This is a genomic window from Amycolatopsis ponsaeliensis (assembly GCF_030182635.1).
Lineage (GTDB): Bacteria > Actinomycetota > Actinomycetes > Mycobacteriales > Pseudonocardiaceae > Amycolatopsis > Amycolatopsis ponsaeliensis.
Genome location: NZ_JAPZLD010000020.1, coordinates 115,344 through 170,505, shown reverse-complemented (window position 1 = coordinate 170,505; position 55,162 = coordinate 115,344). Strand labels below are relative to the sequence as shown.

At 72.8% G+C, this 55,162-nt stretch carries 59 protein-coding genes and 1 pseudogene (1 of these 60 running past the window's edge); 37 read left to right on the top strand and 23 right to left on the bottom strand.

Translation table 11 applies throughout. From position 1 onward, the window contains the following. Window positions 1-20: 20 nt before the first annotated feature. Together merB and QQ657_RS28480 are read right to left on the bottom strand one after the other, a co-directional pair. Window positions 21-623, bottom strand: a complete 603-nt coding sequence (gene merB, locus QQ657_RS28485; protein ID WP_284745331.1) for an organomercurial lyase — start codon at window positions 621-623, stop codon at window positions 21-23. Between the two features lie 534 nt (window positions 624-1,157). Further along, window positions 1,158-3,056 carry an intein-containing Rv2578c family radical SAM protein gene (locus QQ657_RS28480; protein ID WP_284745330.1) on the bottom strand — a complete coding sequence of 633 codons (1,899 nt, stop codon included), beginning with the start codon at window positions 3,054-3,056 and terminating at the stop codon, window positions 1,158-1,160. Window positions 3,057-3,085: 29 nt separating this feature from the next. On the opposite strand from QQ657_RS28480, the gene QQ657_RS28475 reads away from it, so the two are divergent. Beyond that, on the top strand, window positions 3,086-3,844 hold the full coding sequence (locus tag QQ657_RS28475) for a hypothetical protein (protein WP_284745329.1): 759 nt from the start codon (window positions 3,086-3,088) through the stop codon (window positions 3,842-3,844). 13 nt (window positions 3,845-3,857) lie between these two features. On the opposite strand, the gene sthA is transcribed toward QQ657_RS28475, so the two are convergent. After that, window positions 3,858-5,270 (bottom strand): Si-specific NAD(P)(+) transhydrogenase, encoded by a 1,413-nt coding sequence (sthA, locus tag QQ657_RS28470; RefSeq protein WP_284745328.1) that lies wholly within the window; start codon window positions 5,268-5,270, stop codon window positions 3,858-3,860. Window positions 5,271-5,361: 91 nt separating this feature from the next. Here sthA and QQ657_RS28465 point away from each other — a divergent pair, with 91 nt between their 5' ends. Beyond that, window positions 5,362-8,415: an ATP-binding protein gene (locus tag QQ657_RS28465; protein ID WP_284745327.1), complete on the top strand. Its 3,054-nt coding sequence runs from the start codon at window positions 5,362-5,364 to the stop codon at window positions 8,413-8,415. Window positions 8,416-8,496: 81 nt separating this feature from the next. After that, window positions 8,497-9,885: an FAD-binding oxidoreductase gene (locus QQ657_RS28460; RefSeq protein ID WP_284745326.1), complete on the top strand. Its 1,389-nt coding sequence runs from the start codon at window positions 8,497-8,499 to the stop codon at window positions 9,883-9,885. Window positions 9,886-9,987: 102 nt separating this feature from the next. On the opposite strand, the gene QQ657_RS28455 is transcribed toward QQ657_RS28460, so the two are convergent. Continuing rightward, complete coding sequence (locus tag QQ657_RS28455; RefSeq protein WP_284745325.1) at window positions 9,988-10,485, bottom strand: hypothetical protein; 498 nt, start codon at window positions 10,483-10,485, stop codon at window positions 9,988-9,990. Window positions 10,486-10,606: 121 nt separating this feature from the next. On the opposite strand from QQ657_RS28455, the gene QQ657_RS28450 reads away from it, so the two are divergent. From QQ657_RS28450 to QQ657_RS28435, 4 genes and pseudogenes are all read left to right on the top strand, one after another. Further along, on the top strand, window positions 10,607-11,020 hold the full coding sequence (locus QQ657_RS28450; RefSeq protein ID WP_434056789.1) for a fluoride efflux transporter FluC: 414 nt from the start codon (window positions 10,607-10,609) through the stop codon (window positions 11,018-11,020). Next, entirely contained in the window at window positions 11,020-11,352 is a 333-nt protein-coding gene (locus QQ657_RS28445; protein ID WP_284745324.1) for a DUF190 domain-containing protein, read from the top strand. Before QQ657_RS28450 ends, QQ657_RS28445 begins: the two co-directional genes overlap by 1 nt. Next, window positions 11,349-11,723, top strand: a complete 375-nt coding sequence (crcB, locus tag QQ657_RS28440) for a fluoride efflux transporter CrcB (protein ID WP_284745323.1) — start codon at window positions 11,349-11,351, stop codon at window positions 11,721-11,723. Before QQ657_RS28445 ends, crcB begins: the two co-directional genes overlap by 4 nt. Window positions 11,724-11,871: 148 nt before the next feature. Beyond that, window positions 11,872-12,749: pseudogene (locus tag QQ657_RS28435) on the top strand (IS5 family transposase). Window positions 12,750-12,767: 18 nt separating this feature from the next. Here QQ657_RS28435 and QQ657_RS28430 read toward each other — a convergent pair. Beyond that, window positions 12,768-13,742 (bottom strand): SDR family NAD(P)-dependent oxidoreductase, encoded by a 975-nt coding sequence (locus tag QQ657_RS28430; RefSeq protein ID WP_284745322.1) that lies wholly within the window; start codon window positions 13,740-13,742, stop codon window positions 12,768-12,770. 56 nt (window positions 13,743-13,798) lie between these two features. Between QQ657_RS28430 and QQ657_RS28425 the strand changes: the two genes are divergently transcribed. Next, complete coding sequence (locus tag QQ657_RS28425) at window positions 13,799-14,350, top strand: TetR/AcrR family transcriptional regulator (protein WP_284745321.1); 552 nt, start codon at window positions 13,799-13,801, stop codon at window positions 14,348-14,350. Between the two features lies 1 nt (window position 14,351). On the opposite strand, the gene QQ657_RS28420 is transcribed toward QQ657_RS28425, so the two are convergent. The 5 genes from QQ657_RS28420 to QQ657_RS28400 are packed head-to-tail and all read right to left on the bottom strand — an operon-like array spanning window position 14,352 to window position 19,081. Beyond that, entirely contained in the window at window positions 14,352-15,302 is a 951-nt protein-coding gene (locus QQ657_RS28420; protein WP_284745320.1) for an LLM class F420-dependent oxidoreductase, read from the bottom strand. Next, the gene (locus QQ657_RS28415; RefSeq protein WP_284745319.1) at window positions 15,299-17,398 is read right to left on the bottom strand and encodes a S9 family peptidase; all 2,100 of its coding nucleotides are present in this window, start codon (window positions 17,396-17,398) and stop codon (window positions 15,299-15,301) included. The genes QQ657_RS28420 and QQ657_RS28415 overlap by 4 nt, the downstream gene beginning before the upstream one ends. Before the next feature lie 20 nt (window positions 17,399-17,418). After that, complete coding sequence (locus tag QQ657_RS28410; protein WP_284745318.1) at window positions 17,419-18,270, bottom strand: polyphosphate kinase 2 family protein; 852 nt, start codon at window positions 18,268-18,270, stop codon at window positions 17,419-17,421. A gap of 17 nt (window positions 18,271-18,287) precedes the next feature. Then, window positions 18,288-18,755: an SRPBCC family protein gene (locus QQ657_RS28405; RefSeq protein ID WP_284745317.1), complete on the bottom strand. Its 468-nt coding sequence runs from the start codon at window positions 18,753-18,755 to the stop codon at window positions 18,288-18,290. After that, complete coding sequence (locus QQ657_RS28400; RefSeq protein ID WP_284745316.1) at window positions 18,752-19,081, bottom strand: ArsR/SmtB family transcription factor; 330 nt, start codon at window positions 19,079-19,081, stop codon at window positions 18,752-18,754. Before QQ657_RS28400 ends, QQ657_RS28405 begins: the two co-directional genes overlap by 4 nt. Before the next feature lie 144 nt (window positions 19,082-19,225). Between QQ657_RS28400 and rocD the strand changes: the two genes are divergently transcribed. Both rocD and QQ657_RS28390 read left to right on the top strand, forming a co-directional pair. Continuing rightward, window positions 19,226-20,458, top strand: coding sequence for an ornithine--oxo-acid transaminase (gene rocD / locus QQ657_RS28395; RefSeq protein WP_284745315.1), 1,233 nt, complete (start codon window positions 19,226-19,228; stop codon window positions 20,456-20,458). 446 nt (window positions 20,459-20,904) lie between these two features. After that, window positions 20,905-22,263: a DUF2252 domain-containing protein gene (locus tag QQ657_RS28390; protein ID WP_284745314.1), complete on the top strand. Its 1,359-nt coding sequence runs from the start codon at window positions 20,905-20,907 to the stop codon at window positions 22,261-22,263. Here the strand turns inward: QQ657_RS28390 and QQ657_RS28385 are convergent. Continuing rightward, a complete protein-coding gene (locus QQ657_RS28385; protein WP_284745313.1) occupies window positions 22,260-23,135 on the bottom strand; it encodes an FAD-dependent oxidoreductase in 876 nt (291 codons plus the stop codon). The genes QQ657_RS28390 and QQ657_RS28385 overlap by 4 nt on opposite strands. An 81-nt stretch (window positions 23,136-23,216) precedes the next feature. Here QQ657_RS28385 and QQ657_RS28380 point away from each other — a divergent pair, with 81 nt between their 5' ends. Further along, window positions 23,217-23,768, top strand: coding sequence for a phosphatase PAP2 family protein (locus tag QQ657_RS28380; RefSeq protein ID WP_434056788.1), 552 nt, complete (start codon window positions 23,217-23,219; stop codon window positions 23,766-23,768). Here the strand turns inward: QQ657_RS28380 and zapE are convergent. Next, complete coding sequence (gene zapE / locus QQ657_RS28375; RefSeq protein WP_284745312.1) at window positions 23,722-24,741, bottom strand: cell division protein ZapE; 1,020 nt, start codon at window positions 24,739-24,741, stop codon at window positions 23,722-23,724. The two genes, QQ657_RS28380 and zapE, sit on opposite strands and share 47 nt — an antisense overlap. A gap of 89 nt (window positions 24,742-24,830) precedes the next feature. Here zapE and QQ657_RS28370 point away from each other — a divergent pair, with 89 nt between their 5' ends. From QQ657_RS28370 to QQ657_RS28320, 11 genes are all read left to right on the top strand, one after another. Continuing rightward, window positions 24,831-25,568, top strand: coding sequence for a pyrimidine reductase family protein (locus QQ657_RS28370; RefSeq protein WP_284745311.1), 738 nt, complete (start codon window positions 24,831-24,833; stop codon window positions 25,566-25,568). Continuing rightward, entirely contained in the window at window positions 25,565-26,125 is a 561-nt protein-coding gene (locus QQ657_RS28365; protein ID WP_284745310.1) for an RNA polymerase sigma factor, read from the top strand. Before QQ657_RS28370 ends, QQ657_RS28365 begins: the two co-directional genes overlap by 4 nt. After that, the gene (locus QQ657_RS28360; RefSeq protein ID WP_284745309.1) at window positions 26,125-26,538 is read left to right on the top strand and encodes an Asp23/Gls24 family envelope stress response protein; all 414 of its coding nucleotides are present in this window, start codon (window positions 26,125-26,127) and stop codon (window positions 26,536-26,538) included. Before QQ657_RS28365 ends, QQ657_RS28360 begins: the two co-directional genes overlap by 1 nt. 90 nt (window positions 26,539-26,628) lie before the next feature. Continuing rightward, window positions 26,629-27,066 carry an Asp23/Gls24 family envelope stress response protein gene (locus QQ657_RS28355; protein WP_284745308.1) on the top strand — a complete coding sequence of 146 codons (438 nt, stop codon included), beginning with the start codon at window positions 26,629-26,631 and terminating at the stop codon, window positions 27,064-27,066. Continuing rightward, a complete protein-coding gene (locus QQ657_RS28350; RefSeq protein WP_284745307.1) occupies window positions 27,063-27,326 on the top strand; it encodes a hypothetical protein in 264 nt (87 codons plus the stop codon). Before QQ657_RS28355 ends, QQ657_RS28350 begins: the two co-directional genes overlap by 4 nt. Window positions 27,327-27,369: 43 nt before the next feature. Beyond that, window positions 27,370-27,546: a hypothetical protein gene (locus QQ657_RS28345; protein WP_013224542.1), complete on the top strand. Its 177-nt coding sequence runs from the start codon at window positions 27,370-27,372 to the stop codon at window positions 27,544-27,546. Beyond that, window positions 27,543-27,893, top strand: a complete 351-nt coding sequence (locus QQ657_RS28340; protein WP_284745306.1) for an Asp23/Gls24 family envelope stress response protein — start codon at window positions 27,543-27,545, stop codon at window positions 27,891-27,893. The genes QQ657_RS28345 and QQ657_RS28340 overlap by 4 nt, the downstream gene beginning before the upstream one ends. Window positions 27,894-27,895: 2 nt before the next feature. Beyond that, entirely contained in the window at window positions 27,896-28,432 is a 537-nt protein-coding gene (locus QQ657_RS28335) for a DUF6286 domain-containing protein (protein WP_284745305.1), read from the top strand. Then, complete coding sequence (locus QQ657_RS28330; protein WP_284745304.1) at window positions 28,429-29,028, top strand: Asp23/Gls24 family envelope stress response protein; 600 nt, start codon at window positions 28,429-28,431, stop codon at window positions 29,026-29,028. The genes QQ657_RS28335 and QQ657_RS28330 overlap by 4 nt, the downstream gene beginning before the upstream one ends. Before the next feature lie 26 nt (window positions 29,029-29,054). After that, on the top strand, window positions 29,055-30,134 hold the full coding sequence (locus QQ657_RS28325) for an ATP-dependent DNA ligase (RefSeq protein ID WP_284745303.1): 1,080 nt from the start codon (window positions 29,055-29,057) through the stop codon (window positions 30,132-30,134). 69 nt (window positions 30,135-30,203) lie between these two features. Then, a complete protein-coding gene (locus QQ657_RS28320; RefSeq protein ID WP_284745302.1) occupies window positions 30,204-31,754 on the top strand; it encodes an alpha/beta hydrolase in 1,551 nt (516 codons plus the stop codon). 99 nt (window positions 31,755-31,853) lie between these two features. Here QQ657_RS28320 and QQ657_RS28315 read toward each other — a convergent pair whose 3' ends face one another. Beyond that, the gene (locus tag QQ657_RS28315; RefSeq protein WP_284745301.1) at window positions 31,854-32,096 is read right to left on the bottom strand and encodes a DUF2630 family protein; all 243 of its coding nucleotides are present in this window, start codon (window positions 32,094-32,096) and stop codon (window positions 31,854-31,856) included. Between the two features lie 83 nt (window positions 32,097-32,179). Between QQ657_RS28315 and QQ657_RS28310 the strand changes: the two genes are divergently transcribed. Next, a complete protein-coding gene (locus QQ657_RS28310) occupies window positions 32,180-32,557 on the top strand; it encodes a thioredoxin family protein (RefSeq protein WP_284745300.1) in 378 nt (125 codons plus the stop codon). Between the two features lie 63 nt (window positions 32,558-32,620). Here the strand turns inward: QQ657_RS28310 and QQ657_RS28305 are convergent, their stop codons facing one another. Together QQ657_RS28305 and pruA are read right to left on the bottom strand one after the other, a co-directional pair. Next, complete coding sequence (locus QQ657_RS28305) at window positions 32,621-33,550, bottom strand: proline dehydrogenase family protein (protein WP_284745299.1); 930 nt, start codon at window positions 33,548-33,550, stop codon at window positions 32,621-32,623. Window positions 33,551-33,561: 11 nt separating this feature from the next. Next, the gene (gene pruA / locus QQ657_RS28300; RefSeq protein ID WP_284745298.1) at window positions 33,562-35,190 is read right to left on the bottom strand and encodes an L-glutamate gamma-semialdehyde dehydrogenase; all 1,629 of its coding nucleotides are present in this window, start codon (window positions 35,188-35,190) and stop codon (window positions 33,562-33,564) included. A gap of 124 nt (window positions 35,191-35,314) precedes the next feature. Between pruA and QQ657_RS28295 the strand changes: the two genes are divergently transcribed. Together QQ657_RS28295 and QQ657_RS28290 are read left to right on the top strand one after the other, a co-directional pair. Then, window positions 35,315-36,868, top strand: a complete 1,554-nt coding sequence (locus QQ657_RS28295; protein ID WP_284745297.1) for a PucR family transcriptional regulator — start codon at window positions 35,315-35,317, stop codon at window positions 36,866-36,868. A gap of 19 nt (window positions 36,869-36,887) precedes the next feature. After that, complete coding sequence (locus tag QQ657_RS28290; protein WP_284745296.1) at window positions 36,888-37,535, top strand: maleylpyruvate isomerase N-terminal domain-containing protein; 648 nt, start codon at window positions 36,888-36,890, stop codon at window positions 37,533-37,535. A 30-nt stretch (window positions 37,536-37,565) separates the two neighbouring features. Here the strand turns inward: QQ657_RS28290 and QQ657_RS28285 are convergent, their stop codons facing one another. The 3 genes from QQ657_RS28285 to QQ657_RS28275 form a co-directional block, all read right to left on the bottom strand. Beyond that, on the bottom strand, window positions 37,566-37,784 hold the full coding sequence (locus QQ657_RS28285; protein WP_284745295.1) for a S1 RNA-binding domain-containing protein: 219 nt from the start codon (window positions 37,782-37,784) through the stop codon (window positions 37,566-37,568). A 203-nt stretch (window positions 37,785-37,987) separates the two neighbouring features. Next, window positions 37,988-38,971, bottom strand: coding sequence for an MsnO8 family LLM class oxidoreductase (locus QQ657_RS28280; RefSeq protein ID WP_284745294.1), 984 nt, complete (start codon window positions 38,969-38,971; stop codon window positions 37,988-37,990). Between the two features lie 48 nt (window positions 38,972-39,019). Continuing rightward, window positions 39,020-39,412: a DUF6221 family protein gene (locus QQ657_RS28275; RefSeq protein ID WP_284745293.1), complete on the bottom strand. Its 393-nt coding sequence runs from the start codon at window positions 39,410-39,412 to the stop codon at window positions 39,020-39,022. Window positions 39,413-39,750: 338 nt separating this feature from the next. On the opposite strand from QQ657_RS28275, the gene QQ657_RS28270 reads away from it, so the two are divergent. Next, complete coding sequence (locus QQ657_RS28270; RefSeq protein ID WP_284745292.1) at window positions 39,751-40,374, top strand: hypothetical protein; 624 nt, start codon at window positions 39,751-39,753, stop codon at window positions 40,372-40,374. A 2-nt stretch (window positions 40,375-40,376) separates the two neighbouring features. On the opposite strand, the gene QQ657_RS28265 is transcribed toward QQ657_RS28270, so the two are convergent. Further along, the gene (locus QQ657_RS28265; protein WP_284745291.1) at window positions 40,377-41,396 is read right to left on the bottom strand and encodes a DNA polymerase domain-containing protein; all 1,020 of its coding nucleotides are present in this window, start codon (window positions 41,394-41,396) and stop codon (window positions 40,377-40,379) included. Window positions 41,397-41,579: 183 nt separating this feature from the next. Between QQ657_RS28265 and QQ657_RS28260 the strand changes: the two genes are divergently transcribed. The 8 genes from QQ657_RS28260 to QQ657_RS28225 all read left to right on the top strand — a co-directional run bounded on the left by QQ657_RS28260 (window position 41,580) and on the right by QQ657_RS28225 (window position 47,915). Then, a complete protein-coding gene (locus tag QQ657_RS28260; RefSeq protein ID WP_284745290.1) occupies window positions 41,580-42,254 on the top strand; it encodes a TVP38/TMEM64 family protein in 675 nt (224 codons plus the stop codon). Window positions 42,255-42,372: 118 nt separating this feature from the next. Beyond that, window positions 42,373-44,019: a serine/threonine-protein kinase gene (locus QQ657_RS28255; protein WP_284745367.1), complete on the top strand. Its 1,647-nt coding sequence runs from the start codon at window positions 42,373-42,375 to the stop codon at window positions 44,017-44,019. 53 nt (window positions 44,020-44,072) lie between these two features. After that, complete coding sequence (locus QQ657_RS28250; RefSeq protein WP_284745289.1) at window positions 44,073-44,378, top strand: aminotransferase class IV; 306 nt, start codon at window positions 44,073-44,075, stop codon at window positions 44,376-44,378. Window positions 44,379-44,397: 19 nt separating this feature from the next. Then, window positions 44,398-44,820, top strand: a complete 423-nt coding sequence (gene msrB, locus QQ657_RS28245; RefSeq protein ID WP_284745288.1) for a peptide-methionine (R)-S-oxide reductase MsrB — start codon at window positions 44,398-44,400, stop codon at window positions 44,818-44,820. 74 nt (window positions 44,821-44,894) lie between these two features. Beyond that, entirely contained in the window at window positions 44,895-45,800 is a 906-nt protein-coding gene (locus QQ657_RS28240; protein ID WP_284745287.1) for a TIGR04222 domain-containing membrane protein, read from the top strand. A gap of 66 nt (window positions 45,801-45,866) precedes the next feature. Next, window positions 45,867-46,787 carry a TIGR04222 domain-containing membrane protein gene (locus QQ657_RS28235; RefSeq protein ID WP_284745286.1) on the top strand — a complete coding sequence of 307 codons (921 nt, stop codon included), beginning with the start codon at window positions 45,867-45,869 and terminating at the stop codon, window positions 46,785-46,787. Beyond that, entirely contained in the window at window positions 46,780-47,580 is an 801-nt protein-coding gene (locus QQ657_RS28230; protein WP_284745285.1) for an MbnB/TglH/ChrH family RiPP precursor modification enzyme, read from the top strand. The genes QQ657_RS28235 and QQ657_RS28230 overlap by 8 nt, the downstream gene beginning before the upstream one ends. Continuing rightward, on the top strand, window positions 47,577-47,915 hold the full coding sequence (locus QQ657_RS28225; RefSeq protein ID WP_284745284.1) for an SCO6045 C-terminal-like domain-containing protein: 339 nt from the start codon (window positions 47,577-47,579) through the stop codon (window positions 47,913-47,915). The genes QQ657_RS28230 and QQ657_RS28225 overlap by 4 nt, the downstream gene beginning before the upstream one ends. Here the strand turns inward: QQ657_RS28225 and QQ657_RS28220 are convergent. Genes QQ657_RS28220 through hemE form a run of 4 tightly spaced genes read right to left on the bottom strand, consistent with a single transcriptional unit; the run spans window position 47,912 to window position 52,465 of the window. After that, window positions 47,912-49,249 carry a CoA transferase gene (locus tag QQ657_RS28220; RefSeq protein WP_284745283.1) on the bottom strand — a complete coding sequence of 446 codons (1,338 nt, stop codon included), beginning with the start codon at window positions 49,247-49,249 and terminating at the stop codon, window positions 47,912-47,914. The genes QQ657_RS28225 and QQ657_RS28220 overlap by 4 nt on opposite strands. Next, a complete protein-coding gene (gene hemQ, locus QQ657_RS28215; RefSeq protein WP_284745282.1) occupies window positions 49,249-49,941 on the bottom strand; it encodes a hydrogen peroxide-dependent heme synthase in 693 nt (230 codons plus the stop codon). The genes QQ657_RS28220 and hemQ overlap by 1 nt, the downstream gene beginning before the upstream one ends. A 56-nt stretch (window positions 49,942-49,997) precedes the next feature. Further along, the gene (gene hemG, locus QQ657_RS28210; protein ID WP_284745281.1) at window positions 49,998-51,398 is read right to left on the bottom strand and encodes a protoporphyrinogen oxidase; all 1,401 of its coding nucleotides are present in this window, start codon (window positions 51,396-51,398) and stop codon (window positions 49,998-50,000) included. Beyond that, a complete protein-coding gene (gene hemE / locus QQ657_RS28205; RefSeq protein ID WP_284745280.1) occupies window positions 51,395-52,465 on the bottom strand; it encodes a uroporphyrinogen decarboxylase in 1,071 nt (356 codons plus the stop codon). Before hemE ends, hemG begins: the two co-directional genes overlap by 4 nt. A gap of 88 nt (window positions 52,466-52,553) precedes the next feature. Here hemE and QQ657_RS28200 point away from each other — a divergent pair, with 88 nt between their 5' ends. The 3 genes from QQ657_RS28200 to QQ657_RS28190 all read left to right on the top strand — a co-directional run. After that, window positions 52,554-53,117, top strand: a complete 564-nt coding sequence (locus QQ657_RS28200; RefSeq protein ID WP_196425265.1) for a DUF3000 domain-containing protein — start codon at window positions 52,554-52,556, stop codon at window positions 53,115-53,117. 839 nt (window positions 53,118-53,956) lie between these two features. Beyond that, on the top strand, window positions 53,957-54,673 hold the full coding sequence (locus QQ657_RS28195) for a response regulator (RefSeq protein ID WP_033261886.1): 717 nt from the start codon (window positions 53,957-53,959) through the stop codon (window positions 54,671-54,673). Between the two features lie 100 nt (window positions 54,674-54,773). Beyond that, window positions 54,774-55,162 carry the 5' end (the start) of an HRDC domain-containing protein gene (locus tag QQ657_RS28190; RefSeq protein WP_434056787.1) on the top strand. It continues 832 nt past the right edge of the window, so the window shows 389 of its 1,221 coding nt (coding positions 1-389); its start codon is at window positions 54,774-54,776; its stop codon lies beyond the right edge, outside the window.

The window sequence follows — 55,162 nt, the reverse complement described above, 5'->3', positions numbered from 1 at the left end:
AGGCTTGGCTTGCGCAGTGGTCAGAGCACGTACTTCGGGCGGGCCTCCAGCGCGGCGACCAGCCGGTGGGCCTGGGCCAGGTAGGCGGCGACCTGGTAGATCCGCCCGCCGGGGTGGGAGACCACCCAGCCGGCGGCGGCCGTGGCCGAGGCGAAGAACGGCTGGCCGGCGCACGCCATGGCGTCGGCGCGCTCGAGCCCGAACCCGAGGTCGACGGCGGCGACGACGGCGGTCGGCGGGTCGGCCTGCACGATCGCTTGCGCGGTGAGCTCGATCTGGATGCGCGTGCCGGTGACCGGGCAGGTCGCGGCGGCGTGCACGCGCTCGCCGGTGGCGATGGCCAGCAGGAACATGTCGACGGTGCCGTCCGGGCCGGCGCCGAGGGTGCCTTCGGCCGGCTGGAGCCGGTGGTGGGCGCCGCGCGGCGCGGGTCCGGTGCTGACGAGGTCGCGGTGCAGGGTGAAGCCGATCAGCTCGACGAGCCGGCGCACTTCGGCCGGCGCGACGCCGACGATCGCGGCCAGCCGCTCGACGCCGACGGGGTGCCGGCCGGCCCGGGTCAGCTTCAGGGCGGCCCACGCGAGCCGGGCGGCCGCGACCCGGTCGGTCTGCGAGGTCGTCATCACCGCTCTCCCTTCCCGATCGATCCCTTCGACGTTAGGCGTCGGCGACGTGGGGCGACAACGACACGATCGGACATTTTTCCGCAATGCCGCGACTCGGTGGCGCAATCGTGTCCGGACTACGGCGAACGGCGGAGTTCCGCGGTAGTCGGCGGCGGTCCGGGTGACGCCTTCACCCACACGGCGGCCCGGCGGATGATCACGGACCGCTGGGGGCTGTTGTCCACAAAGGACCGACGGGGCGCAGTCGGCCGGTGATCGCCGTGAGGGGCACCCTCATGGACATAAGAGCCATGAGGGGCACCTTCACGGCAGGAACGGTCATGAGGGGCACCCTCACGACGGCAAAAGCCATGAGGGTGCCCCTCATGACCTCCCCGCGCCGGAACCGGCCACGGAAGCCGCGCCTGCTCGACCGTCCGCGCTTCCACCGGCAACTCGGCCACCGGCCCCGGACCAGGTCCGAACGCACGACTACCCGCGACTCAGGCGCCGAACCGGGTCCGAACCCTCGACCGCGACCACTCCCCTTCGTCACAACAGGCGCAACTGCTCCACGACCGGCGCTTCCGGCGGCGGCTCGGGCAACGGCTCCGGGCTCCGCGCCTCATACCCCGTCTTCGGCGCCAGCCCGTGCCGCCGCAGCAACGGCGCCACCCGCTCCCCCAGCCTCTCCCGGTACGCCCTCTGCACGTAGCTCCCCCGCGCGTACAGCTCCCGGTACCGCGGCACCAGCGCCGGGTACGTCCCCGCCAGCCACCGCCCGAACCACTCGCGCGCGCCCGGGCGAAGGTGCAGCGGGATCACCGTCGCGCTCGTCGCTCCCACCTCGGCCAACCGGGCGAACAGGGCGTCGAGGGCCTCGGCCGAGTCCGTCAGCCACGGCAGCACCGGCGCCACCAGCACCGAGCACGGCAGCCCCGCGTCGCGGGCCTTGCGGACCAGTTCCAGCCGCGCCTGCGGGCTCGGTGTGCCCGGCTCGAGGCGGTGCTGCAGCTCGCGATCGAGCAGCGCGATCGACACCGCCAGGCTGACCGGCACGTCGGCGGAGACGTCCCGCAGCAGCGGCAGGTCGCGCGCCAGCACGGTGCCCTTCGTCAGCACCGACAACGGCGTTCCGGAGCGGGCCAGCGCCGTGATGATCCCCGGCATCAGCCGGTAGCGGCCCTCCGCGCGCTGGTACGGGTCCGTGTTCGTGCCCATCGCGACGTGCTCGCGCCGCCACGACGGCCGTTTCAGCTGCGCCGTCAGCACCTCCGGGGCGTTGACCTTCACCACCACCTGGGTGTCGAAGTCGTGGCCGGCGTCGAAGTCCAGGTACGTGTGGGTGTTCCGGGCGAAGCAGTTGTGGGACACCATGCCGTCGGCGATGAAGTCGCCGGTGCCGGTGGTGATGTCGAACAGCGGCAGCTGCAGGCCCAGCGGCTCGATCGCCTCGACGAGGCGGCGGCTCGCGCCGATCACCGCGCCGTCCAGCGACCGCTTCCACGCCACCGCGGGGTTGCTCACGTGCAGGAACCTCAGCACCTCGGCGGTCCCGCCCAGCAGCCGGACCTCCTGCCGGGCGGGGAACTTCGGCACTTCGTCGGTCTGGTGCGCGAAGCCGAAGCGGGTGAGCGCGCCGGCGAAGGCTTCGGTGATCTCGGGTTCGTCGTGCGCGACGGCGAGGACGCCGCGGCCGTAGTCGCCCGCGATGTCGAACAGGCCGGCGAGGAAGCCGCGCTGCCAGTGCGCGTCCGGGTCGGCCGGGACCTGCAGGAACCCGACGGACGCGCCGAAGTCGGGCAGGTACTCGAGGGCGCGCGTGGCGGCGTCCGGTTCCGCGGCGAACCCGCCGGAGCGCAGCATCCCGCACAGGTAGCCGGCCCGGTACCCGAGCGTCTCGTCCGGCGTGGGCTCGAACCGGCCGACGCCGATCAGCTCGGTGCCCGGCTCGAGGTGCGGGCGTTGCGCCGCGCCGAACTTGGTGCCGGTGACGTGCTTCCAGCCCTTGCTCGTGAGGAACCGATGGTCGCCGCCGGCGACGAGCCGGGTGCCGTCCTCGAGGGTCACGCGGTAGGCGTCGCGCAGGGTCGTCCAGTGGGCTTCGACCCGGGTCGGCACCAGCCGCCGGGACGCGCCGTGGCCGCGGGTGCCGTAGATCCCGTCGCCGACCTTCAGTTCGGACAGCGCCTTCGTCCGGCCGTCGGCGAGCAGGATCCGGGTGCCGCCTTCGAGGCAATACGTGCAGGCATGGGAACAGCCCCGATACGGGTTGACGGTCCAGCCGAACGGCACGCCGGACCCGGCGGGCACCTTGTTCAGCACCGAGCGGGCGTGCACCTCGTGAAAGGTGACGCCGTCGAACTCCGGTGACCGCACGGACCGCACCAGGCCCTCCAGCCCGGGCAGTGCCGGCTCACCTTCCCCCGCTCGCTGCCGATCCCATCGCACAGCGCCAGTCGAACATATGTTCTAGACGAGTGTCAAACGCGTTCGCCGCGGGCGGACCGGGTGGTGCTGTTGATACGGAGGAGTTGTTGAGGCTTGCGGTGGTCGCCATGCAGGTTTGTAACAAGGGTGTCGGCTTCATCGACCATGGCCACATGGCAGCGGAATGCGCGATCGACGACTGTGGCGTCCTCGCGGTCGGCCGGTGCGTCGAATGCGGCAAGGCATTCTGTCGTTCCCACCAAGCCATGGACGGCGGCGCTGCGTGGGTCAACAAGTGCTCGGCCTGCCTTGACCGTCGCCGGGCGGTCGAGCTCGACCAGGCTTCGAAACGCGCCGAGATCGAGTCCTACGTGAGAAACCGGGCCACCTCCGAACTCGAGGCAGCCGGGGCTCCGGCCGTCGACGTGCTCAAAGTCGAGACGATCTACGTCAAGCGCTTCGGCGGAAGACGGCCTCAGGAAGTCATCGGGTCCTACGGTCGAGGCTGGCTGCTCGGCAGGTACAAGTGGTGGTACGTCGAATACGGCATGCGCGGCTCGGAAACCGAGCGCTCGGCGGAGTTCGAGACCGTCCTGATGGCTCCGGGACACAGCTGGGGCGGGGCTTGGCCGGACGCCCGGAGCCCGTTCGTCCCGACGATCCGCGATCTGGTGACGGCCGAGCTGTTCGTCCCGGACGGCCACCGGTGGCAGTTCGCGGCGAAGGTTTCGTCCGACAAGCCGTGGAAAGACGTCGCGACCAAGGTCGAGGAACTTCTCGCGCTTGCCGCGGCGTCTTCGCCGGACTGACGCAGCCGCCGGTTCAGGACGAGAAGCGGTCCAAGGCGCGGATCTTGTTGTGCGCGTCCAGCGCCGCCACCTTGTACGCCTCCGACAGCGTCGGGTAGTTGAACACCGCGTCGACGAGGTAGTCGACCGTGCCGCCGCAGCCCATCACCGCCTGTCCGATGTGGACCAGATCCGTCGCGCCCGTGCCGAACACGTGGACTCCCAGCAGCTTCCGGTCCTTCGTCGACACCAGCAGCTTCAGCATCCCGTAGCTGTCGCCGGTGATCTGGCCGCGCGCCAGCTCGCGGTAGCGCGCGATGCCGACCTCGTACGGCACCGACGACGACGTCAGCTGGGCCTCCGTCGAGCCGACGTACGAGATCTCCGGGATCGTGTAGATGCCGATCGGCTGCAGCGCGCCCAGGCCGTTCGCCGGCTCGCCGAACGCGTGGTAAGCCGCCAGCCTGCCCTGGTCCATCGACGTCGCCGCCAGGGCCGGGAAGCCGATCACGTCGCCGACCGCGTACACGTGCGGGACCTCGGTGCGGTAGTGCTCGTCGACCACCAGCCGGCCGCGCTCGTCCGCCTGCAGGCCCGCCGCCTCCAGGGCCAGCTCGCCCGTCATCCCCTGGCGGCCCGCCGAATACATGACGCCGTCGGCCGGGATGCGCTTGCCGCTCACCAAGGTCGTGATCGTCGCGTCGTCGGACACCGCGACGTCGGCGACCTTCTCGCCGAAGCGGAACGTGACGCCGAGGTCGCGCAGCTGGAACTTCAGCGACTCCACGATCTCCGGGTCGCAGAAGTCGAGCATCTGGTCGCGCTGCTCCACCACGGTGACCCGCGAGCCGAGCGCCGCGAACATCGACGCGTACTCGATCCCGATCACCCCGGCGCCCACCACGACGAGCGACGACGGGATCTGCTCGAGCCGCAGGATCTCGTCGGAGTCCAGCACGCGCGCGGCGTCGAAGTCGACGTGCCCCGGCCGCGCGGGCCGGGTCCCGGTGGCGATCACGATGAAGTCCGCGCTCAGCGTCCGCCGGTCGCCGACGTGGCGCCCCTCGACGACGACGGTGTGCGGGTCGGCGAAGGAGCCGGTGCCGGCGATCAGGTCGACGTGGTTGCGCATCAGCTGCGCGCGCACGACCTGGACCTCGCGCCCGACGACGTGCTGGGTGCGTGCCAGCAGGTCGGCGATCGTGATGTCCTGCTTGACGCGGTAGCTCGCGCCGTACAGCTCGCGCTGGTTCATGCCGGTCAGGTAGAGCACCGCTTCGCGCAGCGTCTTGGACGGGATCGTGCCGGTGTTGACGCACACCCCGCCGACCATGTCGTGCCGGTCCACGACCGCCACCTTCTTGCCCAGCTTCGCCGCGGCGATGGCGGCCTTCTGGCCGCCGGGGCCCGAACCGATGACGATGAGGTCGTACTCGTGCTCGCTCACGACGTCGAGCCTGCGCACCCGGAAGCCCCGGCGCAACCCCCCGGCCGGTGAAGATCCGCGCGCGAACCCGTCCCGGGGCTAGCGTGGCCGGGTGCTGCGGGTGTCGCTGCTGGGCCAGCAGGTGATCGCCGACGACGAGACCGGTGCCGTGCTGACGCGGTCGCCGCGCTCGGTCGCGCTCGTGGCCCACCTCGTCGTGCACGCCGGCCTGGCGCAGCCCCGGCGGCTGATCGCCGGGCTGTTCTGGCCGGACTCGACCGACGCGCAGGCCCTGACCAACCTCCGCCGCGAGCTGCACCAGCTGCGCCGGGTGCTCGGCGACCCGCCCTCGCTGGCCGTCACCGGACGCGACCTGTGCTGGCGGGACACCCCGTCGAGCCGCGTGGACGTGCGGGAGTTCGACCTCGCCCGCCAGGCCGCGCTCGCCGCCGCGGATCCGGGCGAACTGGTCGCCCACGCGCAGACCGCCTTCGCGGCCTACCGCGGCGAGCTGCTGCCCGGCCTGGCCGACGACTGGGTCCTGGCGGCCCGCGCCGAGCTCGACCGCCAGTGCGTCGAGCTGTGCGACCTGCTCTGCCGGACGCCCTCGGGCGACCCGGCCGTCGCGCTCGAGGCGGCCCGCCGCCGGATCCGGCTTCGGCCGCTGGAAGAGACCGGCTACCGGACGCTGATGGGGCTGCAGGCCGACGCCGGCGACCGGGCGGGCGCGGTGAGCACCTACCACCGGTGCGCTTCGGTCCTCGAACGCGAGCTCGGCGTCGTCCCGGCCGAGCCGACCCGCGCGGCGCTGCGCCGGCTGCTCGCCCTGCCGGACCCCGAACCCCGGCGGGCCGCGGCTCCCGGGCTCGTCGGCCGGGCCGCCGAACTGGCGCGGCTCGGCGAGCGGTGGCGGGCGGCCGCGGCGGGTCGCGCCGGGATCGTCCTGGTGCGCGGCGACGCCGGGGTCGGCAAGACCCGCCTGGCCGCCGAGCTCGCGGCGGTGGCCCGCGCGGAGGGCGCGACCGTAGCCGTCGGCCGGTGTTTCGGCACCGCGGGGCGGGTCGCGCTGGCGCCGGTGGCCGACTGGCTGCGCACACCAGCCGTACAGCGGGCGGCGACGGCGCTCGACCCGGTGTGGCGGACCGAGGTCGACCGCCTGCTGCCGGCCGCGCGCCCGGCCGCGGCCGGGCACCCGACCGTCGACGCGTGGCAGCGCCTGCGGTTCTTCGAAGGGCTCGCCCGCGCGCTCACCGCCGGCGGGCGGCCCGTCCTGCTGGTGCTGGACAACGTGCAGTGGTGCGACGAAGAGACGCGCGCGTTCCTCGCCTTCTGCCTCGGTCTGCTGCCGGCCGCGCCGCTGCTGGTCGCCGGGACGCTGCGCGACGGCGACCTCGACCCCGGCGTCGCCGCCTGGACCACCCAGCTGCGCGACGACGGCAAGCTGACCGAGCTGCCGCTGCGCCCGTTCGACGCCGACGGCACCGCGCACCTCGGCGAAGCGGTGGCCGGGCGGCCACTGTCCGCGTCGGACCGCGCGGTGCTGCACGCGGCCACCGGCGGTTTCCCGCTGTATGTCGTGGAAGCCTTGCGCACCAACGACTCCCCGCCGTCCGGCCGCCTGACCGGGGTGCTGCGGGCACGGCTCGAGCAACCCGGCCCGGCGGCCCGCGAAGTCGCCGGGCTCGCCGCCGCGGCCGGCCGGGACTTCACGCTGGAGCTGCTCACCGAGGCGAGCGACCTCGACGCGGACACCGTCGTCGACGCGGTCGACGAGCTGTGGCGGCGCCGAATCGTGCGCGAGTTCGCCGGTGGCTACGACTTCGCCCACGACCTGTTGCGCGAGGCCGCCTACCAGCAGGTGAGCCCGCCGCGACGGTGGCTGCTGCACCGGCGGCTGGCCCAGGGCATGGAACTGCTGCACGCCGACGACACCGACGCCGTGGCGGCGCAGCTGGCCGAGCAGTACGCCCGCGGCGGGCGGCCCGACCGCGCCGTCGCCCACTACCGGCGGGCCGCGGCCGTCGCCGCCGGGACGTTCGCCCACGCCGAGGCGATCCGGCTGCTGAAAGCGGCGCTGGCACTCGTCCGCGCGCGCCCGGCGAGCGGCAACCGCGACCGCGCGGAGCTCGAGGTCCTCGAAGCGCTCGCCGGGCCGCTCAACGCCCACCACGGCTACTCCTCCCCCGAGCTGCAGCACGTCCTGGAACGGTCGCTCGCGCTCGCGGAGTCCTCCGGCAGCAAGGAGGCCGCGCTGACGGCGCTGCTCGAACTGTGGTCGTCCCGGTTCGTCCAGGGCCGGACCGCGGAGGCACACGAAGCAGCCGAGCGCGCCCTCGCGCTGCTCGCCCCCGGGACGAGTGCCGAGCAGGACGGCTCGGCGCACTTCATCGTCGCGGGCTCGTCGCTGAGCCTCGGACACGACCCGGCCGAGGCGCTACGGCACTTCGAGCTGGGCGCGGATCGCACGCGCGGTGCGTCGTCGTGGCCGATCGGCACCCGGCCGGACGTGCACGGCCCGGCCTGGGCGGCGCACGCGCACTGGCTCCTCGGCCACGACGACGCGGCCGTGGCGAGCAGCGTCGCCGCGATCACGCTCGCCCGGGAGATCGAGCAGCCCTACAGCCTGGCCATCGCCCTGGCGTACGCCGGGATCACCCACCAGATGCGCCGCGACCGGCGGGCGCTCTGGGCGGCCGTCTCCGAACTGCACACGCTGTGCGACCGGTACGGCTTCGCGTACTACCGGGAGTGGGCGCTGGTGCTGGGCGGCTGGTCCCGCGGCGGCGCGGCCGGGCTGGCCGCGGCTCAGGAGGGCGTCGCGCACCTGAAGGCCGAAGGGGCGTTCGCGCGGATGCCGTACTGGCTGTCGCTGGTCGCCGAGCTGTCGGGGCCGGAAGCGGCCCGCGCGACGCTCGACGCCGCGCTCGCCGCCGGGGAGGCCCGCGACGACCGCTGGTGGCTGCCGGACGTGCTGCGGCTGCGGGCCACCCACGACGCCGACCCGGTCCCCCGCCTGCGGGCGGCCGCGGAGCTGGCCCGCGTCCAGGGCAGCGTCGCCCTGCGGCGGCGGGCGGAGGCGGACCTCGGCGCTTTCGGGGGCCCGGGTGGCGGAGCCCCCGGCTCGGGGCGAAGCCCCGGAAGTCGCAGCGTTCGGCCGGTGCCCTGACCTGCGGCGAACGGACCGAACGCTGCGCGAACGCCGCGTGCCTACGTTCTCTTCGGGTACGGGAAATCCGAGAGGGGCACCATGACCACCACCGCTCTGCCGCACGGGGAGCTGGCCACCGCGCTGCGCGGCGACCTGATCACGCCGGCCGACCCGGGCTACGACGAGGCCCGCGCCGTGTACAACGCCATGATCGACAAGCGGCCCGCGGCGATCGCCTACTGCCGCGACACCGCCGACGTCGTCGCCTGCGTCCGCTACGGCCGGGCCCAGGGCCTGGACATCGCCGTGCGCGGCGGCGGCCACAACGCGGGCGGCCTCGGCGTCGCCGACGGCGCGCTGGTCATCGACCTGTCCGGCCTGCGCAGCACGACCGTCGACCCGGTGAACCACACCGTCCGCGCCGACGCGGGGTGCACCTGGGGCGACGTCGACCACGCCACGGTCGCGTTCGGGATGGCGACGCCGTCGGGCATCGTCGGGTCCACCGGTGTCGCGGGGCTGACGCTCGGCGGCGGCATCGGCTACCTGGCCCGGCGGTTCGGCCTGACGATCGACAACCTGCTGGGCGCGGACGTCGTCCTCGCGGACGGCTCGTTCGTGCACGCTTCGGAGTCCTCGCACCCGGATCTGTTCTGGGCCCTGCGCGGGGGCGGGGGCAACTTCGGCGTGGTCACGTCGTTCACCTTCCGCTGCCACGACATCGGCGAGCACGGCGTCGTGATCGGCGGGCCGGTGCTGTACGACCTGGGCGACACCCCGGACGTGCTGCGCTGGTACCGCGAGCTGCTGCCGTCCCTGCCCGAAGAGCTGAACGGCTGGTTCGGGCTACTGACGATTCCGCCCGCACCGCCGTTCCCGGAGGAGCTGTGGGGACGCAAGGCGTGCGGCATCGTCTGGTGCTACACGGGACCGCACGACAAGGCGGACGAGGTGCTGGCGCCGGTGCGCTCGTTCGGCTCACCGCTGCTGGTCGGCCTGCAAGACATGCCGTACACGGCGCTGCAGGGAGCGTTCGACGCGCTGTACCCGGCGGGGCTGCAGTGGTACTGGCGGGCGGACGTGTTCCACGAGATCTCCGACGCGGCGATCGACATCCACCTCAAGCACGGCTCGGGGTTGCCGTCGATGCATTCGTCGATGCACCTGTACCCGATCGACGGAGCGGCGAGCCGGGTGGCTTCGGACGCGACGGCGTTCCCCCACCGGTCCGGCGGGTGGTCGGGCGTGATCGTGGGGGTGGACCCGTCGCCGGCCAACGCGGCGGAGATTTCCCAGTGGACGCGGGACTACTGGGAGGAACTGCACCCGACCTCGGCGGGCGGGGCGTACGTCAACTTCATGATGGAGGAGGGCCAGGACCGGGTTCGCGCGTCGTACGGCGCGAACTACGAGCGGCTTGCCTCGGTGAAGCGGCGGTACGACCCGGAGAACGTGTTCCACGTCAACCAGAACATCCGCCCGGCGTAACGCGCGGTGCGGTGGCCGGGTGGAGGGCCCGGCTCGTGGTTCGTGAAGGCCGCTGCGAGCTGTTCCTCGCGGTGGCCTTCACGGCCTTCGGCCGGGGGTCGGTCAGCCCCGGCCGAGGTATTCGTCGGCGTCGATGCGGAGGCCGCCGTCGTAGCGGATGACCGTGAGCACATGCCGTTCGACCAGCGTTGCCGTGCCGTCGCGGGGGTGGAGTGCGATGCGCACGGTCACCTGGCTGTCCCGGACCGACGGTTGTTCCAGCACCTCCGCACTGCTGTAGCGGCCCCAGAACCGGTCGTAGCTCGCGCGGCCGCGGCCGCGGAGGTTCGGGCCGATCAGCGGCCAGCCCGCGCTGGTGTCCGGCATCGAGCGGTAGTAGCCGACGACGAAGCCGGCGAGGTCTTCCTCGGCGTCGTCCGGTGCCGGGGCGGACCGGGCGGGCTCGGTGTGCGAGGTGCCGGGCGGCGCCGGCTGAGCCGCCCCCGGGACGGGCGAGAACGGCGGCCAGTGCTGGTCTCCCGCGACGGCCAAGTAGGCCGGGACCAGCGCGACGACTGCCGCGACGGCTCCGAGCCTGGCATAGAAACCCTCTTTCGACACGTCCGCAGGAGTCGCCCGCGCGAAGGCCGTCGTTACGCCCGCCGCAGTGCGCGAATCACCGTCACCGGGTCTTCTTGCGCCGAGGCCCGTGCGCGTCGGGGTAGGTTCGGGCGCGGAGGTGATCACCGTGCCCGCGACCCCGGCGACCCGGTGGGACGTCCTGCTCGCGATCGGTGCCGGCGGTGCGCTGGGCAGCCTCGCCCGGTACGGCCTGTCGGTGGCGATTCCGCACGCCCGCGGGGAGTTCGCCGTCGCGACGATGCTCACCAACGTCCTCGGCTGCCTGCTCATCGGGGTCCTGATGGCGATCCTGACGACCACCGCGCGCCCCCATCACCTACTGCGTCCCTTTCTCGGCGTCGGGATCCTCGGCGGCTTCACGACCTTCTCCACCTTCGTGACCGACACCCTCGACGCGGCGACCACCGGGCGGATACTGGGTTCGCTCGCCTACCTGCTGGGATCGGTCGCGCTCTGCCTGGCCGCGGTGACCGCCGGCCTGACGGCGACCCGCGCGATCCGGAAGGGACGCTGATGGAAGGACCGGCCACCCGCCTCACGATCTACATCGGCGAAGACGACCACTGGCACCACAAGCCGCTGTACCACGAGATCGTCCGCCGGGCGCGGGATGCCGGGCTGGCGGGCGCTTCGGTGCTTCGCGGTGTCGAGGGCTACGGCGCGTCGTCGCTGATCCACACCACGCGGATCCTGTCGCTGTCGGAAGACCTGCCGGTGGTGATCGTGATCGTCGACGCGGAGGCGAAGCTGCGGGCGTTCCTGCCGCAACTGGACGAGCTGATCGGCGAAGGCCTGGTGACGCTCGACCAGGTCGAGGTGGTCCGCTACGTGGGGCGGGCCGAGTGACGCTGGTGCTGGTGGCCCTCGGCGGGGCGGCGGGCTCGATCCTGCGCTACCTGACCGACCGGCGCGTGCAGGCTTGGCGGGACTCGCCGTTCCCGTTCGGGACGCTGACGGTGAACGTCGCGGGCTCGTTCGTCCTCGGCTTCCTGAGCGGCTGGCTCCTGCACGGCGCGGAGCCGTCGTCGATCCGGTCGCTGGTGGCCGTGGGCTTCTGCGGCGGCCTGACGACGTTCTCGACCTTCGGCTACGAGACCGTTCGGCTGGTCCTGGAGAAGACGCGGCTGTACGCGGTGCTCAACGTGCTGGTGACGGTGGTCGCGGGCCTGGCTTCGGGTGCACTGGGGCTGCTCCTGGCCACCGCGGTCTTCGCCTAGGGCCTGTATCGAAGTCGTCTCAAGCAAGTTGAGCTGGAGTTGGCGCTGTCGGGCGTGTCGGTGGTCGACATAGGTGAGGTCTCCGGTAGTTGGTTCGTCGACCAAGAAGAACCTGAACACCACCGGAGACCTCGTGGACACCCTAGCGGTGACGAGGCGGTTCGACCTGACCGACGAGCAGTGGGCAGCGCTGGAGCCGTTGCTGCCCGCGCCGTCACGGCCGGGCCGGCCGTCGTTGTGGAGCAGACGACAGCTGATCGACGGGATCCGGTGGCGGGTGCGCACCGGTGCGCCGTGGCGGGACATGCCCGGGGCATATGGGTCCTGGGCGGCTGTTTATGGACTGTTCCGGCGCTGGCAACGCGCGGGTGTCTGGCAGCGGATTCTGACCGCGTTGCAGGCGGTGGCCGAGGCGGCCGGGCGGATCACGTGGGATGTCAGCGTGGATTCCACGATCGCGCGGGCGCATCAGCATGCGGCGGGTGCGCGGAAAAGGGGGATCTGCAGGCCGAGCCGCCGGGCAGGGTCACCGTCGAACCGGAGGATCATGCGTTGCGGCGGTCGCGGGGCGGGTTGACCACGAAGGTGCATCTGGGGTGTGAGCAGGGGCAGAAGCCGTTGTCGATCGTGCTGACCGCCGGGCAGCGTGGTGATAGCCCGCAGTTCGTTGCGGTCCTGGCCGGCATCCGGGTGCCCCGCTCGGGCGGTGGGAGGCCGCGGACGCGTCCTGATCGGGTGCTGGCGGACAAGGCTTACACGTCGAAAGCCAACCGGGCTCACCTGCGCGGTCGCGGGATCAAGGCGACCATTCCGAGTAAGGCTGATCAGGACGCGCACCGCAAGGCCAAGGGGTCGAAGGGCGGGCGGCCACCGGCCTTCGACCCCGAGATCTACAAGCGGCGTCATGCGGTGGAGTGCGGCATCAACCGGCTCAAACGCCACCGTGGGGTGGCTACCCGATACGACAAACTGGCCGTCCGCTATGAGGCCACCGTCCAGATCGCCGCGATCAACGAATGGCTCTAATCGACTTCGATACAGGCCCTAGGCGCGTCCGGTCAGCTCGGCCGACAGCGCCCAGAGACGGTCCGCGAGGGCCGCGTCCAGCGCCCATTCCTTGACCCCGTGCGGGTGGTCGGCGAGGTCGGCGTCATCGGAGACCACGTAGGCCTCCTGACCGTCGTCGAGGTAGTGCCCGCCCGTGCGGGCGAACTGCGGCGCGACGGCGGCCACGACGCTGGTCGCCGCGCCCTGCCCGACGGTCTTGTAGCTGAAGATCCCGGCCGCTTCGGCCGCGGCGAGCGACTGCTTCTGCGCCTGCGTGAAGTGGCGCTGCAGGCCCGTCGCGACGCCGCCGGGGTTCACCGCGTTCGCGAAGACGCCGTCGGCCGCCCAGCGGTGGGTGGCGCCCACCGCGAACAGGGAGTTCGCGGTCTTCGACCGGGCGTACGCCATCTGGGGGTCGTAGTCCCGGCGCTCGAAGTGCGGGTCGTCGAAGTCGACGCCGGCACGCATGTGCGCGGTCGAGCTGACTGCGACGATCCGCGCCTCACCGCGGTCCGCGGCCCCGTCCGCGAGGGCGTCGCGCAGGCCGCGGGCGAGAGCGAAGTGACCGAGGTGGTTCGTCGCGAACTGCAGTTCCCACCCCTCCGGCGTGCGGGCCAGGCCGCCGGTCACGAGCCCGGCGTTGGCGACGAGCAGGTGGAGCGGGCCGGCCCAGTCGTCGGTGAACCGGCGCACGGACGCCCGGTCGGCGAGGTCGAGCGGCCGGACGCGGGGGCGGGGCGACACGCCCGAGTCCGCGATGGCGGCGGCGACCGCCTCGCCGCCGGCGACGTCACGGACGGCGAGCGTCACCTCCGCGCCCGCGGCGGCCAGCACCCGGGCCGTTTCGGCGCCGAGACCCGAGGACGCGCCGGTCACGACCACGCGGACGCCAGTCAGGTCGTGGCCGGCCACGACCTCGGCCGCGGTGCTGGTAGCGGTGAAGGGGGTCGTGATCAGTCCGGCGGAGGTCATGACCCGACTATGCAAACTAAGCAGAAGTTGTAAAGCCAGTCTGCTAGGCTGGTCGTATGCCCGAAGCGCAGAACGCCGACGCCGGCCGCCGTGACGCGGTGCTCGAATCGGCGTTGCTCACCTTCGCCCGCCACGGCTACCGGAAGGCCTCCATGGAGGAGGTCGCCCGCGCCGCCCGGATCTCGCGACCCGGGCTGTACTTCCTGTTCGAGTCCAAGGAAGCACTGTTCCGGGCCGCGGTCGGCCGGGCGCTCGACGAGGACCTGGCCGCCGCCGAGCGCATCCTCGCCGACGCCGGCCGCCCCTTGCCCGAGCGGCTCCTCGGCGCGTTCGACCGGTGGACCGGCCGCTACCTCGGACCGCTGAGCCGGGATGTCACCGGCGTCATCGAGCAGAACCCGGACCTACTGGGCGAGCTCACCAAGACCGCGCCGATGCGCTTCGAGCGACTGGTCACCGACGCGGTGGCAGAGACGGCAGACCAGGAGAAGGCAACGCAAGTCGCCCAGACCTTGATCAGCGCGTCGATCGGGGTGAAGCACCAGGTCGAGACGCGCGAGGCGTACCTCGAGCGCTTCGGCACCGCCGTAGCCCTGCTCGTTAGGTGAATCAGCGCGGCGCCAGGCCGCGCACCTGCTCGAACGGATCCCCGCCGGTCGGCAGCAGCGCGATGATCGGCGTCGTCAGTCCGTTGTCCACATAGGACTGGACCTGCTCGCGGCACGACTCGACGCTGCCGTGGATCACCAGCTCGTCGACGACCGCGTCCGGGATCACCTGGTTCGCCTTCTGCCGGTCGCCGGCCGCCCACGCCTCATGCATCGGGGCGAGGGCTTCCCCGCGGCCGAGCCAGTCGTGGAACGCCGCGTACACCGGGACCGTCAGGTAGCTCGAGATCAGCATCCGGCCCAGGCCGCGCGCGGCTTCCGCGTCCTCGGTCGGGCAGACGAAGATCCGGGCCGCCAGCTCGACGTCCGGCCCGATCACCGACCGCACCTGGGGGACGTCCGACGCCGCCAGCCAGTTGGTGATCGCGCCGTCGGCCTCCTTCGCGGCCAGGCGAAGCATGCCCGGGCGCAGGGCCGCCAGCATGATCGACGGCGCCGGGTCGGCCGGGCGCTCCAGCCGGAACTTCGAGACGGCGAACGTGTCGTACTTTTCGCTGACCTTCTCCCCCGCCAGCGCGGAACGCAGGAACCGCAGCGTGTCCCGCGAGCGCGCGAACGGTTCCTCGAAGGGAGCCGCGTTCCAGTTCGAGACGATCACCGGGGACGACGCGCCGATGCCGAGGACGAACCGGCCGGGCGCCAGCTCCGCGACCGTCGCCGCCTGCATCGCCAGCAGGCCGGGCCCGCGCGTGTACACCGGGACGATCGCCGTGCCCAGCCGCAGCTGCGGCGCCCACTGCGAGGCCAGGACCAACGGCGTGAACGCGTCCGTGCCGGCGGTCTCGGCGGTCCACGCGTCGGTGTAGCCCAGGTCCGGCAGCTGCTCGACCAGCTCGCGGTGCGCCGTCAGCGGCACCCCCGTCAGCGGAATCGTGAGGCCCCAGCGGCTCATGCGTTCTCCTTGTCCACGGCCGACAGTGCACGCAGCAGCCAGTCGACCTGCGTGCGCATCAGGTTCTCCGCGACCTCTTCGGCCTGCGGCGTCATGTGGGTGGCGCCCGCCAGCGGCAGGAAGACGTGCGACCGCCCCTTCGCCAGCAGCGCCGACGACAGCCTCAGCGAGTGCGCGGGGAACACGTTGTCGTCGGCCAGCCCGTGCACGATCAGCAGCGCCCGGCTCAGCTCCGCCGCACTCTCGATCAGCGAGTTGTGCGCGTAGCTCTCGGGCTCGTCCTGCGGCGTGCCCAGGTAGCGCTCGGTGTAGTGCGTGTCGTACAGCGACCAGTCGGTGACCGGCGCGCCCGCGACCGCCGCGTGGAAGACGTCCGGGCGGCGCAGCACGGCCAGCGCGGACAGGTAGCCACCGTAGGACCAGCCGCGGATCGCGACCCGCTCGACGTCCAGCTCGGGGAACCGCGCCGCGGCCGCCTGCAGGGCGTCGACCTGGTCCTGCAGGGTGACGTCGGCGAGGCGGCCGTGGATCTCCCGCTCCCACACCGCGCCGCGCCCGGGCGTGCCGCGGCCGTCCGCGACGAGCACCGCGAAGCCCTGGTCGGCGAGCCACTGCGACGTCAGGAACGCGTTGCGGCTCTGCAGCACGCGCTGGGCGTGCGGGCCGCCGTACGGGTCGAGCAGCACCGGCAGCTTGCCTTCGCTCGGCTCGTAGCCGCGCGGCAGGAGCAGCGCCGCACGCAGGCCGCGCTCCCCCAGCGTCAGCCAGGTCAGGTTCGGCACGATGTCAGGGTCCACAGTGGACACCGCGATCGACGCCACCTCTGAGCCGTCCCGCAGCACCGAAACGCGCGGGCCGCTGTGTTCCAGGCTCCACGACGAAAGGACGGTGACCGCGGCGGACCCGGCGCCGACGTGCACTCCGTCCACAGTGGACAGCCGCCGGACCGACGGGCCTTCGGTGCGGAACACGTGGATCTGCGTGGAGTCGGCTTCGGACGCGCTGAAGAGGATCTCGTCGCCGACGTCGAGCACGGCCCGAAGCTGCAGCCCGGCCGGGGTGACGGCCTCGCCGCCGACGAAGAGCCGGTGGTCGCCGTCGACCATGCCCTCGACGACGAGCCGCCCGTCGGACGTCCACGCCGGGACACCGCCGACGATGTCGATCCAGTGCTGGTCGGAGGCTGTGTGGAGCACCGACGTCGAGCCGTCGGTGACGTCGAGGGCGAGGACGTCCATCCGCTTCTGGTCGCGCGGCTCGACGGCCAGCAGCGGTGCGCCGCCGGCCGACCAGTGCACCGACGCCAGGTACTCCCAGTCGCCGGGGGCGACGTCCACGCGGGAGCCGTCCAGCCCGAGCACCGCCAGCGACACGAGCGCGTTCGTGGTGCCCGCGGCCGGGTACGCGACGACGGTGGCCGGGTTCTGCGGGTTCGCCGGGTCGGCGATGGTCCAGCGCGGCACCGGGCCGCGGTCGGAGCGCTCGGCCAGGAGGCTGCGGCCGTCCGGGGACCACCAGTAGCCGCGGGTGCGGTCCATCTCCTCGGCCGCGATGAACTCGGCGAGGCCCCAGGCGATGTCCTCGCCCTCCTCCTCGACGAGCACGCGGTCGTCGCCGGTGGCCAGCTCCAGCACGTGCAGCCGCCGGTCCTGCACGTACGCGACGTGCGTGCCGGCCGGGTTCGGCCGCGGGTCGATCACCGAGCCGTCGACGCGCAGCGTCACCTCGCCGGACGCGAGGTCCAGCGTGTAGAGCTTGCCCGAGAGCGAGAACGCGGCGACGGTGAAGCCGGCGTCGACGCCGTAGTGGACGACGCCGCCGCCGGTCTCGCGGGCGCGTTCCCGCCGCGCCCGCTCCTCGGCCGGCAGCTCCTCTTCACCGGGCAGCAGGTCGACGGCGTCGACGAGCTTCGTCTCGGCGCCGGTGGCCAGGTCGGCCGACCAGAGGCTGTGCCGGGGGTCGGTGCCCGACTCCGCGCGCAGGAACAGCACGCGCGAGGCGTCCGGGGCGACCCGGAACTCCTTGGGCGCGCCGAGGGTGAAGCGCTGGGTCCGGGCCTGCTTGCGGAGGAACGGGAGGTCGTCGACATCGGTCACGCCCGCACTCTTTCAGACGATCACGACGGGACGCCAACACCCTTCAGCTTGGCCAGCTCCTCCTCGACGTCGAAGTCCGGTTCGGGGAACGTCGGCTTCAACTCCGCGAGGGTTTCGATGAGCAGCTCGGCGACGGCCCAGTTCCGGTACCACTTGTGGTCGGCGGGCACGACGTGCCAGGGCGCGTGCGCGGTCGACGTCTTCTTGAAGATGTCGGCGTAGGCCTCCTGGTAGGCTGGCCAGTGCGAGCGGGCTTCGAGGTCGCCCGGGTTGTACTTCCAGTGCTTCTCGGGCGTCTCCAGCCGGGCTTTCAGCCGCTTGAGCTGTTCCTCCGGCGAGATGTGCAGAAACACCTTGACGACCGTCGTGCCCGCGTCCGCCAGCTCCTGCTCGAAGGCGTTGATCTCGGTGTAGCGGCGGCGGCGCTCGGCCGCGGTCAGCAGGCCGGTCACGCGCGGGACCAGGATGTCCTCGTAGTGCGAGCGGTCGAACACGCCGATCTGGCCGGCCACCGGCAGCTGCTTGCGGATCCGCCAGAGGTAGGGGTGGCGGCGCTCGGCCGCCGTCGGGGCCTTGAACCCGGCGTAGCGGACGCCCATCGGGTTGACCAGGCCGAGCACGTGCGAGACCGTGCCGCCCTTGCCGGAGGTGTCCATGCCCTGCAGCACGAGCAGGACACTGCGCCGGCCACCGCCGACGCCCTCGGCGTAGAGGGCTTCCTGCAGCGCGGACAGCCGCGCGGCGGCGTCGTCCAGCTTGGCGACGGCCTTCGGCTTCTTGCCGGGCCCCACCGGGGTCGAGCCCGGGTCCGGCAGCTCCGCGCCGACGCGCAGCGCGTCCCGGACCCGGCTTCCTGTGTCCTTCTTGGCCATCCCGCGAAACTACCTGCTCAAGCGGCGGCTTTCTCGGCGAAGAGTTTCAGCAGGCCACCGTGTCCGCCGTCGCTGGAGACGCCGTCGCGGACCTTCTGCGCGGTTTCGCCGTGCCGCTCGAAGTTCCGGTGCTCCAGCTCGACGCGCGTGCTGCGCGGCCCCTCCTCGACGAATCCGACTTCGATCTCGCTGGCGTGCGCGGGGTCGGGGTCCACCGTCCAGTCGCCGTCGATCCGCCACGACAGGACCACCCGGCCGGGTGGCTCCCAGACGAGCACCTCGCCCCACTGGCACTCGGCGCCGTCGACGGTCCGCTCGTACCAGCGTCCGCCCGGCTTCGGCTCGATGACGGCTTCGGCCAGGTCGGCCTCGCCCAGGCGGTGCTCGCGCGGCCACCAGCTGTCGAAGGCCTCGGTGTAGGTCTTGAACGCGTGCTCGCGCGAGCAGGCGACGGTGATCGTCTTGCGGATCGGCTCGAGGGTCATGACTGCTCCTCTTCCGGGGATTCGGTGGACTCCGCCAGGTCGGCGAAGGACTTCAGCGCGTCCGACCACATCCGGTCGAGGTAGGCGCGCACCGCGGCGATGCCGTCGGGCTCGAGGCGGTAGAGCCGCTTCGTGCCCTCGGCCCGGTCCGCGACGAGGCCGGCCTCCTTGAGCACCTTGAGGTGCTGGGAGACGGCCGGGCGGCTGATCGGCAGGTCCGCGGCCAGCTCGCCGACCGCGCGGGGCCCGGCGCGGAGCGCTTCGACGATCGCGCGCCGCGACGGGTCGGCCAGCGCGGCCAGCTGGTCGCTTCCGTAAGTCGCCACGAACCGTAAGTTACGACTTACCGATGAGTCCGTCAACGGCCACGCACCGTTTCGGGGGTCGCTGTCGGGTATTGCGCAACGAACAACGGGTGAAAGCAATGATTCCCGGCTGAACTCTGCGTGTTCTGCCTCTAACCTGAACGTATGACGACGTTCGCCGGCCGGGAGACCGCCGCCCCCACCGCCGCGAGCTTCATCGAGCTCGACGAGCAATGGAGCACGCACAACTACCACCCGCTGCCCGTCGTGATCGCCGAAGCCTCCGGCGCTTCGGTCACCGACGTCGAAGGCCAGTCCTACCTCGACTTCCTTTCCGGATACTCCGCGATGAACTTCGGCCACCGCCACCCGGACCTGATCGCCGCCGCGGTCGAGCAGCTCGGCCGCGTCACGCTGACGTCGCGGGCGTTCCACCACGACCAGCTGGGCCTGTTCTGCCGCGAGCTCGCCGAGCTGACCGGCACCGAGCTGGTGCTGCCGATGAACTCGGGTGCCGAGGCCGTCGAGTCCGCCGTCAAGATCGCCCGCAAGTGGGCGCACCGGGTCAAGGGCGTGCCGGACGGCACGGCGGAAATCATCGTCGCCGGGTCGAACTTCCACGGCCGGACGACCACGATCGTGTCGTTCTCGACCGACGAGACCGCGCGTGCGGACTTCGGCCCGTTCACGCCGGGCTTCGTCACGGTGAAGTACGGCGACGCGGCCGCGCTGCGCGACGCGATCACCCCGCGCACGGCCGCGGTGCTGCTGGAGCCGGTGCAGGGCGAGGCCGGCGTCATCGTGCCGCCGGAGGGCTACTTCGCCGACGTCCGGGCGGCGTGCGACGAGCACGGCGTGCTGCTGATCGCCGACGAGATCCAGTCCGGGCTGGCCCGCACCGGCACGGTGCTGGCGCTCGACCACGAAGGCGTCCGCGCGGATGTGTACACGCTCGGCAAGGCCCTCGGCGGCGGCATCCTGCCGGTGTCGGCGGTGGTCGGCCGCCGTGACGTGCTGGGTGTGCTGAAGCCGGGCGAGCACGGCTCGACCTTCGGCGGCAACCCCCTGGCCTGCGCGGTCGGGCGCGCGGTGGTCAAGCTGCTGAAGACCGGCGAGTTCCAGCAGCGGTCCACGGAGCTGGGCGCGCACCTGCGGACGCGGCTGAGCGCCCTGATCGGCACCGGGCTGTCCGAGGTCCGCGGGCGCGGGCTGTGGGCGGGCATCGACATCGCCCCGGGCGGGCCGTCCGGGCGCGAGGCGTCGGAGGCGCTGGCAGCGCGGGGCGTGCTGTGCAAGGAGACGCACGAGCGCACGCTGCGGGTGGCGCCGCCGCTGGTGATCACCCGCGAGGAGCTGGACCGCGGCATCGACGCGATCGCCGAGGTCATCCGCCCCTGAAACCACCGGATGCCGCCGGGTGAGCCTCCCGCCCCGGCGGCATCCGGAGCACAACGCGGCCGGGTGATGCCCGCCCGCGATCCCGGCACGCGGGGGCCCGCACCTCGCGCACCCACCGGGTGACTCCGCCCGCGATCCGAGCACGGGCCGGCACACGACTTGCCGGACCTCACGCCCTGGCGTACCTCGACCGCCGGCGGCCATCCGAAGCGCAGGCTCCGCCCCAGGCGGGTATCCCGGCACGAATTGTGCCCCCCGGTGGCGCTGCAGAGCCCGGACTCGGCGCCCGAGAGCGCACCTTGCGCAGTCACCGCCGACGAGGCAACCTCGGCCCTTCCCCCGCGGCCGGGCGCCGGTATAGCTGCCGCCGCGGCCGATGGACGTCCCGAGCGGGTGATGCCCGGCGGCCCGGGAGCAGATCATCCCCTTCGGACGTTGTGCCCGGTATGGGATCAGGGGAATGGGTGGAGCGGCCGCTCGTCGGCGCCGACAGCGTCACGCCGGCCGAGCTCTACGACCGGGGAAAGCGGCTCCGGGACAAGGCTCCCGCCGCCGCGCACGACCACGAGGCCACCGGCGCTGACCGGCCGAGCCCGAAGCAGTACTTCGACGCCAGCAACGCCGGACGTCTCCCCGAACTGGTCGAGCTCCGCCGGGAACGCATGCTCGCGTCCCCGTTCACCTTCTTCCGCGGCGCCGCCGGGCTGATGGGCGCCGATCTCGCCGGCACGCCGTCGTCCGGGGTCACCGCGCAGCTCTGCGGTGACGCCCACGCCGCCAACTTCGGGCTCTACGGCACGCCCGAAGGCAAGATCGTGATGGACATCAACGACTTCGACGAGACCGTCCCGGGTCCGTGGGAATGGGACCTCAAGCGGCTCGCGGCCAGCCTCGTGCTCGCCGGCCGTGAGGGCGGCATCGGTGAGTCCGGCTGCCGCGAAGCCGCCGAAGACGCCGTGAAGTCCTACCGCCGCACCATCCGCGCGCTCGCCGACCTGCCGTTCCTGCGCAGCTGGAACGCTCTGCCGGACTCCTCGGTGCTGTCCAAGGCCCGCGCGGACGAGCTGATCGACGACTTCGCCGACGCCGCCGAGAAGGCCCGCAAGAACGACAGCGCGAAGGTCGCCGCGAAGTGGACCGAGCGCGTCGACGACCACGAGACCGGCCTGGCGCGCCACCGGTTCGTCGAGGACCCGCCGGTGCTGACGCACGTCGACGAGCGGACCGCCGAGGCCGTCGCCGCCGGACTGGCGTCCTATGTGGACACCCTGCGCGAGTCGCGGCGGACGCTGATCGCCCGGTACCGGATCGCCGACGTCGCCTTCCGCGTGGTCGGCACGGGCAGCGTCGGGCTGCGCAGCTACGTCGCCCTGCTGCACGGCAACGACGACGAAGACCTGGTGCTGCAGGTGAAACAGGCCCAGAAACCGGCGCTGGCGCCGTACCTCGACCTGCCGGAAGCCGAGCACGAAGGCCGCCGGATCGTCGACGGCGCCCGGCTGGTGCAGGCCGAAACCGACGTCCTGCTCGGCTGGACCACGATCGACGGCGTCCCGTACATCGTCCGCCAGTTCCGCAACCTCAAGGGCGACATCGACCCATCGGAGCTGGAGAAGGACCACCTCGACGACTACGGCCGCCTGGCCGGCGCCCTGCTCGCCCGCGCCCACACGCGCTCACTGCACCCGAAGCTCCTCGCGGGCTACTTCGCCGACGACTCCGAATTGGACGAAGCGATGGGCGCGTACGCGGTGCGGTACGCCGACCGGACAGAGGCCGACCACGCCGCCTTCGCGGGGACCTAGGTCGCCACCAAGGCCGCGACGTCGGCCGCGCAGCCCCAGGCCAGCGTGATCCCCGAACCGCCGTGGCCGTAGCAGTGCACGGCCTCCCCCACCCGTTCCAGCCGCACCACCGGCCGGAACGGGCGCAAGCCCACCACCGACCGCAGGATCTCCGACCCCGCCAACGCCGGGACCAGGTCGCGGCAGCGGCGCACGATGTCCGCCGTCACGCCGGGGTTGGGCTCGACGTCGCCGCGGCCCGGCTCCACCGTGCCGCCGCACACCACGTGACTGCCGTGCGGGATCACGTACGTGGCGCCCGGGCCCGTCTCGTCGACCACGAACTCCGTCAGGCCCGGGTCGCTCAGGTGCACGACCTGGCCGCCGACCGGGACCATCGAGCCGTCGCCGGCCAGGGGGCCCGCGCCGAGGCCCGCCGCGTTCACCACCGGCCCGAGGCCCGACAACGACGTCAGCGACCGGTACTCGACGCGCACGCCCAGCGAAACCACCTGCGCCAGCAGCCAGTCCAGGTACACCGGAGTGTCGACCAGGGCCGTCGTGAACACCAGGTGACCGCCTTCGCGGACCGGGTCGATCATCGCCGGCAGCCACTGCGGCTCGGGCTCCCCCGGGGCCAGCAGGACCCGGCCGCGGCGGAAGCGCACCCCGGGCGCCTCCTGCGCGCGCAGGACCGACAGGGTCTCGGCGGTCCAGCGCACGATCCGCTTGTCCGGGAGGCGGACCGGCGGGTACAGCACCCCGCCCGCGATCGCCGACGTCGTCTCCCCCGGCGGGGCCGCCGCGACGACCGTGACGTCGTGTCCCGCACCGGCCAGCCGGTACGCGCAGCTCAAGCCGATGATCCCGGCCCCCGCCACTGTGATGCGCATCCGATCCTCCTCCCCCGGCATCGTGGCAGACGGGTGCATCACAGAGTCACAGCTACCCTCTCGCGGGTGAGGACGATGTGGTTGCCGGCCGCGGTCTGCGGCCTGTTCGCGGTGCTGCTGGGGCTGCCGTTCGCCGGCGGGAGCACGCCCGGGGCCGTGGACGCGACGGTCGCCGGCTGGATCGCGGACCTGAGTCCCGGCGTGCTGCGGGCGCTGGTCCTGCCGACCGAGCCGGCCGTGGTGATCGCCCTCGGCGTGCTCTCCGTCGTCCTGTGCCTGCGCGCCGGACGGCGGACCGACGCCGCGCTCGCGCTCGGCGCGCCGGTGCTGGCGATCCTGCTGACGAGCTGGCTGCTGAAGCCGCTCTACGACCGGTGGAAGAACGACACCCTGGTCTACCCGAGCGGCCACACGGTGAGCCTGGTCGCGGTGCTGACCGTGCTCGTGCTCGTCACGCGCAAGGCGTACGTCGTCGTGCTGAGCGCCCTGGCGCTGCTCGCCGCGACCATCGGGCTCGTCGGGATGGGCTACCACTACCTCACCGACGTCGTCGGCGGGACGCTGTTCGCGGTCGCCGTCGTGCTGCTCACGTGGCCGGTGCGGCGTCCCGAGCCAGCGCGGTCAGCCGGCTGACCGCGCGCAGGTACTTCTTGCGGTAGCCGCCGTTCACCATCTCCTCGGTGAACAGCGACGGCAGCGGCTCACCCGAGACGACCACCGGGATCGCCCGGTCGTAGAGCCGGTCGGCGAACGCGACCAGCCGCAGCGCCACGTTCTGGTCGGGCGCCGGGTGGACGCCGCGCAGGTGCACGCGGGTGACGCCGTCGAGCAGCCGCCCGTACCGCGACGGGTGCAGGGAAGCCAGGTGCTCGCACACCGCGTCGAAGTCGTCCACTGTGGACCCTTCGTGCGCGGCGACGGACTCCTCGAGGACGTCTTCGGTGACCGGCGGCGGCGCGTCCGGCAGGCCGCGGTGGCGGTAGTCCGGGCCGTCGACGCGCACGACGCCGAACCGGGCCGACAGCGTCTGGATCTCGCGCAGGAAGTCCTCGGCGGCGAACCGGCCCTCGCCGAGCTTCTCCGGCAGCGTGTTCGACGTCGCCGCGATGTACACGCCCGCGTCCATGAGCTCCTGCAGCAGCCGCGTGACCAGCGTGGTGTCGCCCGGGTCGTCCAGCTCGAACTCGTCGATGGCCAGGATCCGGTGCTCCGAGAGCCGGCGCACGGCCTCGGCGAAGCCCAGCGCGCCGACCAGGTGGGTCAGCTCGACGAACGTGCCGTACGCCTTGGGCGACGGCGCCGCGTGCCAGGTCGAGGCGAGCAGGTGGGTCTTGCCGACGCCGAACCCGCCGTCGAGGTAGAGCCCCATCGGCCCGGCCGGCTCCGAAGACCCGCCGAACAGCTTGAAGCGCTTCTTTTCCTTGCGCGCGCCGATCTTGGCGGCGAACGCCGAGCAGGCCTCGACCGCGGCGGCCTGGCTCGGCTCGTCCGGGTTCGGGAGGTACGTCTCGAACCGGACGGCGCCGAAGCGCGGCGGGGGCACCAGCGCACCGATCAGCTCGTCGGCGCCGAGCTCGGGTCGGCGGTCCACCAGGTGCGCGGGCATGGTCGCAGAGCCTATCCGCGCGCCGCGTGCCGGTGAGCGGGCCTGTCCCCCGGTAGAGACGTGGTTCACGCCCGTGCTGGGATTGTCGCGTGCGGAGCGTGTGGCCCTCTTCGACGGGCGAACTGACCGGGGTGGACCTCGAGGAGATCTACGCGTACCCGGCGGCGGTGGACCGCCCCTGGGTGCAGGTCAACTTCGTCGCCTCGGCCGACGGCGCCGTCGAGGTCGACACGACGTCGGCGGGGCTCTCGCACGCCGCCGACCGGCGGGTCTTCCTGCTCGGGCGCGACCTCGCCGACGTGATCCTGGTCGGTGCCGGCACCGCTCGCGCCGAGGACTACCGCGGGGTCGTCGCGGGCCCGAAGCGCCTGGAACGCCGTCGCCGGCTGGGCTTCGACGGCGTCCCGCCGATCGCCGTCGTGACGCGCACCGCCGACCTCGACCCGGCGTCGCGGTTGTTCACCGAGACCGTCGTACCCCCGATCGTGGTCACCACCGAGTCCGCGCCGACCGGCGCCCTCGAAGCCGCCGGGGCGGAGATCCTGCGCGCGGGCACCGACGACGTCGACGTCCGCCGGGCGCTCGAGCTGCTCGCCGCGCGCGGGCTGCGCCGCGTCGCCTGCGAGGGCGGGCCGCGGCTGTTCGGCCGGCTCGTCGCGGACGACCTCGTCGACCAGCTGTGCCTGACCGTCGCACCCCTGCTCGTGGCCGGACCGGCGGCCCGGATCGCCGCGGGACCGGTGGCCGTGCCGCGCCGGCTCGCGCTGGCGTCGATCCTGGTCGAGGACGGCTTCACGTTCCTGCGCTACCGCCGGGACGCCGGGTGAACGACGACGCCGATCTCGTCGCCCGCGCCGCGGCGGGCGACGACGCCGCGTTCGGCGCGCTCGTGCGGCAGCACACCCCGCGGATGTACCGCGTCGCACTGCGGATCACCGGCAGCGCCGCCGAGGCCGAGGACGTCGTGCAGGACTCGTGGCTCGCCGCCTGGCGCTCCCTCGCGTCCTTCCGCCACGAGTCCGCCGTGTCGACCTGGCTCTACCGCGTGGTCACCAACAGCGCGCTCGCGCTCCTGCGGCGGCGCCGGCCCACGATCTCGCTCGACGCACCGGAACCCGACGGTCAGTCCACTCTGGACAGTGCGCTGCTCGCCGGGGCCGACCCGGGCCCCGAAGGCCACGTCGTGCGGGCCGAAGAGGTCGACGCGGTGCTGCGCGCGATCGGCCGGCTGGAGGTGTCCCAGCGCGTGCCGCTGGTGCTGCGCGAGCTGGAGGGCCTGAGCTACGAAGAGGTCGCCGACGTGCTCGACGTGAACGTCGGCGCCTTGCGCTCGCGGCTGCACCGGGCCAGGGTGGCGCTGCTCGCCGAGTTGAGGGAGCGGTGATGGCCGAGCTTCAGGATCCCGAGCGGGACCCCCGCTGGGACGCCGTGCGCGCCGCTGCCCGGCGGCACGTACCGACCCCGCCGGGGCTGGTCGAGCGCGTCCTGCGGGCCGTCGCGCGCGGCCGCCGGACCGCGGTGGAGGTGCCCGGCGAGGAAGGCAGCCTGCGCGTCACCGAAACCGTCGTCGCGCGGCTGGCCTCGGCGATCGCCGCCGAGCGGGCACCCGGCGGGGTGCGGGTTTCGGCCGTCGCGGTCGAGGACGACGCCGTGCAGGTGCTGGTGTCGGTCCGCTTCGGCGTCGCCGCCGACGCGGCCGCCGAAGCGCTGCGGCGGGAGATCACCGCGGAGCTGTCCCGCCAGCTCGGCGTCGCCACGACGGTGAACGTGCACGTCGTGGACGTCCACCCCGGCTAGCCGTTCCCCCGATCGGGGGAACTTGCGTGAGGATTGCGCCTTCGCGGGCATCGTACCGGCGAGAGACCGCCGCGAGAGGAGCCCGAACGCATGCACCCGGAACGGACCGAAAGCCCCGGCACGGTGACCCCGCTCAACGAGGAGGGCACCGCCGGCCGCACCACGATCTCGTCGGTCGTCGTGCAGAAGGTGGCCGGCCTGGCCACCCGCGAGGTCGCCGGGGTGCACGCCCTGGGCGGCGGCGGGGTGTCGCGCGCGCTCGGCGCCCTGCGCGAACGCATCCCCGGCTCCGGCACGGTCACGACCGCCGGCGTCGCGGTGGAGGTCGGCGAAAAGCAGACGGCGATCGACCTCGACGTCGTCGTCGAGTACGGCGCGCGCATCGCCGACGTCGCCCGCGCGGTGCGGCGCAACGTGATCACCGCGGTCGAGCAGATCACCGGCCTCGAGGTGATCGAGGTGAACATCTCCGTCAACGACATCCACCTGCCGGGCGAGGAAGAACCCGAATCGACGCGGGTGGAATGACCGGACGCGACACGGGCGACGCGGCGGGCCGGGCGGCCTTCCGCGCGTTCGTGCGCGCGCACCACCCGGACGTGGGCGGCGATCCGGCGGAGTTCGCGGCCGGGCTGGCCCGGTTCCGGGCCGGGGAACCGGCCACCACGGAGTCCGAAGTGGACGACCGGCGGTACGACGCTCCGGTGAGCTTCGTCGCCCGCCGTCGTCGGCTCGCCGGCGCCCTGGCGAGGTTCCGCCGCCGTCGCCGCCCGCCCCGCGTGCGCTGACGGCGCCCCGCTTTTCCTGTTTCGAGCCGTCCAAGGAGGACATGTGAACGCAACGCAGACCGGGCTCCTGGCCGGGCTGATCCTCGGCCTGGCCGCGACCCAGGGGTTCACCGCGTTCCTGGTGACCCTGGCCGTCGGCATCATCGGCCTGGTCGCCGGCCGGGTCCTCGACGGCGAGCTCGACCTCGGCGAGCTCTTCGGCAAGGGCCGCGACAAGTGAGCCGCGTCCTGGACGTCCCGCGCGAGCTCGCCGAACCGGCCGAGCGCGGCACCCTCACCGTCGGGCACGCCGTGGTGCGCAAGGTCGCCCAGCACGCCGCCGACCAGGTCCCGGGCACCACCCGGGACGGCAAGAAGGGCGCCAAGGCCAAGGTCGGCGGTCTCGACAACGACGTCGACCTCGCACTCGACCTCGCGCTGCAGTACCCGGCGCCGGTGCGGACGGTCGTCGACGTCGTGCGGGAGAAGGTGACCGACGAGGTCGAGCTGCTCACCGGCTACCACGTGCGGACCCTGGCCGTGACGGTGTCCGCGCTCCTGCCGGACGTGCCGCCGAGGGTGCGGTAGCCGTGCGCCCGCTCGTCCGCCTGCTGTCCACCCTGCTCGCCCTGGCCTTCGCGGCCGCCGGCGCGCTGCTCGCGCTCGAAGTCGGCTGGCACTGGTGGCGTCCCGGTGCGGGCCCGCTGCTGGTGCCGTGGCCGCGCTGGCAGGCCGAGCTGGCGTCGCTGGGCTGGGACGCCTACGCGGTCCGCGTCGGCGCCGGCGTGGTCGCCGCCGCCGGCCTGGTCCTGCTGCTCTGCGCGCTGGCCGCCGGGAGCCGCGCGATCCGGCTCACCGACCCGGCGAACGACGTGAGCGTCTCGACGTCGCCGCGCTCGCTGGCCCGGCTGGTCGGGCTCGCCGTGCGCGCGCAGGACAACGTCGCCGGCGCGACGGTCACCGCGAGCGCCCGCCGCGTCCGCGTCCGGGCGAAGAGCACCCTCGAAACCGAGGGCGAGCTGCGGCCGCGCCTGCTGGCGACGGTGTCCGCGCTGCTCGACGACGTCCCGCTCGTGCGACGGCCGAAGGTCTCGGTCGTCGTCGACTCCCCCAAGGACCGCCGATGACCAAATCAGCCGCCGCGAAGGCGCTTTCCCGGTCGTACACGGGCGAACGCACGCTCGCGTTCCTCGTCGGGCTGCTGGCCCTCGCCGGCGGGGCGCTCGCCCTGGTGGTCGGCTTCGGCGTGCTCGGCGAGTTCCGCGGCCGCCGCCCGCTGCTCGACCCGATGGCCCTCGACTGGCTCGGCGGCCACGCCACGCCCGCCCGGATCGTCGCGATCGTGCTCGGCGTCCTGCTGCTCGTGCTCGGCCTGCGGGGGACGCTGCGCTCCCTGCGCCCGGAGCCGCGGCCCGACGTGGACCTCGACCGCACCGAGGGCGCGGAGCTCGTCGTCACCGCCGCCGCGATCTCCGGCGCGGTCCAGGCCGACGCGGAACAGCTCGACGGCGTGAGCCGGGCCCGGGTCCGCGCGGTCGGCTCGCGGACGTCTCCGGCGTTGCGCGTCACGCTGTGGCTGCACGAGGGCACCGACCTCAAGGGTGTCTGGGAAGACCTGGACGCGCGGGTCCTGACCAGGGCGCGCGAGTCGCTCGGCCTCGACGTCCTGCCCACCGCCGTCCGCCTCGAACTCGACACGAGCGCGGCGAAACGCGTGCGCTGAGCGGCGACTTTCCGCAGAATGCCCGCATGCCCCTACCGCTGCGGCCGCCGCTGAAGCCGATGCTCGCCAAGCCCGCGAAGGCCATCCCGGACTCCGGGGGCCTGCTGTTCGAGCCGAAGTGGGACGGCTTCCGCTGCATCGTCTTCAAGGACGGCGACGAGCTGTACCTGCAGTCCCGCGCGGAAAAGCCGTTGAACCGGTACTTCCCGGAAGCGGTCTCGCGGCTGCTGGAGATCCTGCCGCCGCGGGTCGTGCTGGACGGCGAGCTCGTCGTCGCGCGCGGCGGGCGGCTGAACTTCGACGCGCTCACCGAGCGGATCCACCCCGCGGAAAGCCGGATCACGCTGCTGGCGGCCGAGCAGCCCGCCGAGTTCGTCGCCTTCGACGTGCTCGCGCTCGACGACGAGTCCCTCCTGGACGAGCCGACGTCGGCCCGGCGTGAGCGGCTCGTCGAGCTGGCCGGCGACCGGTTCCCGCTCACCCCGGCGACCACCGACGCGGCCACCGCGCGGCACTGGTTCGAGCTGTTCGAGGGCGCGGGCCTCGACGGCGTCATCGGCAAGCCCCTGGACGAGCCGTACACGCCGGGCAAGCGCGTCCTGCACAAGTACAAGCACCTGCGCACCGCCGACTGCGTCCTGGCCGGGCTGCGCTGGCACGTCGACGGCGGGCCCGGCGAACTCGTCGGGTCGTTCCTGCTCGGACTCCACGACGAAAAGGGCGTGCTGCACCACGTCGGCACCGTCGGGTCGTTCCCCAAGGACCGCCGCCGCGAACTCGCCGAAGAGCTCGCGCCGCTGGTCACCGACGGCGAGGACCACCCGTGGGGCGGTCGCGCGCAGGGCGAAGGCCAGCGCATCCCCGGCGGCATCACCCGCTGGCGCGCGACCGAGCACGAATGGGTGCCGCTGCGGCCCGAGCGCGTCGTCGAAGTCGCCTACGAGAACACCGAAGGCGGGATGCCGTCGCGGTTCCGGCACAACGCGCGGTTCAAGCGGTGGCGCCCCGACCGCGAGCCCGCGTCGTGCGACTACACGCAGCTGGAGGAACCGGCCCGCTACGACCTCGACGCCGTGTTCCGCGGCCAGGTCGTGCGGACCCGCTAACCCGCGTCCCACACCGGCCGTGCGAAGCTCGGCGGTGCAATGCCTGTGATCGACGTGAGGACCTCGCCCGTGCGCCGCCGCCGTTCCCGTCTCCTGGTCGCGCTGCTCGCCCTGGCCTCCGCCGCGGGCTGCGCCGCGGGGCCGTCGGTCCGGCCGGCCCTGGTCGAGAACGACGGCAAGACGACGGCCGCCTCGCCGAGCGGCACGCCCGCCGTGCCGCTGCCCCCGCTGGGCGAACCGCAGTCGCCGACGCTGCGGTGGGCCGACTGCGACGACGACACCCGGCAGCGGATCGGCACCCCCGCCGTCCCGGACACGCTGCACTTCACGTGCGCCCGGGTCACCGCGCCGCTCGACGCGCCCGGCGAGGCCCGGCGCTCGGTGGTGCGGCTGCTGGCGCTGAAGGTCGGGTCCGGGCCGGTGCCGCTGGTCGTGGTCAACGACGTCGACGGCGAACCCGGCACGGTCTACGCCGCGCGGCTGGCGGCGACGCTGCCGCCGGCGTTCCTGGAGAAGTTCTCGCTGATCGGCCTCGACCGGCGCGGCACCGGGCTCTCCGGCGCCGTCCAGTGCGTGCCCCCCGAGATCCGGCACGACCTGATCGACGCCGACCCGGCCCAGGGCGACCTGCAGGACGTGCTGGACGCCGCGCGCAAGGCCGGGCAGCAGTGCGCGATCGAGCTGGATGACTCCCAGACCGCGCTGGACAGCTGGCGCACCGCCGGCGACCTCGACGAACTGCGCAAGCAGCTGGGCATGGAACGGCTGACCGCGCTCGGCCGCGGCGACGGCTCGAAGGTCCTCGCCGAGTACGCGGTGCGCTTCCCCGGGCAGGTCGGCCGGATGGTGCTCGACGGCGTCCCCGACCCGGGCGCGGACACCGCCGCGGTGCTGGACGCGGTCGCCGCCGGCGCCCAGTCCACGTTGGACGCCTTCGCCACGGACTGCGCCGCGCGCAAGTGCACCCTCGGCGACCCGAAAGCCGCCCTGGCCACGCTCACCGGGCAGCTGCGGCAGAACATCGCGCCGTTGACCGACGACGGCGTCGCGTTCGGGCCGGGGGTGGCGATGTTCGCCGTCTACTCGGGACTGGCGCAGCGGTCGCGGTGGCCGGAGCTGGCCGACGCGATCGCGGCGGCGCGCTCGGGGAACATCGCGCCGCTGGCGGCGTTCGCCACGCCGGCGCTGCACGACTCGCGCGCGCAGCCGTCCCGGCTCGACGCCACGATCGCGACCCGCTGCAACGACAGCCAGACGCGGCTCTCGGCGGATCAGCTCGACCAGGTCGTGGCCGGGATGCGGGCGAAGTACCCGCAGTTCGGCGCGGTCGTCGCCCAGCAGCTGGCCTGGTGCGGGCCGTGGCCGGTGCGGACCGAGCCGCTGCCGCCGGCGGGCGGGCCGGGCGCCCCGCCGATCCTGGTCGCGGCCACCGCGGCCGACCCGGTGACGCCCCAGCTCGGCAGCACCCGCGCGGCCGACCAGATGCCGTCCGCGGTGACGATCACGTGGCAGGGCGCGGGCCACGGCGCGGTGGGCACGTCCCCGTGCGTCACCGACGCGACCCGCGCGTTCCTGATCGACGGCAAGATCCCCGCCGACGGCACCCTCTGCCCCGCGTAACTCGCGTGTTCAGAGCCGGAACTCGCGTGATCGGAGCCGTAACTCGCGAGATCCGACTTCAATCACGCGAGTCACGTGCTCGATCACGCGAGTTACGGGTTACTGGCGGTAGGACTCGACCTCGGAGACCGGGCGGGCCGTGGCTTCGTCCGGGTTCTCGTGGAACTCCGTTTTCGCGCGCCGCTGCCGGAGCAGGTCCCAGCACTGGTCGAGCTGCTGCTCGACCGTGGTGAGGCGATCCTTGTCGCCGCCGCTCAGCCCGACGCCGACCGAACGCGACCGGAGCTCGTGCTCCTCCGCGATCAGCTCGTCGATCCGGCCCAGGATTTCGCCGTCGGCCATGAGTTCCTCCTCGTACGGTTGCTCGGTGCAGACGCTACCCCGGCCCCGGGAATTCCCGCCGCACCCACTTCGTTGACCAGGGCATGAGCACCGTTGAGCTGACTGCCGAGAACTTCGACCAGACGGTAAACGACAACGAGTTCGTCCTGATCGACTTCTGGGCGAGCTGGTGCGGCCCGTGTCGTCAGTTCGCGCCGGTCTACGAAAAGGCCTCCGAGAAGCACGATGACCTCGTGTTCGCGAGCGTCGACACCGAAGCGCAGCAGCAGCTCGCCGCCGCCTTCGACGTCCGCTCCATCCCGACGCTGGCCATCATCCGCGACAAGACGCTGATCTACGCCCAGCCGGGCGCGCTGCCCGAGCCCGCCCTCGAAGAGCTCATCAAGCAGGCTCGCGAGGTCGACATGGACGAGGTCAAGCGCAAGGCCGCCGAAGCCGAGGCCGAGGCCGAACAGGCCTGACCTACCTGCCGTTAAGGCCACCTTACGGGCGTCTGACGCCCGTAAGGTGGCCTTAACGGCATTTCAGGAGCGGGTGGCGAGCCCGCGCAGGAAGAACGCCAGGTTGGCCGGACGCTCGGCCAGCCGGCGCATGAAGTAGCCGTACCACTCGTCGCCGTAGGGCACGTAGACGCGCATCCGCGACCCGCCGGCCGCGATCCGCCCCTGCTCCTCCGGCCGGATGCCGTAGAGCATCTGGAACTCGTGGTCGTCGTCCCGGCGCTCGTTCTCGATCACCAGCGCGGCGGCGATCTCGATCATCCGCGGATCGTGCGACGCCACCATCGGATACCCGGACCCCGCCATCAGCACGCGCAGGCAGCGGACGTAGGACTTGTCCACTTCGGACTTCTCCTGGAACGCCACCGACTCCGGCTCGGCGTACGCGCCCTTGCACAGCCGCACGCGCGAGCCCGGCCCGGACAGCTCCCGGCAGTCCTGCTCGGTGCGCCGCAGGTACGCCTGCAGCACCGCGCCCACCCACGGGTACTCGCCGCGCAGCTCACGCAGGATGCCGAGCGTCGAGTCCGTGGTGGTGTGGTCCTCCATGTCGAGCGTCACGGTGGCCCCGACCGCCTCGGCCGCCGCGCAGATCTTCCGCGCGTTCTCCAAGGCGACGTCCTCGCCGTTCGACGGCAGGAACTGCCCCACCGCCGACAGCTTCACGGACACGTCCGCCCCCGAAGCGAGCCCTTCCGAGGCCAAGGCCGAGAGCACTGCCTCGTAGGCCGCCACCGTCGACGCGGCCTGCGCGGCGTCGGTGGTGTCCTCGCCCAGGTGGTCGAGGGTGATCCGCCGGCCGTCCGCGGCCAGTTCCCTGGCCACGCGGACGGCGTCGGCGGTCTCGGACCCGGCGACGAACCGGCGCACCACGGATCGCGTGGCGGGCACCGCTTCGACGAGCCGCCGGATGCCCTTCGAGCGGGCGGCGGCGAGCAACGGAGCGCGCAACATGACGGACCTCCTCAGCCCTGGTGCGGGTAGCGGACGCTGGTCGGCGGGACGAACGTCTCCTTGATCGAGCGCGGGCTGGTCCAGCGCTGCAGGTTGAAGATCGAGCCGGCCTTGTCGTTGGTGCCCGAGGCCCGCGCGCCGCCGAACGGCTGCTGGCCGACGACGGCCCCGGTCGGCTTGTCGTTGACGTAGAAGTTGCCCGCGGCGAACCGCAGCGCCTCGGACGCCTTCGCCACGGCCGTGCGGTCGTTGGCGATGATCGCGCCGGTCAGCGCATAGGACGCCGTCTCGTCGACCAGCTTCAGCACCGCGTCGAAGTCGCCGTCTTCGTAGACGTGCACCGACAGGATCGGGCCGAAGTACTCGGTCGAGAAGATCTCGTGCTTCGGGTTGTCCGAGACGAGGATCGTCGGCTGGACGAAGAAGCCGTCTTCGTCGTCGGCGGTGCCCCCGGTGAGGACCTCCACCGAAGCGTCGCCCTTGACGCGGTCGAACAGCTCCGCGTGCTTGGTGAACGCGCGCCGGTCGATCACCGCGCCGCCGAAGTGCGACAGGTCGGTGACGTCGCCGTAGGACAGCGCCTCGGTCTCCGCGACGAGACCGTCCTTGACCTGGTTCCAGACGCTGCGCGGGACGTACGCGCGCGAAGCGGCGGAGCACTTCTGGCCCTGGTACTCGAAAGCGCCGCGGACGAGCGCGGTGCGCAGGACGTCGACGTCGGCGGACGGGTGCGCGAGCACGAAGTCCTTGCCGCCGGTCTCGCCGACCAGCCGCGGGTAGGAGCGGTACCCGGCGATGTTCGCGCCGACCGTGCCCCACAGGTGCTGGAACGTCGCGGTCGAGCCGGTGAAGTGGATGCCGGCCAGGTCGCGGTGGGTCAGGGCGACCTCGGAGACGGCCTTGCCGTCGCCCGGCAGCAGGTTGATGACGCCCGGCGGCATGCCCGCCTCTTCGAGCAGCCGCATGGTGAGGTGCGCGGCGAACGACTGCGTCGGCGACGGCTTCCACAGCACGGTGTTGCCCATCAGCGCGGGCGCGGTCGGCAGGTTGCCGGCGATCGCGGTGAAGTTGAACGGCGTGATCGCGTAGACGAAGCCTTCGAGGGGCCGGTGCTCCAGGCGGTTCCACACGCCCGGCGAGCTGATCGGCTGCTCGGTGAGGACGCGGCGGCCGAACTCGACGTTGAAGCGCCAGAAGTCGGCGAGCTCGCAGGCGGCGTCGATCTCGGCCTGGGTCGCGGTCTTGGACTGGCCGAGCATGGTGGCGGCGTTGAGCGTGGCGCGCCACGGGCCGGTCAGCAGGTCGGCGGCGCGCAGCAGGATCGCGGCGCGGTCGTCGTAGGACAGCGCACGCCACTCCGGAGCGGCCTTCGCGGCGGCGGCGATGGCGTCGGTCGCGTCCTGCTGCGTCGCGCTGTGGATGGTGCCCAGCACGTGACGGTGGTTGTGCGGCTGGACGACCTCGATTTTCTCGCCGCCGCCGGGACGCTGCTCGCCCCCGACGGTGACCGTGAGGTCGACGGGTTCCGCCTGGCCCAGCCGCTTGAGCGCACCCTCGAGTTCCGCGCGCTCAGCGCTGCCCGGCGCATACGTCAGCACCGGCTCGTTCTTCGGGGCGGGGGTCTGGGTCACGGCGTCCACGGCGGCTCCTCTGCCTTTCCTGCTGCGTCTGGATGCCCCGAACGGTAACCCCGGACACGTCGTGGCGGGTTGTCCAACCGGCTAAAATCGCCCGTATGATCTTGGCTGATCGGATAACCCCGAGGTGACCTCGCTGCGACACGTGCTCGCGACGCTCGGAGAGCCGCTCGTCGAGGTCGTCGTGGCCCCGCACGGCCTCGGCGTCCCGGTCGGCGACGTCGTGATCCTCGACCCCGAAGACCCCTTGGAAGCCGGCCCGGGCGACCTGGTGCTGGTGATCGGCGCGCGCGGCCGGGCGGCGGCGCCCGCGATCCGCGCGGCCGGGCGCGGCGGGGCGGCCGCGGTGGCGGTCAAGGGCGCGACGGGCGCCGACGTCGCCGCCGACGCGGGCATCGCGCTGCTCACGGTCGGTGCCGAGGCGCGCTGGGAGCAGGTGGAGTCGCTGGCGCGCGGGGTCGTCGAGGCGGCGCGCGCGGGGGGCGAAGCGGCCAGCGGCGAGGTGCTCGGCGACCTGTTCGCCCTGGCCCAGACGATCGCGACGCTCACCGGCGGCCTGGTCAGCATCGAGGACACGGCGAACCGCGTCCTCGCGTACTCCCGCGCGGGCGACGAGGTCGACGAGCTGCGGCGGCTGTCGATCCTCGGCCGCGAAGGCCCCGAACGCTACCTCGCGATGTTGCGCGAATGGGGCGTCTACCAGCGGCTTCGCGCCGGCGAAGGGATCGTCCGGATCGACGAGCGGCCCGAGCTGGGCATCCGCCGGCGCATCGCGGCGGGCATCCACGCGGGCAAGCAGCCGCTCGGCACGATCTGGGTCCAGGAGGGCGCCCAGCCGCTCACCGAACGCGCCGAGACGGCCCTGCTCGGCGCGAGCCGCACCCTCGCGCCGCAGCTGATCCGCGCCCGCACGCTGCCCAGCCCCGAGCTGCGGCTGCGGGAAGACCTCCTCGCGAGCCTGCTGGAAGGGCGGCTGGACGCGGAGTCCGTCGCGGACGACATCGGCGCGGACCCCGCCCGGCCGGCGCAGGTGCTCGCGTTTTCCTTGGAGCGATCGGACAACCGGCAGCTGCGCCGCGCCGAACTGGTGCACCTGATCGCCGTCCACACGGCGGCCTACCGGCGCAGCGCGCTGGTGAGCGTGATCGGCGGCCGCGTCTACGCGCTGCTGCCGGACCTGCCCGAGCACTCGGATGCGGCGGTGCTGGCGCTGGCCAAGGAGATCGTCGGCACGGCGCGGCGGCACCTGGACGTCCCGGTGCGGGCGGCGCTCGGCGGCGTCGTGCCGCGGCTGTCGGACGCGGCCGCGTCCCGGGGCGACGCCGACCGCGTCCTGGCGGCGATGGTCCGCGGGCACTGGCCGGCCGACGTCGCCTCGCTGGCCGACGTCCGCGCGGAGGTGCTGCTGTCGGAGGTGCTGGCGTTCCTGGGCGGGCAGCCCCGCATCCGCGACCCGCGGCTGACGTCGCTGGTGGAGCACGACACCGAGCACGGCGGGATCCTGGTCCCGGCGGTGCTGGCGTGGCTAGACGCGTTCGGCGACGTCCGCGCGGCGGCCCGGCTCCTGAACATCCACCCCAACACGGTCCGCTACCGCGTCCGGCGCGCCGCCGAAGTGTCCGGAGTGGACTTCGCCGACCCGGCCCAGCGGATCCTCACTCAGCTGCAGCTGCGGCTCTGACCCTGCTAGCTTCGCCACCGTGGATCTCTTCTCGCGCACGTGGGCGGCGTTGCGCGCCGCCGTCGCCGCCCTTCCCGACGAAGACTTCGCGAAGCCGTCCGGCTGCCGGGGGTGGCTGGTCCGGGACCTGGTGTGCCACCTGGTGATCGACGCGCAGGACGTCCTGATCACGCTGGTGACCCCGGCGTCTTCGGCGGTGACGCACGACGCGGTGACTTACTGGGCAGTGTCTTCCGAGCCGCCTTCGGGCGACGACCCCCTGGACGCCCTGATCGTCCGCCTGGCGGCGGCGTACGAAGACCCGGCGCTGCTGAAGTTCCACCTCGACGACGTGGGCGCGGCGGCGAGCCGCGCGGCCGACCTGGCGGACCCGGGCATGCGGGTGTCGACGCAGGAGATGGTCCTGACGGCGGGCGACTACCTGTCGGCGTACGTGCTGGAGTGGACGCTGCACCACCTGGACCTGGTGTCTTCGGTTCCGGGACCGCCGGCCGAAGGGCTGGCGCGGACGCGGGAGATGCTGGAGAAGATCGCCGGGACGGCGTTCCCGGCGTCGTTCGCGGACGAGGACGTGCTGCTGGTGACGACGGGCCGCCGCGCCCCCACGGACGCCGAGCGCGAGGCACTGGGCGGGCTGGCCGCGCGGCTGCCGTTCGTGCTCGGGTGAGGCAGGGCGCCCTGCCTCACCCGGCTCACGTCACACCTGCACCAGGCTGAACCGGCGGCGTTCCACGTCGATGGACTCGATGCGGACCGTCACCCGGCTGCCCGGCCCGGGCGCGGCTCCGGTCACCCACAGGCCGTGGACACCGGGCGCGACCTCGACGAACGCGCCGAACGGGACCACCCGGGCCACGACGCCGTCGAGCACCCCGCCCTCGGCGTGGGCCGCGACGAACTCCTGCCACTGGGACATGCGATTCACCTCCTTCCCGCGCACGTTCCGATGACGGAAAACGTGCGGGAGGCGGCGGGCCACGGGCCCGCCCGGAGGTCACGGCTCAGCCGGGTACCCCGTCTGCTCACGGCTCGAGGCCGACCCGGCAGTCACGGGAAAACCATAGCGGAAAAGGCCATCGGTAATATTCCGACGTGGTACCAGTGCAATTCGAGATCCACTCACGAAATGGGGGCGCGAAGCTCCGTGAGTTCGGCCAGCGCGGCGAAAGAATCGAGCCGCGCGGATTGGTCGTAGGCGGCCGTCGTGGCGAGGACTTCGTCGGCACCCGCGGCCTCGACGAGCGCCCTCAGCCGGTCTTCCACTTCGGCCGGCGTGCCCGAAATCTGGCCGTCCAGAGTGTCCTCGAGACGCCTGCGCTCGCGGTCGGTCATCGGCAGGGCCAGGACCTCCGCGGGCAGCGACAACGGCGGGAAGACGCCATGGGAGCGCGAATACACCGTCGCCCAGGCCTCCGAGACGAGCAGGCGGCGCGCGTCGGCCGCCGAGTCCGCGACGGCGATCGCGGACGACACGACGACGTACGGCTCCCGGGCCCACCCGGACGGCCGGAACCCGTCGCGATAGCGCGTCACGGCTTCGGCCAGGGCGCGTTCGCCGCGAACGGGCGCGATCACCAGCGGCAGCCCGAGCTCGGCGGCGAGGTCGGCGCCGGACCCGGTGGCCAGCAGGAACGGCGGCACGCGCAGCCCCTCGGCGGGGTAGGCGTGGACGCCCGGATGGCCGTGTTCGCCGGTGAAGAACCCGAGCAGCTCCCGGACCTGCGCGCCGAAGTCGTCGGCGGCTTCCTTGCCGTGACCCAGCGCCTCGCGCACGCCGGCGGTGAAGCCGACCGACCGGCCGAGCCCCATGTCGATCCGGCCCGGGTACAGCGCTTCGAGGACACCGAACTGCTCGGCGACGACCAGCGGCCGGTGGTTCGGCAGCATGACGCCCCCGGTGCCGACCCGGATCCGGCTCGTCGCGGCCGCGACGGCGGCGGCCAGCACGGTCGGCGCGGACCCGGCGACCCCGGGCACGCTGTGGTGCTCGGAGACCCAGAACCGGTGGTAGCCCAGCCGTTCAACGTCGGCGGCGAACGCGACGGTGTCCCTCAGCGCCCGCGCGGTCCCGCCGTCACGCCGCACCGGCGAGCGGTCGAGCACGGAGATCCTCACCCCGGGTGCAACGCCCGGCGCGGGCCGGGATTCCCGTCAGGGGCGCCAGCGCTCGCTGTAGTCCGGGTGATCGGCGTAGGGCAGGGCCAGCAGGCGCAGCGTGAGACACCAGTTGGAGCCGGCCTCGTCGGCGGGCACGTGGCAGGTCTCACACCAGTATTCGCTGCCGTAGAGCGGAAAGCCGGGCACCTTCTCCGACACCGTGGTGCGGTGCGCGAGCAGGATCCGCCGGGTCGCCTCGATCTCGTTGATCATCTGGTTGACCGCGTCCAGATCCAGGTCGGTCAGCCCGCGGATCTTCTGCTCCACGGCGACCTTCGTCTCACCGCGGTTCATGGCGTCACCGGCCTTGGCCTTGTTGACGGCCTGCATGATCATCGCCTGCCGCGCACCCACGCGCGCGGCGAGGAAAGCGATCAGGTCGTCCACTGAGGGCCTCCCTCGAACTCGCCCCAGGACATGTCTCCGGGGAGTCGTCGATCCGGGACCGCACGTTACGCCGTTGGAGCCGGTGGTCGAGACCACCGAGGCGGCCGTACGCCATTTGTGACCCGAAAGGCGACAGCGGGGAGTGAGGTGATCACTCCGCGTTTTCCGGGGTCGGGTTTCGATTCAGCCTTTGACGAGTTTTCGACCACGGAAGTGGCAGGCGGCACGGTTGTGGCTTTGATTACATTCGGTATCGATCGAGGGGATTCCGGTGCCGCTGAGTAACACCGGGCCCGGCCGCGGCGTCTGTCCCGGGCACAAGAGTCACGGAGGCAGCCATGTCCGTTCCCGTCCCGCCCGGCCCGCAGGTGCCGTATCTTCCACCGGTCCCCGCCCGGCCGACGCGCCGGAAGTGGCCGTGGGTGGTCGGCGCGGCGCTCGTGATCCCCGCTCTCGTGGTGGGCGTCGTCCTCGCGATCGCCGTCGGCAAGGCGTCTTCGAGCCCGTGCCTGGACAAGACCCAGGAAGCCCCCTGCTTCGGCCCCGGCGGGACCTGGGTCTCCGCCGACGGCGGGGTCCGGCCTCGCGACGCCGCCGTACCCGCCACCACCAGCCCCTCGATTCCGGCCCTCGTCGCGCCGACCACCAGCGAGCCCGTCCTGCCCGAACCCACGGCGAAGGACTACTCCGTCGACCTGGCGGTCGTCTCCAAGCAGTGCTTCGGCTCGGCCGGCTGCAACGTCGTCGTCGAACCGAAGCTGGCCTTCCTCGGTGCGAGCACCCTGCTCTGGGAGTGCGACATCACCTACAGCATCTCGGGAGACAGCTCAGGGGAGCTGATCGAGACCGCCTACTCGCAAGGCGGCTCCTCCTACCGCGTCGACCGCACCGTCATGAGCACCAAGAACACCAAGGTCGCACCCAAGGCGAGCGTGACGGCGGTCAGCTGCCGCAAGCCGTGACGTCACTCCTCCGGCCGCGCCTTGCTGGGCTGGACCCGCTTCGGCTCCCCCGGCATCTTCGGATAGTCCGGCGGATACGGCATGTCCCCCAGCCCGTGGTCGCGCAGGTCGCGCTCGTACCACTCCAGTGCCTTCTCCAGGCCGAACGCCTCCGCGTCCATCGCCTCGTGCAGGTCGCCGTGGGACGCCAAGAATGCCGGGATCGTCAGCACGTCGAAGTCGTCCGCGTCTACCTCCGGGAGCAGGTCCCACGTCACCGGCGTCGACACCGTGGCGCGCGGGGTGCCGCGGACCGACCAGCTCGACGCCACCGTGCGGTCGCGCGCCGCCTGGTTGTAGTCCAGGAACACGCGGCCGCCGCGCTCCTCCTTCCACCACGCGATCGTCGCCTTCTCCGGGATGCGCCGCTCGACCTCGCGGCCCAGCGCGATCACCGCGTGGCGGACCTCGACGAAGTCCCACTCCGGCCGGATCCGGACCAGCACGTGCACCCCGCGGCCGCCGGAGGTCTTCGGGTAGCCCGTCAGCCCCGCGTCCGCCAGCACCTCGCGGACCACCTGCGCGACCTCGACCGCGTCGGCGAACCCCGCCCGGTCCGGCGGGTCGACGTCGATGCGCAGCTCGTCCGGGTGGTCCACGTCGGCGCGGCGGACCGGCCACGGGTGGAAGTCGAACGTGCCCAGGTTGGCCGCCCACGCGAAGACGGCCGGCTCCGTCGGGCACACCTCGGCGGCCTTGCGGCCCGACGGGAAGGTGATCTCGGCGGTCTCGAGCCAGTCCGGCGCCCCCTTGGGCACGCGCTTGGCGTAGAACCACTCGCCCTCGACGCCGTCGACGTAGCGCTTCAGCGTGGTCGGGCGCTCGCCGATCGCGCGCAGCAGCGGCCCGCCGACGGCGATGTAGTGCTCGACGACCTGCCGCTTGGTGATGCCGCGCTGGGGGAAGTACACCTTGTCCGGGCTCGAGACGCGGACGGTGCGCCCGCCCACCTCGTACTCGACCGGGTCACCGTGCTTGGGCATGCGGCCACGCTAGCGGTGATCGCCCTGCCCGGCGCTCGCGAAATGCCCGGCGGCTCCTGGCCCCAAAGGTCTTGAATGAGTCATTCAAGACCTCCGGTGACCTGAATGACTCATTCAAGACGTCCGGCGAGGGGCACCGGACGTGGCGAAGGCCCGTGGAGGACCGCCGGTAGGATCGAACAGGTGTCCGGCCGCACCAAGCTGATCGTCGCGCTCGCCGTGGTCGCCCTCTTCGTGGCCGCCGCGGTGCTGCTGCCGCTCCCCGGGCCCGCCGAGCTCCGGGCCTGGGCCGCCGCCACCGGGCCCGCCACCCCGCTCGTGCTGTTCGTCGCGTACTCGCTGCTCACCGTCGCGCCGATCCCGCGCACCGTCTTCAACCTGGCCGCCGGCCTGCTGGTCGGCACCACGGCCGGGATCGCCATCGGCCTGGCCGCCACCACCATCGCGGCCGGCCTGTCCTTCGGCCTGGCCCGGCTGCTCGGCCGCGACCTGGTCACCCGGCACCTGCACCGGTCCGCCGTCCGGACGGTCAACGACCGGCTCTCCGACGGCGGCGTCCTCGCGATCACCTCGCTGCGGCTCATCCCGGTGGTGCCGTTCGCGCCGTTCAGCTACCTCTGCGGCGTGTCGTCCGTGCGGCCGGTCCCGTACCTGGCCGGTACGCTGCTCGGGAGCGTGCCCGGCACCGTCGCCGTGGTCGTCCTCGGCGACGCCCTGACCGGCGACACGCCGCCCGTGCTGCTCGCCTGCTACGGCGCGTTCGCGCTGGCCGGGGCGATCGGGCTGGTCAGGGTGTTCCGGAAACGGGCCCCGGCGGCGCCGGTACCCGAACCGGAGCCCGCCGGACCGGCTGGCTGACGCGAACAGCACAAGGCCGACCGCTACACTCGATCGGGTGCGCGAACCGGAAACGCGCTGAGCAGGGCCACCATCACCGGGAATTTCGTCAGGAGCAGTCGCCATCGACACCGGTCAGCTGATCGCCGGGCACTATCGCCTCGTCGAGCACATTGGTAGCGGTGCCATGGGAGTCGTGTGGCGCGCGACCGATGTGCGCCTCGAGCGCGACGTCGCGATCAAGCAGATCCTCCCCCAGCCGGGCGTCTCCGAGACCGAGCGCGACAACATGCGCCAGCGCGCCATGCGCGAGGCGAAGAACGCGGCCCGGTTCCAGCACCCGAACGCGATCGTGGTGTTCGACATCGCCGAGCACAACGGCGACCCGTGCCTGGTGATGGAGTACCTGAACGGGCCCAGCCTCTCCACGATCCTCTCCGAAGAGGGCACGCTCCCGCTCGGCCGGATCGCCCGCATCGGCGAGCAGGTGGCCTCCGCGCTGGTGGCCGCGCACCGCGCCGGGATCGTCCACCGCGACGTCAAGCCGGGCAACATCCTCATCGACGAGACCGGCACCGCGAAGATCACCGACTTCGGCATCTCGCGCGCGGCCGGCGACATGACGCTCACGGCCACCGGCCTGATCGGCGGCACCCCCGCCTACCTGGCGCCCGAGCTGGCCCGCGGCGCCGACCCGGTGCCCAGCTCCGACGTCTTCGCCCTCGGCGCGACCCTCTACCAGGCGATCGAGGGCACCACGCCGTACGGCAACACCACCAACCAGCTCGCGCTGCTCTACGCGGCGGCGAACGGCCAGATCAACCCGCCGGTGCAGGCGGGCGCGGCCACCGCGCTGCTGATGAGCCTGCTGCGCAGCGAGCCGGGCGAGCGGCCCAGCATGGCCGAGGCCCGCGAGCGGCTGGCCGCGCTGGCCCGCACCGAACCCGGCGGCATGTCGGCGTCCCCGCCGCTGCTCTCGGGCAACTCGGGCCGCAAGCCCGCCGCGCCCGCCGAGAGCGGCGACCGCCCGCCGTGGCAGCGCACTGACCAGCCGGCACCGTCGTCGCCGCCGGTCGGCACGCCGGTGCCCGCGAACAAGGCGCCGTCGAACCCGCCGCGCCCGACGGCGGCGTTCATGCCGATGCGGTCCCCGGCCGCACCGCCGAACACCCCGCCCAGACCGATGCCCGCGGCCACGCCGTCGGCCAGGGCCCCGCAGTACTCGTCGAACGCCTCGAAGCCGGACAACAAGCGCAAGTACGCGCTGGTCGCCGGGGGCGGCGCCGCGGTCGTCGTGGTCGCGGTCATCGTGTTCCTGGTGCTCAACTCCGGGGGCGGCGGCGGTACGGGCGGCAACACCAACGCCCAGTCCCCGGACCAGCCCACCGCCGGGCAGTCGAGCCCGAAGACCAGCCGCTCGGACGACGCCCCCGCCTCCGCCCAGCTGGGCCAGACGCCGTCCGAAGGCAAGATCACGGACTACGGCCAGGCGGGCCGGCTTCTCGTCGACAGCTACTACCCGAACCCGGGCGCCGGTTGGGGGTATTTGACGCCGGCCGCGCAGGCGGTCTACGGCTCGCAGGACGCGTACGTGGCCTACTGGGCAGGCCAGAAGGTCAACGGGTACAAGAAGGCCGTGGCCGAGGGCAGCGCGCCCGACGGCTCGCTGAAATTGACGATGGAGCTCAACGGCACCCGGCGCGCTTACCACATCGTGCTGATGAACGGGCAGCTGCTGATCGACAGCAACACCAAGCTCGACGCTAACCCCAACACCGGTCTCTGAGACTTAACGCGCCGCTGGTGGGCTGACGGGCGCGGATGGCCTACCGTGGAAGCATGGCCGACAACGGAGCTTCGCTGCCGGGCCAGAATCCTCGCTTCCACGAGGACCTGGTCGGCCTGGACCCGTACGACCCGGAGGCGCTCGCGTTCGCCGAGCACCTCGACCGGATCGAGCGATCCGGTCCCAACTACACGATCGAAGCGGCGTTGGACGGCGTGTCCGACTTCGCCGATTCCAGCAACCGCCTCGGCGGGCTCCGGTACTGGGTGTCGGCCCTGATCGTGGTCCTCATCGTGCTCGGCGTGATAGTCGCCGCATGGGACATCGTGGTGCACGCCCTGGCGTGGCTCGCGGCGTAACGTGGAGCGGGTGAAAGGTATGAAACCCGTTGTCGGCGCCACCCCGCGCGTCGTGAAGTCCGAGCAGGAATGGCGGGCGGAGCTGGGCCCCGAGGAGTACGCGGTGCTCCGCGAGGCCGGCACCGAACGGCCGTTCACCGGTGAGTACACCGACACCAAGACCACCGGCGTCTACGAGTGCCGCGCGTGCGGTGCCGAGCTCTTCCGCAGCGACACGAAGTTCGAGAGCCACTGCGGCTGGCCGTCGTTCTACGACCCCGCCGACTCCGACGCCGTCCTGCTGCGCGAAGACCGGGCCATGGGCATGAAGCGCATCGAGGTGCTCTGCGGCTCCTGCCACAGCCACCTCGGGCACGTCTTCGAGGGCGAGGGCTACGCGACCCCGACCGACCAGCGCTACTGCATCAACTCCATTTCGCTCAAACTGGTACCCCAGTCCTAAATCCTCCTTAAGCCGGCAACCCACCGCCCTTCCTCGAACGTAGTCTCCGCACACGGACGAGGGAGGGCGGCGTCATGACCGACACCTGGGGCATTTCCGGCCCGCTGTTCGCGGGCCTCTACCTGGGCCTGCTGCTTCTGCCCGCGGTCTACGCCGCGGTGCGGACCCGGCTGCTGCTGCACGGCCGCGCGGGCGGCGCGCCCGAGCTGGCCGAAGAACTGGCACTGCTGACCGGCGGGCGCACGCGCGCCGGCGAGTTCGTCGTCGCACGGCTGCTGGAACGCCAGACCATCCGGATGGACGGCACCGGCCGCGTCCACCGCGTCCGGGGCAGCGCGCCGGACGACCTGGGCCGCTCCGCGCTGGCGCGGATCAGCAAGACCGGCACCGTCGTCGAGTCCGTGCGCCGCGAGGTGCGCCACCACCCGGCGCTGGTCGGCCTGGAGAACGGGCTGATCGCGCGCGGCCTGCTCGTCGACGCCCGGAAAGTGCGGCTGACCTGGGTGTTCACCGCCGTCGCGTACTGGGCGCTGGTCGTGTTCGGCGTGGTCCGGCTGATCGCCGGCAGCTCGACCGGGCACCCCGTCGGCTTCCTGCTGGGTCTGCTGCTGCTGGGCCTGGTGGCGGCCATCTTCGTCACGACCCGCGCCGCGAACGCGCCCGAGGTCAAGGCCACCACCGCCGGACGCGCGGCCGCCCGTGAAGCCGAGCGCGCCGGCGTGCTGACCTCCGGCTCGGCGGGCGCGGTCGCGGCCGGCGGGTTCGACAGCCACCCCGACAAGGACGTCCGGCTGGCCGTCAGCCGGTCCACGGTGGTCGCGGCCACCCGCTCCTCCCACCGCCGCGGCCGGTGGGCGGCGGCCGGTGGCGGCGGGTTCGTCGGCTACTCCGGCGGCAGCTCGTGCAGCGGCGGCAGCTCCTGCGGCGGCGGTGGTGGGGGCGGCTGCGGAGGGGGTGGCGGCGGGGGCTGCGGCGGTTGAAACGCCGACGCGACCGCCTGCGTCTCACAGCTACGGTAACCGCAACTCACTGAGGGGAGACGGGCGATGGACGACCCGTGGGGCATCTCCGGACCGGATTTCGTGGTCCTCTACATCGCACTGCTCGGCGCGGTGCTGCTGATCCGGGTCATCGTGGCCGGCGTCGTCGCGAGCCGCGCGATGCGGGCGGACAACGAGCGGCCCGGCCCGCCGCCGACCGTCTACCAGCTCGCGTTCCTCGCGGGCGGTCCCGACCGGGCCACCGACGCGGCGATCGCGGCGCTGGTGGAACGCGGCCAGTTGCGCGTCAACAGCTACAAGCAGATCAGCCAGGCCGGGACGCGGCCGGTCGAGCCGCTGGAGCAGGCGGTCTTCGACGCGGCGCAGCTGAAGACGACCGCGACGCTGCGGGGATACGGACGCCGATCGGCGGCGATGCGCGCGCTGGAGGACGGCCTCGAGCAGCGGGGCCTGCTGGCCTCGGCGACCGCGAAGCGCCAGGCCCGCACGTTCGGGCTCGTCCTGCAGCTGGCCGTGCTGGTGCTCGGCGTCGTGCGGCTGGTCAACGGCATCTCGCTGGGCCGCCCGGTCGGCGTGCTGGTGTTCCTGGTGCTCATCGCGGCGGTGCTGACGCTCGTGGCGGCGGTCCGGCGGTCGAAGACCGGGGCCCGGCAGCCGTCGGCCGCGGGACACCGCCTGCTCGGCCAGGCGCGGTCCGCGGCGAGCGGCCCGGTCCCGGCCGGGATGCTGGCGGGCGGCATGCTGCTCGGCGGCGCCGCGGCCGCGGTCGCCCTCGGCGGCTGGGCGATGTACCCGGACGAGGAGCTGAGCGCGGCGCTGATGCCGCCCGCGGGCTCCTTCGGCGGCGGCGGTTCGTCGGGCGGGTCCTCGTGCTCGAGTTCGTCGTGCAGCAGTGGTTCGTCGTGCAGCAGCGGATCGTCCTGTGGCGGCGGTTCTTCGTGCGGCGGAGGGGGTTGCGGTGGGTGAGCTCGGCATCGGCATCGGCTGGCGGCACGAGCTCGACCTGTCCATCGCGCGCCTGCCCGGCGTCGACTGGGTGGAGGTGGTCGCCGAGAACCTGCACGCCGACCACCTCCCGGAAACGCTCGTGGCGCTGCGCAGGCGGGGCCTGCCGGTGCTGCCGCACGCCGTGTCCTTGTCGCTGGGCGGGGCCGAGCCCCTCGACACCGGGCGCGTCCAGCACCTCGCGGAGATCGCGCGGGCGCTGGACGCGCCGCTGGTCAGCGACCACGTGTGCTTCGTGCGCGCGGGCGGGCTCGACTCGGGTCACCTGATGCCGCTCCCCCGCACCCGCGAGGCGCTGGACGTGCTGGTGGCCAACGTCCGGCTGGCGCAGTCCATTGTGGACGTCCCGTTCGCGCTGGAGAACATCGCGGCGGTGCTGGAGTGGCCGTCCGCCGAGCTCACCGAAGAACAGTTCCTCACCGAGCTGACCGAGCGCACGGACTGCCGGCTGATCATCGACGTCGCGAACCTGTACGCCAACGCCCGCAACATCGGCACCGACCCGGAGGCGTTCCTCGACGGCATCCCGTGGGAGCGGCTGGCGTACGTGCACATGGCGGGCGGCATCGAGCGCGACGGCGTCTACCACGACACCCACGCGCACCCGGTGCGGCCGGAGGTCCTGTCGCTGCTGACCGAGCTGCGCCGCCGGACGGATCCCCCGGGCGTCCTGCTGGAGCGCGACGACGACTACCCGACCGACGACGAACTGGCGGCGGAACTGGCGGCGCTGCGGGCGGCGGTGACGGTGTGAGCCGCGCGGACTTGGCCCGGCAGCAGGCGGAGCTGTTGCAGGCGCTGCTGGCCGACGGGCCGGCGCCTTCGGGGTTCGACACTTCGCGGTTGCGGGTGGAGGCTCAGGTCCTGCGCCGGAAGCACGGACGAGTGCTGGCGTACCAGCGGCCTGAACTGGCGGAGGAGCTCGGGGAGCGGTTCGGGCCGCTGTTCGCGGAGTTCAACGCTTCGCGGCCCAAGCGGGACACGGAGCGGTCCGGGGCGTACGCGGATGCGTTCGTGGAGTGGCTGATCGCGGGTGGGCACCTGCCGAAGCCGAAGCGCGGGCTGCGGGCCCGGCTCCGGCGCCGCTAAGGGGTCCAGGTCGGTTTGTCGACTCCCGGGAGCCGTGTCCCGAAGTCCCAGTGCGGCTCCGCTCCCGGCAACCCGCCCGCCATCCGGACCCGGGTCAGCCGGCCGTAGCCGCTGTCCGTCTCCTCCAGCAGGTCGCTGAAATCGACCGATGCCGCAGCAGGGTCCTTGCGCCCCAGCGAATCCAGCCACCGGCCCGTGCCCGCCAGTGAAAGCCGGACCCGCCACGTTCCGCCGTCCGTCACCTGCCTCCGCAACGCCGTCATCACCGCCGCCGCCGCGAGCCAGCCCGTTCCGTGGTCCAGTGCCTGGAGCGGCAACGGCGAAGGCGTTTCCCCCCAAGCGATGCCGTTCGACAGCTGCACCAGGCTGTCGAACCCGCGCCGCCGGGCCCACGGACCCTCCCAGCCGTACGCGCTCAAGTCGGCGATCACCAGGCCCGGCCGCAGCTCGGCCAGCTCCGAAGGCCCGAATCCGATGCGGGAAAGCGCCCCCGGGCGGAACGACTGCACCAGCACGTCGGCGCGGCTGATCAGCTTCTTCAACCGCGCGCGGCCGCCCTCGGTGTCCAGTGCGACGAACGTCGAACGCTTGCCCTGTCCGGTATCCCGCACCAGCGCCTCGACGCGCGGCAGGTGCGCCGCGCCGACGTGCAGGACGTCGGCGCCGTGCGCGGCCAGCACCCGTCCGGCCACCGGGCCGGCCAGGACGTGGGTCAGCTCCAGGATCCGGATGCCGCCCAGCGGACGGTCCGAATAGAACAACGTCCGCTTCGGCGCTTCGCCGATCGGCGCCAAGTCCACCAGGGGCAGCGAAGCCACCGCCGTACCCTGCGGGTGCGCGGCCCAGTCCTCGGGCGAACGCAGCTGCGCCGCCGCTCCCCCGGCCGACACCACCGCGTGCTCGACCTCGCGCGCGCCGCGGCCGGCGACCGCCTTTTCGACGGCCTCGCGAGTCCCGGGCACACCGAGTCCCCAGCACACCGCCGCTTCGTGGCGCGGGTAGTTGCAGTGCAGGCGCACCCAGCCGTCGGCCGTGCGGTAGTTGCCCGACAGCGGCGCCCACACCGACTCCGGCGAAGCGCCCTCGACGCGCGAGAGGCCTTCGCTCGCGAACGCCGCCGCCGCGTGGCGCGTGTCCGCCGTGACGACGCCGGGCTCGATTTCGCGCAGCTTCAGCATTTCGCCGGCCGCAAGGGTCGCGGCCGCGACGGACGCCTGCGCGGCCGCCGCCACCCGGTAGGGGCCGGGCAGCACGTCTTCGGCGCCGGTCAGCTCGACCGGTCCCGGCTTCTCCCCGGTGAGAGTGCGCCAGACGCCGTCCAGGATCTCCGTCACTAGGGCAGGGCCGCGACGAGCTCGGCCGGCGGCACGCGCGTGCCGGTGTAGAACGGGATCTCCTCGCGCACGTGCAGCCGCGCTTCGGTGCCGCGCAGGTGGCGCATCAGGTCGACGATCCGGTGCAGCTCGTCGGCCTCGAAGGCCAGGATCCACTCGTAGTCGCCCAGCGCGAACGACGCGACGGTGTTGGCGCGCACGTCCGGGTAGTCGCGGGCTTCCTTGCCGTGGTCGGCGAGCATCTTGCGGCGGTCGGCGTCCGGCAGCAGGTACCACTCGTAGGAGCGGACGAACGGGTAGACGCAGATGAACTTGCGAGCCTCTTCGCCGGCCAGGAAGGCCGGGATGTGGCTCTTGTTGAACTCCGCGGGCCGGTGCAGCGCGGTCTGGCTCCAGACCGGCGTCGACGCGCGGCCGAGCGGGGTCCGGCGGAAGCCGGAGTACGCCGCCTGGATCTGCTCGATCTCCTCGGCGTGCCACCAGACCATGTAGTCGGCGTCGGCGCGCAGGCCCGAAAGGTCGTAGACACCCCGGACGACGACACCCTTGGCCTCCAGGCCGTCGAGGTACTCGGTCGTCTCGCGACCGGCCGCCCCGCGGTCTTCGCCCAGCCGCCCGGGCTCGATCCGGAAGACCGACCAGGTGGTGTAGCGGATGGTGTCGTTGAGCTCGTTGTAGTTGACCCGCGCCATGGTTCCATCCTGTCACCGCGCCGGCGCCGCCGCTGCCACGGGTCAGGTGAGAGCACTCACGAAGAGAGGTGCGCCGCGATCCGGTGCGCCGCCGCCTCGGCCGTCGCCACGCACGCCGGCAACCCGACGCCGTGCAGGGTCGCCCCCGCCACCGCGAGCCCCGGCACTCCGGCGATCGCCTTCTCGATCCGCTCGACCCGCTCGAGGTGCCCGGTGCCGTACTGCGGCAGCCCACCGCCCCAGCGCGTCACCAGCGTCTCGACCGGCGCCGCTTTCACGCCCGTCAGCCGTTTTAGGTCGTCGCGGACCACGCGGACCAGCTCGACGTCGTCCGCCTGCAACGCGCCCAGCTCGCCGAAGCGCCCGACCGAGCCGCGGACCAGCACCGGGCCGGTGCCGAAGTGCGCCCACTTGCGCGAAGAGAACGTGAACGCCTTCGCCGCGTACGGCTTGCCCGAGGAGTCGACCTCGCCGGCGCCGATCAGGATCCCCGACGCGTCGGGCAGCCGCGTGCCGGGCGGCAGCGCCAGCGCCACCACGGCCATCGACGCCAGCTCGACCTCGCCGAACGCCGCCGAAGCCGCGGGGACCAGGTCGGCCAGCAGCCGCCGGGCCGAGGGCGCGGGTACCGCGAGGACGACCGCGTCCGCCTCGACCGTGTTGTCCGCGGGCGCGTGCGCGGTGGGGTTCGCGCCGATCCGCAGCCGCCAGCCGGCGCCGTGCCGTTCGATCTCGCAGACCGGCAGCCCGGTCCGCAGCTCGGCGCCGGACAGCTCGGTGAGCCGGTCGACCAGCGTGCCCAGGCCGCCGGGCACGGTGCCGAACACCGGCGCCGACGACGGGTTCGCCGGCAGCTGCGTCTTGGCCGCCGCGGTCAGGGAACCGGCGCCCGCGGCCACCGCCGCGGCCAGGCCGGGCATGGTCGCGCGCAGGCCCAGACCGTCGGCCCCGCCCGCGTAGACGCCGCCGAGCAGCGGGTCGACGAGCCGGTCGACCAGCTCGTCGCCGAACCGCTCGCGCAGCAGCGGCCCGAGCGCCACGTCACCGCCCGGCAGCCGCAGCTCGGGCAGCGACGACTCGGCCTCGACGGCCTTGAGCCCCGCCTCCGACAGCACTCCGGCCACCGACTCCGCCGAGGCCGGAACGCCCATGACGGTGCCCGGCGGCAGGCCGGTCACGGCGCCACCGGCGTGGATCTTCGCGCGCGCCTTCGTCGGGTTCACGACGTCGAGCCCGAGCTCGCGGGCCAGGCCGAGCAGCTCGGGACGGCGGACGAGGAAGGCTTCGGCGCCGACGTCGTACGGGACGCCGGCCAGCTCGGCCGTGCGCAGCTTCCCGCCCGGCGTCTTCGTCTTCTCGAACACGACGATCTCGGCGCTTTCGCCGAGCAGCCGCCGCAGCCGGTACGCCGCGGTCAGCCCGGAGACGCCGCCGCCGACGACCGCGACGCGCTTCACAGCCCGTGCACCAGCCCGACCACGCGGGTCAGCACGTCGGGGTCGACGCCCGGCAGCACGCCGTGGCCCAGGTTGAAGATGTGGCCGTCGGCCGCCTTGCCCTCCTCGACGATCCGGCGGACCTCGGCTTCGAGGACCGGCCAGGACGCGTGCAGCAGCGCGGGGTCGAGGTTGCCCTGGACGACGGCGTGGCCGCCGAGGCGCCGCACGGCTTCGTCGAGGGGGATGCGCCAGTCGACGCCGACGACGTCCGCGCCCGCGTCACGCATGGCGCCGAGGAGCTCGCCGGTGCCGACGCCGAAGTGGATCCGCGGCACGCCGTACGCGGCGACGCCGTCGAGGACCTTCACCGAGTGCGGCAGCACGAACTCGCGGTAGTCCCGCTCGGACAGCGCGCCCGCCCAGGAGTCGAACAGCTGGATCGCGTCGACCCCGGCGTCGAGCTGCGCGCGCAGGAACGTCAGCGCGGTGTCGGCCAGGCGGCCGGCCAGCTCGTGCCACAGCGCCGGCTCCGAGTGCATCAGCGCCTTGGTGTGCTCGTGGTTGCGGCTCGGCCCGCCCTCGATGAGGTAGCTGGCCAGCGTGAACGGCGCGCCGGCGAAGCCGATCAGCGGCGTCCCGCCGAGGCGCTCGACCAGCAGCTTGACGCCGTCGGCCACCTTCGCGACCTGGTCCGGCTCGAGCTCCGGCAGCGCCTTCACCGCCGCGAGGTCGCGCACCGGCGCTTCGACCACCGGGCCGGTGCCGGGGACGATGTCGATGTCGACCCCGGCGGCCTTGAGCGGCACGACGATGTCGCTGAAGAGGATGGCCGCGTCGACGTCGTGCCGGCGGACCGGCTGCAGCGTGATCTCGGCCAGCATCTCGGGGTCGAAACAGGCGTCGAGCATCGGCACGCCCTCGCGCAGCGCGCGGTACTCGGGCAGCGAGCGACCGGCCTGGCGCATGAACCAGACGGGGGTGCGCGCCGGGCGTTCGCCGCGCGCGGCGGCGAGGAACGGGGCTTCGGGCAGCTCGCGGCGGCCGGACGGGGCGGCTCGCTGCGGCAGGGGCGTGGTCGGAGACATCGCCGTCAATCGTGCCACGAGCCCGGCGGGTCCCTTCTCTCGGCGCGCCTGCGCCCGCAACGGGGCGTGCCCGCCCTAAAGTCGAAGCGTGACCGCCATGACGCCAGTGCCCGAACTCTTCCGCGAAGCAGTTGTGGCGCTGCAGTCCGTCCGGCCCCGCCGGGAGGTGCTGCTGGAGCCGATGCGGGCGCCGCAGCGGCTCGCGCCGTGGTCGTACGCGGTCAGCTGCGAGGTCGCCGGTCCCGCGGACGTGCTGGCCTCGGGCCGGCTGGTCCTGCTGCACGACCCCGAAGGCCAGGAAGGCTGGGACGGCGTGCTGCGGCTGGTCATGTACGTGCGCGCGGAGCTGGACCGGGAGCTGGCGACGGACCCGTTCCTGCCGGCGGTCGGCTGGTCGTGGCTGACGGACGCGCTCGAGGTGTCGGGCGCGAGCTGGACGGCGCTGGGCGGCACGGTGACGGAGACGTCGTCGGCCCGCTTCGGAGACATTTCCGGCCCGGCGCGGACGGACGACCTGGAGCTGCGGGCGTCGTGGACGCCGACGGACGCCGGGCTGCTGCCGCACGGGCAGGCGTTCTGCCAGGTGATGGCCAGCGTGGTGGGTTTGCCGCCGGTCGGCGTGACGCTCTTCGGGCAGCGCCAGAGCTCCTGACGGCCCCTCCGCTGTCTTGAATGAGTCATTCAGGACAGCCGACGACCTGAATGACTCATTCAAGACAGCCGCTCGGCGCGCGTGCGGCCCGGCTCCGCGGCCGTCCGGGCGAACATCGGCAACGGATCGGTAACGGCCCCCTCCCCCGCCGGATCCGGACCGCCCACCTTGTACGGATGTGAGCAAATTTCACATCCGCAGAACGCCGTCCAAACCAACGGGAACCCCCGGTCGGCCCCCTCAGTACGCCACCAGCGGGCGCAACGGCCCGGGCGACGGCTGACACCCGGCGGACCGCCGCCGCGTTCCCGAGGCCGTTTCACGTCTTCGCCGGCGCCCCCGTTCGTGGAGCCGGCGCGGTCACGCACCGCAACAAGATCAACTAGGGCCCACTAGGCCGAGGAGCGCCGGCGAAGGCCACGGACAGTCACCATTCCGGCGTCCCCGAGGGCCCGCTGAAGCCGATTCACGAAGTTGATCATGCCCCGGCCGGAGGCACATTCCGGCCCTCCCGGACCCCCATCCGGACCCCTCCCACTACGCGCACCGGCAGCTGCACACTCCATCTGCACGACCATTTGGGCGCCGGTAACTTCTTTGCATCGTGTTCGCTGGGCTATCCGTTAGCAACCGGCCGTGTACTAGCCCGATCGTGTTACTCCGAACCCACTGAGTGACTGTTCGTTTGAGATAGATACCCATTCGATCCCCCCGCAACGGCCTCAGGGCGGCTACAGTGCCTTCGACGACACCACTTTCGGTCTAAAGCTGGCGCGGCTGAACGGCCGAAGGTCCCGGTGCCGGTCGGGGGGCACGACCGACTCCAGGGAGGTAGTGACGTGGCTACCGTCGGCATTTCTCAGGCCGTCCGATCCACGCCAGCCGGTGCTTTGCCGGCGAGCATGGTTCCGCACCCGCGGGAAGAGCTTTTTTCGGTATTGGTGGTCGACGACCACCCGCTGTTGAGGGAGGCAATCGCAGCAAGACTCGCACAGATGGGTGCGGGGACCGTCCACGAAGCCGCCACGGTGGCCGAGGCGAGGGCGCGAGCACAGGCCACAGGGCCTTGTGACCTGGCGATCCTCGATCTCGGACTGCCGGACGGCAGCGGCATCGAACTGGTTACGGAACTCCGTAGCCACGGCTGGCCGCGCGTGGTCGTACTCGCATCCTCGGACGACCCGTACGCGGTCCGCTCGGCCTTCCAGGCCGGGGCCCAGGCGTACCTGCTGAAGTCCGCGTCACCGGTCGTCGTGACCGATGGCGTGCGGCGCGTGCTCGAGGGCGGCGTTTACGCCGACCCGAGCGTGGCTCCGGTGCTGGCCACCGGGACCCGCGTCGCGGGCACCGACAACACCCCGCGCGAGCTCTCCGCTCGTGAGGTGGAGGTGCTTCAGCTGGTCGCTGACGGACAGTCCAACAAGGAGATCGGCGAGGAACTTTCCCTCTCCGCCCTCACCGTCAAGTCCCACCTGTCCCGGATCGGGCGCAAGCTCGGCACGGGCGACCGGGCTCAGATGGTTGCGCTGGCCATGCGGGCCGGCGTCATCCGCTGACGGATAGACGAACCTCCCCACGGGGCGGGCGCACCAGGCGCGGTACGCCCGTCCCGTAGGGTCGCTAGTCATGGAAAGCACAGAGGCCGAGGACACCGGGATGGAGATCGAGTCCACGGGCGGCCCTGTGCTGCTACGCGAGCCCGTCGAGGGCACACCCCCGGTGGTCACCGACCGAGCCGCGCTGCTCGAAGCCTGTGCGCGGCTCGCCGCGGGCACCGGCGCCGTCGCCGTCGACACCGAACGCGCGTCCGGCTACCGGTACTGGCCCAAGGCCTACCTCGTCCAGTTGCGGCGCGAGGGTTCCGGCACGGTCCTGATCGACCCGACCGAGCTGGACGACCTCACCCCGCTGAAGAACGTCCTCAACTCCCTGGAGTGGGTGCTGCACGCCGCCTCCCAGGACCTCCCCTGCCTCGCCGAGCTGGACCTGCACCCGGCGGCATTGTTCGACACCGAACTGGCCGGCCGGCTGGCGGGCTACGAGCG

What these genes read in the sequence shown, in the direction of transcription:
- merB (WP_284745331.1), bottom strand. Translation starts at nt 623, where the DNA reads ATGACGACCTCGCAGACCGACCGGGTCGCGGCCGCCCGGCTCGCGTGG.
- QQ657_RS28460 (WP_284745326.1), top strand. Translation starts at nt 8,497, where the DNA reads ATGACCACCACCGCTCTGCCGCACGGGGAGCTGGCCACCGCGCTGCGC.
- QQ657_RS28445 (WP_284745324.1), top strand. Translation starts at nt 11,020, where the DNA reads ATGGAAGGACCGGCCACCCGCCTCACGATCTACATCGGCGAAGACGAC.
- QQ657_RS28430 (WP_284745322.1), bottom strand. Translation starts at nt 13,742, where the DNA reads ATGACCTCCGCCGGACTGATCACGACCCCCTTCACCGCTACCAGCACC.
- QQ657_RS28425 (WP_284745321.1), top strand. Translation starts at nt 13,799, where the DNA reads ATGCCCGAAGCGCAGAACGCCGACGCCGGCCGCCGTGACGCGGTGCTC.
- QQ657_RS28420 (WP_284745320.1), bottom strand. Translation starts at nt 15,302, where the DNA reads ATGAGCCGCTGGGGCCTCACGATTCCGCTGACGGGGGTGCCGCTGACG.
- QQ657_RS28410 (WP_284745318.1), bottom strand. Translation starts at nt 18,270, where the DNA reads ATGGCCAAGAAGGACACAGGAAGCCGGGTCCGGGACGCGCTGCGCGTC.
- QQ657_RS28405 (WP_284745317.1), bottom strand. Translation starts at nt 18,755, where the DNA reads ATGACCCTCGAGCCGATCCGCAAGACGATCACCGTCGCCTGCTCGCGC.
- rocD (WP_284745315.1), top strand. Translation starts at nt 19,226, where the DNA reads ATGACGACGTTCGCCGGCCGGGAGACCGCCGCCCCCACCGCCGCGAGC.
- QQ657_RS28390 (WP_284745314.1), top strand. Translation starts at nt 20,905, where the DNA reads ATGGGATCAGGGGAATGGGTGGAGCGGCCGCTCGTCGGCGCCGACAGC.
- QQ657_RS28385 (WP_284745313.1), bottom strand. Translation starts at nt 23,135, where the DNA reads ATGCGCATCACAGTGGCGGGGGCCGGGATCATCGGCTTGAGCTGCGCG.
- zapE (WP_284745312.1), bottom strand. Translation starts at nt 24,741, where the DNA reads ATGCCCGCGCACCTGGTGGACCGCCGACCCGAGCTCGGCGCCGACGAG.
- QQ657_RS28360 (WP_284745309.1), top strand. Translation starts at nt 26,125, where the DNA reads ATGGCCGAGCTTCAGGATCCCGAGCGGGACCCCCGCTGGGACGCCGTG.
- QQ657_RS28355 (WP_284745308.1), top strand. Translation starts at nt 26,629, where the DNA reads ATGCACCCGGAACGGACCGAAAGCCCCGGCACGGTGACCCCGCTCAAC.
- QQ657_RS28350 (WP_284745307.1), top strand. Translation starts at nt 27,063, where the DNA reads ATGACCGGACGCGACACGGGCGACGCGGCGGGCCGGGCGGCCTTCCGC.
- QQ657_RS28330 (WP_284745304.1), top strand. Translation starts at nt 28,429, where the DNA reads ATGACCAAATCAGCCGCCGCGAAGGCGCTTTCCCGGTCGTACACGGGC.
- QQ657_RS28325 (WP_284745303.1), top strand. Translation starts at nt 29,055, where the DNA reads ATGCCCCTACCGCTGCGGCCGCCGCTGAAGCCGATGCTCGCCAAGCCC.
- QQ657_RS28315 (WP_284745301.1), bottom strand. Translation starts at nt 32,096, where the DNA reads ATGGCCGACGGCGAAATCCTGGGCCGGATCGACGAGCTGATCGCGGAG.
- QQ657_RS28310 (WP_284745300.1), top strand. Translation starts at nt 32,180, where the DNA reads ATGAGCACCGTTGAGCTGACTGCCGAGAACTTCGACCAGACGGTAAAC.
- QQ657_RS28305 (WP_284745299.1), bottom strand. Translation starts at nt 33,550, where the DNA reads ATGTTGCGCGCTCCGTTGCTCGCCGCCGCCCGCTCGAAGGGCATCCGG.
- QQ657_RS28285 (WP_284745295.1), bottom strand. Translation starts at nt 37,784, where the DNA reads ATGTCCCAGTGGCAGGAGTTCGTCGCGGCCCACGCCGAGGGCGGGGTG.
- QQ657_RS28270 (WP_284745292.1), top strand. Translation starts at nt 39,751, where the DNA reads ATGTCCGTTCCCGTCCCGCCCGGCCCGCAGGTGCCGTATCTTCCACCG.
- QQ657_RS28265 (WP_284745291.1), bottom strand. Translation starts at nt 41,396, where the DNA reads ATGCCCAAGCACGGTGACCCGGTCGAGTACGAGGTGGGCGGGCGCACC.
- QQ657_RS28250 (WP_284745289.1), top strand. Translation starts at nt 44,073, where the DNA reads ATGGCCGACAACGGAGCTTCGCTGCCGGGCCAGAATCCTCGCTTCCAC.
- msrB (WP_284745288.1), top strand. Translation starts at nt 44,398, where the DNA reads ATGAAACCCGTTGTCGGCGCCACCCCGCGCGTCGTGAAGTCCGAGCAG.
- QQ657_RS28240 (WP_284745287.1), top strand. Translation starts at nt 44,895, where the DNA reads ATGACCGACACCTGGGGCATTTCCGGCCCGCTGTTCGCGGGCCTCTAC.
- QQ657_RS28235 (WP_284745286.1), top strand. Translation starts at nt 45,867, where the DNA reads ATGGACGACCCGTGGGGCATCTCCGGACCGGATTTCGTGGTCCTCTAC.
- hemQ (WP_284745282.1), bottom strand. Translation starts at nt 49,941, where the DNA reads ATGGCGCGGGTCAACTACAACGAGCTCAACGACACCATCCGCTACACC.
- hemE (WP_284745280.1), bottom strand. Translation starts at nt 52,465, where the DNA reads ATGTCTCCGACCACGCCCCTGCCGCAGCGAGCCGCCCCGTCCGGCCGC.